At 64.2% G+C, this 57,671-nt stretch carries 48 protein-coding genes and 1 pseudogene (1 of these 49 running past the window's edge); 31 read left to right on the top strand and 18 right to left on the bottom strand.

The window, feature by feature from the left end; all coding sequences use genetic code 11:
* Positions 1-458: the 3' portion of a TetR/AcrR family transcriptional regulator gene (locus QH196_RS22280; RefSeq protein WP_432279536.1), read on the top strand. Its footprint begins 163 nt before the window's first position; 458 of the gene's 621 nt are visible here — the last part of the coding sequence; its start codon lies beyond the left edge, outside the window; it ends in the stop codon at positions 456-458.
* Positions 459-740: 282 nt separating this feature from the next.
* Here the strand turns inward: QH196_RS22280 and QH196_RS22275 are convergent, their stop codons facing one another.
* Positions 741-1,460, bottom strand: a complete 720-nt coding sequence (locus QH196_RS22275; RefSeq protein ID WP_280417756.1) for a FadR/GntR family transcriptional regulator — start codon at positions 1,458-1,460, stop codon at positions 741-743.
* A gap of 156 nt (positions 1,461-1,616) precedes the next feature.
* Between QH196_RS22275 and QH196_RS22270 the strand changes: the two genes are divergently transcribed.
* Genes QH196_RS22270 through QH196_RS22260 form a run of 3 tightly spaced genes read left to right on the top strand, consistent with a single transcriptional unit; the run spans position 1,617 to position 4,515 of the window.
* Complete coding sequence (locus QH196_RS22270; protein WP_280417762.1) at positions 1,617-2,372, top strand: (Fe-S)-binding protein; 756 nt, start codon at positions 1,617-1,619, stop codon at positions 2,370-2,372.
* Complete coding sequence (locus QH196_RS22265) at positions 2,369-3,895, top strand: LutB/LldF family L-lactate oxidation iron-sulfur protein (protein ID WP_280417755.1); 1,527 nt, start codon at positions 2,369-2,371, stop codon at positions 3,893-3,895. Before QH196_RS22270 ends, QH196_RS22265 begins: the two co-directional genes overlap by 4 nt.
* Positions 3,892-4,515: a LutC/YkgG family protein gene (locus QH196_RS22260; RefSeq protein ID WP_280417754.1), complete on the top strand. Its 624-nt coding sequence runs from the start codon at positions 3,892-3,894 to the stop codon at positions 4,513-4,515. Before QH196_RS22265 ends, QH196_RS22260 begins: the two co-directional genes overlap by 4 nt.
* A gap of 135 nt (positions 4,516-4,650) precedes the next feature.
* Here QH196_RS22260 and QH196_RS22255 read toward each other — a convergent pair whose 3' ends face one another.
* From QH196_RS22255 to QH196_RS22245, 3 genes are all read right to left on the bottom strand, one after another.
* Positions 4,651-5,976: an MFS transporter gene (locus QH196_RS22255; RefSeq protein WP_280417753.1), complete on the bottom strand. Its 1,326-nt coding sequence runs from the start codon at positions 5,974-5,976 to the stop codon at positions 4,651-4,653.
* 204 nt (positions 5,977-6,180) lie between these two features.
* The gene (locus QH196_RS22250; RefSeq protein WP_280417752.1) at positions 6,181-7,716 is read right to left on the bottom strand and encodes an AMP-binding protein; all 1,536 of its coding nucleotides are present in this window, start codon (positions 7,714-7,716) and stop codon (positions 6,181-6,183) included.
* A gap of 526 nt (positions 7,717-8,242) precedes the next feature.
* Entirely contained in the window at positions 8,243-9,790 is a 1,548-nt protein-coding gene (locus QH196_RS22245) for an AMP-binding protein (RefSeq protein WP_280417751.1), read from the bottom strand.
* 211 nt (positions 9,791-10,001) lie between these two features.
* Between QH196_RS22245 and QH196_RS22240 the strand changes: the two genes are divergently transcribed.
* The 16 genes from QH196_RS22240 (at position 10,002) to QH196_RS22165 (ending at position 29,233) form a co-directional block, all read left to right on the top strand.
* Positions 10,002-10,739, top strand: coding sequence for a helix-turn-helix transcriptional regulator (locus tag QH196_RS22240; protein ID WP_280417750.1), 738 nt, complete (start codon positions 10,002-10,004; stop codon positions 10,737-10,739).
* A 527-nt stretch (positions 10,740-11,266) separates the two neighbouring features.
* Positions 11,267-12,106, top strand: coding sequence for an enoyl-CoA hydratase (locus QH196_RS22235; protein ID WP_280417749.1), 840 nt, complete (start codon positions 11,267-11,269; stop codon positions 12,104-12,106).
* Positions 12,107-12,154: 48 nt separating this feature from the next.
* Positions 12,155-12,937: an enoyl-CoA hydratase-related protein gene (locus QH196_RS22230; protein WP_280417748.1), complete on the top strand. Its 783-nt coding sequence runs from the start codon at positions 12,155-12,157 to the stop codon at positions 12,935-12,937.
* A 53-nt stretch (positions 12,938-12,990) separates the two neighbouring features.
* Positions 12,991-14,175, top strand: a complete 1,185-nt coding sequence (locus QH196_RS22225) for a TetR/AcrR family transcriptional regulator (RefSeq protein WP_280417747.1) — start codon at positions 12,991-12,993, stop codon at positions 14,173-14,175.
* A 522-nt stretch (positions 14,176-14,697) separates the two neighbouring features.
* Positions 14,698-15,885, top strand: a complete 1,188-nt coding sequence (locus QH196_RS22220) for a lipid-transfer protein (protein WP_280417746.1) — start codon at positions 14,698-14,700, stop codon at positions 15,883-15,885.
* Positions 15,886-15,943: 58 nt separating this feature from the next.
* The gene (locus tag QH196_RS22215; RefSeq protein WP_280417745.1) at positions 15,944-16,771 is read left to right on the top strand and encodes an SDR family NAD(P)-dependent oxidoreductase; all 828 of its coding nucleotides are present in this window, start codon (positions 15,944-15,946) and stop codon (positions 16,769-16,771) included.
* Positions 16,772-16,861: 90 nt separating this feature from the next.
* The gene (locus QH196_RS22210; protein WP_280417744.1) at positions 16,862-18,358 is read left to right on the top strand and encodes an AMP-binding protein; all 1,497 of its coding nucleotides are present in this window, start codon (positions 16,862-16,864) and stop codon (positions 18,356-18,358) included.
* Between the two features lie 238 nt (positions 18,359-18,596).
* Entirely contained in the window at positions 18,597-19,463 is an 867-nt protein-coding gene (locus QH196_RS22205) for an SDR family NAD(P)-dependent oxidoreductase (protein ID WP_280417743.1), read from the top strand.
* A gap of 151 nt (positions 19,464-19,614) precedes the next feature.
* Positions 19,615-20,244, top strand: a complete 630-nt coding sequence (locus QH196_RS22200; protein WP_348538100.1) for an MspA family porin — start codon at positions 19,615-19,617, stop codon at positions 20,242-20,244.
* Between the two features lie 81 nt (positions 20,245-20,325).
* Entirely contained in the window at positions 20,326-20,988 is a 663-nt protein-coding gene (locus QH196_RS22195) for an MspA family porin (RefSeq protein WP_280417742.1), read from the top strand.
* A gap of 205 nt (positions 20,989-21,193) precedes the next feature.
* A complete protein-coding gene (locus QH196_RS22190) occupies positions 21,194-22,399 on the top strand; it encodes an acetyl-CoA C-acetyltransferase (protein WP_280417741.1) in 1,206 nt (401 codons plus the stop codon).
* Between the two features lie 541 nt (positions 22,400-22,940).
* The gene (locus QH196_RS22185; RefSeq protein WP_280417740.1) at positions 22,941-24,050 is read left to right on the top strand and encodes an NDMA-dependent alcohol dehydrogenase; all 1,110 of its coding nucleotides are present in this window, start codon (positions 22,941-22,943) and stop codon (positions 24,048-24,050) included.
* Between the two features lie 265 nt (positions 24,051-24,315).
* Positions 24,316-25,740, top strand: coding sequence for an aldehyde dehydrogenase family protein (locus QH196_RS22180; RefSeq protein ID WP_280417739.1), 1,425 nt, complete (start codon positions 24,316-24,318; stop codon positions 25,738-25,740).
* 42 nt (positions 25,741-25,782) lie between these two features.
* Entirely contained in the window at positions 25,783-26,568 is a 786-nt protein-coding gene (locus tag QH196_RS22175; RefSeq protein WP_280417738.1) for an aldolase, read from the top strand.
* A 132-nt stretch (positions 26,569-26,700) separates the two neighbouring features.
* On the top strand, positions 26,701-27,381 hold the full coding sequence (locus QH196_RS32570) for a helix-turn-helix domain-containing protein (RefSeq protein ID WP_432279535.1): 681 nt from the start codon (positions 26,701-26,703) through the stop codon (positions 27,379-27,381).
* 1,234 nt (positions 27,382-28,615) lie between these two features.
* On the top strand, positions 28,616-29,233 hold the full coding sequence (locus QH196_RS22165) for a TetR/AcrR family transcriptional regulator (protein ID WP_280417737.1): 618 nt from the start codon (positions 28,616-28,618) through the stop codon (positions 29,231-29,233).
* A gap of 120 nt (positions 29,234-29,353) precedes the next feature.
* Here the strand turns inward: QH196_RS22165 and QH196_RS32565 are convergent, their stop codons facing one another.
* The 7 genes from QH196_RS32565 to QH196_RS22130 all read right to left on the bottom strand — a co-directional run bounded on the left by QH196_RS32565 (position 29,354) and on the right by QH196_RS22130 (position 35,136).
* A complete protein-coding gene (locus QH196_RS32565; protein ID WP_432279539.1) occupies positions 29,354-30,070 on the bottom strand; it encodes a transposase family protein in 717 nt (238 codons plus the stop codon).
* Positions 30,071-30,259: 189 nt separating this feature from the next.
* Positions 30,260-31,231 (bottom strand): formylglycine-generating enzyme family protein, encoded by a 972-nt coding sequence (locus QH196_RS22155; RefSeq protein WP_432279538.1) that lies wholly within the window; start codon positions 31,229-31,231, stop codon positions 30,260-30,262.
* Between the two features lie 91 nt (positions 31,232-31,322).
* Entirely contained in the window at positions 31,323-31,643 is a 321-nt protein-coding gene (locus QH196_RS22150) for a DUF202 domain-containing protein (RefSeq protein ID WP_280417736.1), read from the bottom strand.
* Positions 31,640-32,020 (bottom strand): YidH family protein, encoded by a 381-nt coding sequence (locus QH196_RS22145; RefSeq protein WP_280417735.1) that lies wholly within the window; start codon positions 32,018-32,020, stop codon positions 31,640-31,642. Before QH196_RS22145 ends, QH196_RS22150 begins: the two co-directional genes overlap by 4 nt.
* On the bottom strand, positions 32,013-33,164 hold the full coding sequence (locus tag QH196_RS22140; RefSeq protein ID WP_280417734.1) for a sulfotransferase family protein: 1,152 nt from the start codon (positions 33,162-33,164) through the stop codon (positions 32,013-32,015). Before QH196_RS22140 ends, QH196_RS22145 begins: the two co-directional genes overlap by 8 nt.
* Before the next feature lie 20 nt (positions 33,165-33,184).
* The gene (locus QH196_RS22135; protein ID WP_280417733.1) at positions 33,185-33,967 is read right to left on the bottom strand and encodes an SDR family oxidoreductase; all 783 of its coding nucleotides are present in this window, start codon (positions 33,965-33,967) and stop codon (positions 33,185-33,187) included.
* Between the two features lie 2 nt (positions 33,968-33,969).
* The gene (locus QH196_RS22130) at positions 33,970-35,136 is read right to left on the bottom strand and encodes a hypothetical protein (RefSeq protein WP_280417732.1); all 1,167 of its coding nucleotides are present in this window, start codon (positions 35,134-35,136) and stop codon (positions 33,970-33,972) included.
* Positions 35,137-35,216: 80 nt separating this feature from the next.
* Between QH196_RS22130 and QH196_RS22125 the strand changes: the two genes are divergently transcribed.
* Positions 35,217-36,140 (top strand): helix-turn-helix domain-containing protein, encoded by a 924-nt coding sequence (locus QH196_RS22125; RefSeq protein WP_280417731.1) that lies wholly within the window; start codon positions 35,217-35,219, stop codon positions 36,138-36,140.
* 12 nt (positions 36,141-36,152) lie between these two features.
* Here QH196_RS22125 and QH196_RS22120 read toward each other — a convergent pair whose 3' ends face one another.
* Positions 36,153-37,670, bottom strand: a complete 1,518-nt coding sequence (locus QH196_RS22120; RefSeq protein WP_280417730.1) for an MFS transporter — start codon at positions 37,668-37,670, stop codon at positions 36,153-36,155.
* A 450-nt stretch (positions 37,671-38,120) separates the two neighbouring features.
* On the opposite strand from QH196_RS22120, the gene QH196_RS22115 reads away from it, so the two are divergent.
* The 7 genes and pseudogenes from QH196_RS22115 (at position 38,121) to QH196_RS22085 (ending at position 48,162) form a co-directional block, all read left to right on the top strand.
* Positions 38,121-40,478, top strand: coding sequence for an arylsulfatase (locus QH196_RS22115; RefSeq protein ID WP_280417729.1), 2,358 nt, complete (start codon positions 38,121-38,123; stop codon positions 40,476-40,478).
* Positions 40,479-40,522: 44 nt separating this feature from the next.
* Positions 40,523-41,938, top strand: coding sequence for a DUF1254 domain-containing protein (locus tag QH196_RS22110; protein WP_280417728.1), 1,416 nt, complete (start codon positions 40,523-40,525; stop codon positions 41,936-41,938).
* A gap of 47 nt (positions 41,939-41,985) precedes the next feature.
* Positions 41,986-42,912: a sulfate adenylyltransferase subunit CysD gene (cysD, locus tag QH196_RS22105; protein WP_280417727.1), complete on the top strand. Its 927-nt coding sequence runs from the start codon at positions 41,986-41,988 to the stop codon at positions 42,910-42,912.
* Positions 42,912-44,765 carry an adenylyl-sulfate kinase gene (cysC, locus tag QH196_RS22100; protein ID WP_280417726.1) on the top strand — a complete coding sequence of 618 codons (1,854 nt, stop codon included), beginning with the start codon at positions 42,912-42,914 and terminating at the stop codon, positions 44,763-44,765. The genes cysD and cysC overlap by 1 nt, the downstream gene beginning before the upstream one ends.
* An 8-nt stretch (positions 44,766-44,773) precedes the next feature.
* Positions 44,774-45,547, top strand: a pseudogene (locus QH196_RS22095) (3'(2'),5'-bisphosphate nucleotidase CysQ); the annotation flags it as partial.
* Positions 45,548-45,567: 20 nt separating this feature from the next.
* The gene (locus tag QH196_RS22090; RefSeq protein WP_280417725.1) at positions 45,568-46,404 is read left to right on the top strand and encodes a mycofactocin-coupled SDR family oxidoreductase; all 837 of its coding nucleotides are present in this window, start codon (positions 45,568-45,570) and stop codon (positions 46,402-46,404) included.
* 477 nt (positions 46,405-46,881) lie between these two features.
* Positions 46,882-48,162 carry a cytochrome P450 gene (locus QH196_RS22085; protein ID WP_280417724.1) on the top strand — a complete coding sequence of 427 codons (1,281 nt, stop codon included), beginning with the start codon at positions 46,882-46,884 and terminating at the stop codon, positions 48,160-48,162.
* 57 nt (positions 48,163-48,219) lie between these two features.
* Here the strand turns inward: QH196_RS22085 and QH196_RS22080 are convergent, their stop codons facing one another.
* On the bottom strand, positions 48,220-49,416 hold the full coding sequence (locus tag QH196_RS22080; protein WP_280417723.1) for a metallophosphoesterase: 1,197 nt from the start codon (positions 49,414-49,416) through the stop codon (positions 48,220-48,222).
* A gap of 39 nt (positions 49,417-49,455) precedes the next feature.
* A complete protein-coding gene (locus QH196_RS22075) occupies positions 49,456-49,923 on the bottom strand; it encodes an NUDIX domain-containing protein (protein WP_280417722.1) in 468 nt (155 codons plus the stop codon).
* 875 nt (positions 49,924-50,798) lie between these two features.
* Here QH196_RS22075 and QH196_RS22070 point away from each other — a divergent pair.
* Positions 50,799-51,617: a hypothetical protein gene (locus QH196_RS22070; protein WP_280417721.1), complete on the top strand. Its 819-nt coding sequence runs from the start codon at positions 50,799-50,801 to the stop codon at positions 51,615-51,617.
* Between the two features lie 220 nt (positions 51,618-51,837).
* On the opposite strand, the gene QH196_RS22065 is transcribed toward QH196_RS22070, so the two are convergent.
* Genes QH196_RS22065 through QH196_RS22050 form a run of 4 tightly spaced genes read right to left on the bottom strand, consistent with a single transcriptional unit; the run spans position 51,838 to position 55,986 of the window.
* Entirely contained in the window at positions 51,838-53,115 is a 1,278-nt protein-coding gene (locus QH196_RS22065; RefSeq protein WP_280417720.1) for an MFS transporter, read from the bottom strand.
* Positions 53,112-54,122, bottom strand: coding sequence for an ABC transporter substrate-binding protein (locus QH196_RS22060; protein WP_280417719.1), 1,011 nt, complete (start codon positions 54,120-54,122; stop codon positions 53,112-53,114). The genes QH196_RS22065 and QH196_RS22060 overlap by 4 nt, the downstream gene beginning before the upstream one ends.
* Positions 54,119-54,937, bottom strand: coding sequence for an ABC transporter ATP-binding protein (locus QH196_RS22055; protein ID WP_280417718.1), 819 nt, complete (start codon positions 54,935-54,937; stop codon positions 54,119-54,121). Before QH196_RS22055 ends, QH196_RS22060 begins: the two co-directional genes overlap by 4 nt.
* The gene (locus tag QH196_RS22050; protein WP_280417759.1) at positions 54,937-55,986 is read right to left on the bottom strand and encodes a FecCD family ABC transporter permease; all 1,050 of its coding nucleotides are present in this window, start codon (positions 55,984-55,986) and stop codon (positions 54,937-54,939) included. The genes QH196_RS22055 and QH196_RS22050 overlap by 1 nt, the downstream gene beginning before the upstream one ends.
* Before the next feature lie 514 nt (positions 55,987-56,500).
* Between QH196_RS22050 and QH196_RS22045 the strand changes: the two genes are divergently transcribed.
* A complete protein-coding gene (locus tag QH196_RS22045) occupies positions 56,501-56,845 on the top strand; it encodes an RNHCP domain-containing protein (RefSeq protein WP_280417717.1) in 345 nt (114 codons plus the stop codon).
* Between the two features lie 5 nt (positions 56,846-56,850).
* Positions 56,851-57,273, top strand: coding sequence for an RNHCP domain-containing protein (locus QH196_RS22040; RefSeq protein WP_280417716.1), 423 nt, complete (start codon positions 56,851-56,853; stop codon positions 57,271-57,273).
* The last annotated feature ends 398 nt before the right edge of the window (positions 57,274-57,671 follow it).

Below are 57,671 nucleotides of genomic sequence, written 5' to 3'. Positions count from 1 at the left end.
CGATCTTCAACCGGTTCGGCGGGCGGATCGGGCTCATCGAGGCAGTTATCGAAGAGGTCGTCGTGAAGGAGCTCTTTGCGGTCATCGACAACACGCGGTCCATCGACGACGCCGGCGAGCGAATCGCTCACTACCTCACCGCGATCCGCGACCTCCAGTACCGCCTGCCCGCCTTCAACGACGTCCTGTTACAGACATTCCCGCACTCGCAGCAGCTTATGGATATCTGCAGGGTAGGAAGCGAGGCCAACGAAGAGTTCGTCTCGGCGGCGCGGACCTCCGGCGCGCTACGGCCGGAGTTCACGGCGGACGACTTCCACGCCTCGTCGTCGACGGCGCCCTCGCTCTCAAGCACGGCGAGAGGCCTCCCCGGGACGACTACGACCGTCGCACCGTGTACTTCCTGGACGGAATTCGCGGGCGATAGTTCGCTCGGGCGGAAAATGACAATGTCCTGACCGTTGTGCTATCACCACGGTTGAGCTGCGCCGAGGCCATCACCGCTATCGCGTGGGGGCCTGATCGGCCGGCCACGTAACTTGGTGATCTTCTGCAGTCGATGTCCCTCTGCTGGGTCACCCTTCGTATGAACACTTCCGGCCTCCGTGACGAGCGCACGCGGGCTGCCGCCGTGGCCGACCCGGCTACGTATCCGACTCGTTCGACCGCGTGCCCCACTGTTGCGTCCGACGCCTGTGGGTCTGCGTCTTGTGGCAACCTCGTCCGATCCTGTGGCCTGCCTACTCCGGTATTCCGATTCCTTCGTAATAGCCGCGGATATGGTCGACGATTCGGCGTTTCGCCGCCTCCGCATCGCCGGTGAATACTGCGTCGATCAGGGCGCGATGTTCATAGCGCAGCCGCGTGCAGGTAGGCGCCCACGTGGGCAGGTCGACACCTCCGATCACATACGATTCGATCGACTCGCGTAGACCGGCCATCATCGCGGCGATAACCTGGTTGCCGGCTGCGTCTGCCAGTGTCACGTGAAAGGCAGCGTCCAGAATCAGGAACTCGGCGGCGGACAGAGAGTCGTCGTCCATCGAATCGAGCAGTTCGACGGCCGCGCTGAGGTCGGGGGTCGGCTGTTGCGTCGCCAACGCTCGCACCACTTCGGTCTCGAGGACGAGACGGGCCTGCACCACATCGGGCACCGGAAAACCCTGCGCGGCCACCTGCATCCGCATCAGCATCGACATGCCACCCGTGGGGCGGGCGACGATCATCGCGCCTGCGTTGGGTCCGGAACCGGTCTGTGCATGCAGTAGACCGAGGGCTTCCATCACCCGCAATGCCTCACGTACCGATGATCGTCCGACACCCAGTTCGGCCGCGAGGGCCCGTTCTCCGGGCAGGCGCCGGCCTGGTCCGGCCTCGCCCGATACGAGCATGTGCTCGATCCGGGCCAGCACCTGCTCCCACGCGCGAGTGCCGGACCGAGAGGGCGACTGATCGGACATGGGAACCGAGCCTAGGTGACGAGAAACCTGCGGTGGTCAGACCACTCTCCCGACGTGCGGGACCCCACAACCGGTCAAAGACCGCGTCGGTCTTGCGAGAGGCGTGTGAGCATGGGTTACTGTGGTCAGACCACACCGACTACCGTGGAGATCTACATGCGTATCGCGCTGTTCGCCACTTGTATCGGAGACACGATGTTTCCGGAAGCCGTCAAGGCCACCGCGCTGCTGCTGACTCGGCTCGGGCACGATGTCGTGTTCCCGCGTGGCCAGACGTGTTGCGGCCAGATGCACGTCAACACCGGCTACCAATCGCACGCGCTCCCGCTGGTAGCGAACTACGCCGACGAGTTCGGTGACGCCTCGTTCGACGCGATCGTCGCACCGTCCGGGTCGTGCGTCGGTTCGGTGCGACACCAGCACGACATCGTCGCGTCCAGGTACGGAAGCCCGGGGCTGCGCGAACGCGTCACCACGGTCAAGACCAAGACATACGAACTTGCCGAACTGCTCGTCGACGTGCTGGGTGTGACCGATGTGGGGGCCTGGTTCCCGCACCGGGTCACCTACCACCCCACCTGCCACTCGCTGCGCATGCTCCGGGTCGGCGACAAGCCGCTCAGACTGCTGCGAGCTGTCCGCGATATCGATCTGGTCGAACTGCCGGACGCCGATTCCTGCTGCGGGTTCGGCGGCACCTTCGCGCTCAAGAATGCCGAGACATCGATCGCGATGCTGGCCGACAAGCTCCGCCGCGTTGCGGACACCCGGGCCGACTCGCTGTGCGCGAGTGACTCGTCCTGTCTCCTGCATATCGGCGGTGGGATGTCGCGATTGCGCATGGGAGTGCGTACGGTGCATCTCGCGGAGATCCTCGCTTCCACTGAACCGGCACGGGAGACCGTCGGATGAGCCCGATCGTGCTGGGTCTGCCTGCGATTCCGCCCCGCGCACCGCACGGTTCGGGGTTCCTGCGCGGAACCGAACCGTTCCCGGAAGCCGCACGACACGAACTCGCCAATCCTCAGCTACGCCGCAACATCGGCAAGGCCACCCATACCATCCGGGCGAAGCGACTCCGGATGACCGACGAACTACCGGACTGGGAGGCTCTGCGTGACAGCGGTTCCGCGATCAAGATCGATGTGATGAACCGGCTGCCGGAGCTGCTGGAGCAGCTGGAATCGGCCGTCACCGCCCGCGGCGGGGTGGTGCACTGGGCGGCGGACGCCGGCGAGGCGAATACGATCGTCACCGACTTGATCCGTGCCACCGGGTCCACCGAAGTCATCAAGGTCAAGTCGATGGCCACCCAGGAGATCCAGCTCAACGAACACCTCGAAACGGCGGGCATCGCTGCCTACGAGACCGACCTTGCGGAACTCATCGTCCAGCTGGGCCACGACAAACCGTCGCATATCCTGGTACCCGCGATCCACCGTAACCGGTCGGAGATCCGGGATATCTTCATGCACGAGATGGCCGGTGTCGACCCGGGTCTCGATTCGGAACCGGCGCATCTCGCGGCGGCGGCACGGAAGTTTCTGCGGCACAAGTTCATGACGGTGCCGGTGGCGGTATCGGGCGCGAACTTCGCTATCGCTGAGACGGGTACGCTCGGCGTGGTCGAGTCCGAGGGCAACGGCCGGATGTGTCTGACCATGCCGCAGACGCTTATCACGGTGATGGGCATCGAGAAAGTCCTACCCCGGTTTGCAGATCTGGAGGTGTTCCTGCAGTTGCTTCCTCGCTCGTCGACGGGGGAGCGGATGAACCCGTACACATCGTTGTGGACGGGGGTGACGCCGGGCGACGGTCCGCAGTCCTTTCATCTGGTACTGCTCGACAACGGGCGTACCGCCACACTCGCCGACGAGGTAGGCCGGGCCGCCCTGCACTGCATCCGATGCTCCGCATGCCTGAACGTATGTCCCGTCTACGAACGCACCGGCGGACACGCGTACGGTTCCACCTATCCCGGACCCATCGGTGCCGTGCTGACCCCACAGCTCGCGGGTATGGATGCGAAGGGCGATCCCAACGCCGCCCTGCCCTTCGCGTCGAGTCTGTGCGGTGCGTGCTTCGACGCCTGCCCGGTGAAAATCGATATTCCGTCACTGCTCGTCGAGTTGCGACACAAGAAGGTGAGCACGGACGGATTTTCCGTGGAGAAGGCGGCGATGAAAGCGGCGTCGCTCGTGATGAGTTCGGCAAACCGTTTCACAACTGTTCAAAAGGCAGCGGGACTGGGGCGACTGGCAGCCGGCCGGAAAGGGAAGATCACCGTCCTTCCCTCCCCCCTGAACGGCTGGACGGCTGTCCGCGATATCCCCGCACCCCCGAAACAGACGTTCCGCCAGTGGTGGGATTCCGAGGAAGGCCGGGCCGCCCTCGCCGCCGCCCGCCCGGACCCGCAGCAGGAGATGACCCGATGAGTGGGCGCGAGACGATCCTGGGCCGTATCCGGGACGCGCAGGCGCTGGCTCCGGCGGTCCCGAACGAGAGTGCCCGCAGGTACCGCACCGGGCGGAAGATGACCGACGCCGAGCGGATCGACCTGCTGGTCGACCGGCTGCTCGACTACAAGGCCGCTGTGCACCGGTGCGCCGCGGACTCCTTACCCGTGCTCCTCGGGAGGGTCTTGGCAGAGCTCGGCGCGCAGCGGGTGGGTGTCCCCGCGGGACTGCCCCGCTCGTGGCTGGCCCGGTTCGGCGGGGAAATCGTGATCGACTCGCCGGAGGTGCCCGCGCCGGGCCTGTCGGAGCTGGACGCGGTGGTGACGGCGTCCAGGGTGACCTCCGCGGAAACTGGCACCATCTTCCTCGACGGTAACGACGACCAGGGCCGGCGAGCGCTGACCCTGGTACCGGATGTCCATGTGTGTGTGGTTCCCGTCGATACCGTCGAGGTGGGCGTACCGGAGGCGCTGGCCCGGCTTGTCCCTACTCGGCCGACCACTATGATAAGCGGCCCGTCCGCGACATCCGATATCGAACTCGAACGAGTCGAAGGCGTCCACGGCCCGCGTAACCTGCATGTCGTGATAGTGAGCTGACGACCCGGGCGGGGCTGATCCATCGGCTACACTCCGCCTGCGGCGGGCACTGGGCCCGGTGCGGCGCCGCGGGAGGCGGAGTGCAGGACGTTCCGATGTGCCGCGCGCGATCTCGCCTCGGCCGAGGTCGCGAGGTCACTTCGGTGAAGTGCCCGAGCTGACTTCCAACGACCGATTCGTCGTACGAGGTCCGAGAGCAGCTGTCAGGACACCCATCACGACAAGTCCGCTACCGAGCAGGAAGTACAGTGTCGCGCTGCCTTGGCTGCTGTAGACAGCGGCGACGGTGATTCCGGATGCGAATCCGGCGATACGTCCGAAGCCATTGATCATGCCGGCGCCTGCACCGCGCACTGCTGTGGGAAATACTTCCGGCAGGTAGGTATAGAAACTGGTTGTCATCGCAGTGATACCGACGGCAACAATGACACCGGCAACTGTGCTCAGCAGGGCGTCGTGGGCCGAGCCGAAGATCATCATTCCTATCCCTGCGACACTGCCGGCCACGAGGATGGTGGTCTTGCGTTCGATCCGATCAACGACGGGGAAGAGCAACAACGGCGATATCAAGGAACCCAATCCGACGGCAGTGGTGATGGCGAGTGCCTGGGACTGGCTCAGCCCTCGATCGACAAGAATTGTGGGTGCCCACGAGATGAACCCGTACATACAGAAGAGCGTGATTGCGAACGAGATGCCGAGGACGGCCAGCCGCCGAGCGTATTCGGGTCGCAGGAGATCTCGGAATGAATTCGTAGGCGCGGCAGGGGGGACCGGCAGAGCCGGTTCCAGCGGGCCCAGCCGGCCGGCTCGCGCTTCGAGCCTGTCGACGATCACGTCGGCTTCCTCGGTCTTGCCGTGCGAGACCAGCCACCGGACAGATTCGGGCAGCGCCGCGGCGACCGCCACCGCGATGACGACCCCGACCGCGCCGAGGGCGAAGACCCAGCGCCACGCGCCCTCCCCGGTGGGCACTATCGCCAGCGCGACCAGAGACGCGATGGGCGATGCGGCATAACCGCAGAATGTCACCACGCTGAAGAAGCGTCCTCGTGAAGCGCTGGGGAACATCTCACTGAGGTACACCATGATGGCGCCGCTGGTCGCCTGGACGCCGATACCGGTGAGCACTCGGCTTGCGAGCAGTACTTCGAAGTTGGGTGCGAGGGCCGACATCAGCGAAGCAGCCGAATAGAAGACCGAGCTCCAGATCAGGACCGGTTTGCGACCATAACGGTCGGAGAGGCGCCCACCCCCTACTGCCCCGACGAACATCCCCAGGAAAACGGCCGAAGTGATCAGGCCGATACGCCCGAGACTCAGCCCCCATTCGTCGCGGATGGCCGGTGCGAGAAGGGCGAATACTCCGTTGTCGAAGTTCTCGATCAAGAACCCGAGCCCGAGCAGGGAAACCCAGAAGATCTGCACCGGCGTCACCGGCAGCCGGTCCAGCCTCTGCACAGCTGTGATGGTGTGGGGCTGTACCGCAGATTTCGGTGTGTCTGCGTTCATGACGCAACGCCTCCGTTGGTCGATCCGCCTGGTGGCGGCATGGTTTTGCTTCAAATCTCGTGAAGTGGCGGTTTCTCCACCGTGAGCCGGTGGCCGGCGGCGGCGTTCGAGCGAGACCCGGTCTCGACTCGTCGATTGTCCGGATAGGCCGGTTCAGGAGCGAGTGGCGGTATGTCCGGGTGTGTACTTCTCTTTGAGGTGCCTTTTGAAAAGTTTGCCGGATTCTTCGCGCGGCAACTTCTCTTCGAAGACGACGATCTTCGGTATCTTGTACTTGGCCAAGGTGCGCTGGAGGTGATCGCGAATATCCTGCTCCGTGAGGCGCGCGCCCGGTTCGAGTTCGATATGTGCGGCGAGCGACTCGCCCATCTCGGGGTCGGGCACGCCGAACACGGCGGCGTCGTTGACCCCGGCGAGCTGCACAAGGGCGGCCTCGATCTCGGCGGGATAGATGTTCACACCTCCCGAGATCACCATATCGTTGAGCCGGTCCGTCACGTACAGATAGCCGTCTTCGTCGACTCGACCGATATCGCCGAGCGTGAAAAAGCCTTTGTCGTCTGCTATCTCACGGCGCTTGGCGTCGTTGTTCAAATAGGTGAAATCGGGCCAATAGCCGGCGGAACGTCCATAGATGACCCCGGTCTCGCCGGCGGGCAGTTCCTTCTTGTCCGTTCCGAGGATTCGGATGGCTGCGTCACCGACCGGTCTTCCGACGGTGCCGGGCCGGGTGAGCCATTCGTCCGAGGAGCACAGAACCCAGGCACCGCCCTCCGAACCACCGTAGTACTCATTGATGATCGGTCCCCACCATTCGATCATTGCGCGCTTGACATCGGGTGGGCACGGCGCGGCAGCGTGGACGACTGTTTCGAGTGATGAGACGTCGTACCTTCCGCGCACTTCCCGGGGAAGCCCGAGGAGCCGTACGAACATCGTCGGTACCAGTTGTGCCGTGTCCACTCTGTATTTTTCGACCAGCCGGAGGAATTCTTCGGCGTCGAATCTCGGCATGATGATGAGATTCATTCCGAGGGATGCTGCGAAGATGAGATTGACGTTGGGAGCGGAATGGTAGAGCGGCGCCGGAAGTACAGTGGTGTGGCCGGGCCGCAGGCCGAGAAGGCTTCCGAGTGATTTCAGCATGTCGGTTGTCGCCTCCGGCGCGATCGGGTCGCGCAGGATTCCCTTGGCCAGGCCCGTGGTCCCCGAGGTGTAGATCACTGCCATGGGTGGTGCCTGGGTCGTCTCGGCCGCGGGCGCGTTCTGCTCGATCAGGTCGGCCATAACGGGATGACGTCCCGTCAGGGACACCTCGCCCAATTCGTAGGTTTCCCGTACCTCCTCGGGTACCTCCGCTTCGATGATCTGCATACCGGCCGGCATTTGGGCCTCGACCGCCGGAACGAGATCGGTGTGGACCACGGCGATCTTCGATCCGGAGTCGGCGAGAATATGCGCGAGGTCCGCGCCGGTCCAATGCCAGTTCACGGGCACGGGAACGGCGCCGATCGACGAAGCGCCGAGATTCGCTTCCAGAAAACCTATTTCGTTCCGCATGATGATCGCGTAGCGGTCGCCGTGGCGTAGCCCGAGCGTCTGCAGCGCCCCGGCGAACCGTGCCGCGCGCGATTTCGCTTCGGCAAGTGGTATTTGACGATTTCCGGACCGAATGAACGGTTCACTCATCGATGTAGCCCTTTCGTGGATTTGTTGAGGGGATTCGGGTTGTTCGACGGCCGGTGCCCCGACAGAGGGGAGTGCTGAGACAGGTGGCTCGGTAAGGCCTGTCCGGGGAAGGTTCCGAATATCGGTGCCATGCGGTGGCGTGGGTGGGAGTTGCCGGGTCCGGTCCGATTTCCGATCGGGTTCGGGACCTCGGCAGCCGGCGGGTCGGGTCGTCGAGACGACCGCGAATCGCGTGAGAAGGCCGGACGTGCAGCAGTGCTGCGGGGGATCCGGTGGTACCAGGTCGATTTCTTTTCGCGCCCAGCGCCGCTGGGGCGTGGCGCCGGCCGAAGGCCGAATGAATCCGCGCGAATCGCCAGTCCGTTAGGTTGAGTGAATTCCGAGATACATGTTGATTGTTGCCCGCGCTTCGGTGTGTATGAAACTACTGTTCTATGGTGTTAGGGACTGGCCAGTGTGCTCCCTATCACTGACGCAATACTTATCCATCATTTACTTTCTGTCAAGATCCCGGTGAGGTCGCTGTTCATGTGCGCTCCCGGAGCAGATACCGTTGGATCTTCCCGCTCGGCGTCTTCGGTAGCGTGTCGACGAAGTGGATCGAGCGAGGATACGCATGCTTCGAGTAGCTCTCGCGTACCGAACGTTTCAGCTCCTCGGCCAGATCCGCACCGGCGTGTGCTCCTGCGGCGAGTACGACGAAGGCCTCGACGACCTCTCCGCGGATCATGTCCGGGTCCGGTCGTCCCACAACCGCCACCTCCAGTACTGCGGGGTGGGTGATCAGGACGCTTTCGACCTCGACGGGTCCGATGCGATATCCGGCAGCGAGAATCAGATCGTCGTCCCGGGCGGTGAAGTAGAAGGCACCCTGTTCGTCCCGGCGGCCGGTGTCGCCGGTCAGGTACCAGCGTCCGTCGGAGGTGAACCGTTTCTCCGTCCGTATGCGGTCTTCGTGGTAGCCGGTAAACCACATCAGCGGGCTGTCGGTGGCATCGACTGCGATCTGGCCCGCAACGATACCGGCGGAGAATCCCGGTAGGGGCCGCCCCATCGAGCCCGGTCGCAGCGGATATGCGACTTCTGGGTGCCAGGCATTACAGATTGTCATGCCCAGTTCTGTTTGCCCGTAGTGGTCGCGGATCTCGATGCCCAGTGTGTCGGTGGCCGACGCGGTGACATCGGGAGTCAGTGGCTCACCGGCCGACGAGGCACGTCGCAGGGGGATGGCCCTGGCCGCGCCGCCGGTGCCCAGCGCGCGGTAGACCGTCGGCGCGGCGGCGAAGTTCGTAACTCCGAATGTTCGGATCACTGCCGCCGTCGATTCCGGTGTGAACCTCGAATCGAACAGCAGGTTCCGTCGACCGGCCGCCAACGGGCCGAGGATCCCGAAGTACAGTCCGTACGCCCACCCCGGATCCGCGGCGTTCCAGAACACGTCGTCTTCGGTCACATCGAGGCCGTAGTGCATATAGCAGTGGAAGGCGGCGAGTGCCCGGACAGGTACGGGCACACCCTTCGGTTTGCCGGTGGTGCCACTCGTGTAGAGCTGGAGAATCACACCGTCGCCTCCGACGCCGGCGGACTCGGTCAGTGGCTCGCTGCTGTCCATGAGTCGGTCGAGAGCGGGCCCGGTTTCGACGATGTCGATCCCGGGGATCGGGTCGAGCTTTGCTCGCTGCGAGGGCTCGGTGATCACCAGTCGCGCGCGTGCGCTGACGATTCGCATCTGGATGGCACCGGTTGCGAATGCAGTGAACAGCGGGACATGCACGGCGCCCAGTCGCCAGAGTGCGAGCAGTGTCACCACCAGCTCCGTGCGTTTGCCCATCAATACCGGAACCCGATCCCCGCGCCCGACTCCCAGCTCTGACAGTGCGGTGGCGAGCCGTTGCGACCGATCCTTCAGCTCCCCGAAAGTGATATCGGTGCTCGAGAGGTCGGGCGCAATGACGGTAAAGGCCACCCGGCCGGGGTCGTGAGTGTCGCAGAGAAGGTCGGCAACGACGGCGTGTGGATCGCCGTACCTGTCGAGCCAGAGCCGGACCTGATCATCCGGTGCGATCGCGGACATGAAACTCCTTGTCGGAAGGCGGAAGTGACGTTCAACCGGTGGGGTGACGTCTCGGAACGGTCATAATCTAGATGTGAACGACAGGACCTACCCCCCTCCGGCGAGGGGGTACCACGGTGCTCCCGGTTATGCGCAGATCGCCTCCGGGGTGCAGACTGCGCTGCGGCGCATCCGCCTCGTGACCGGTGTCGGTCTTGCATTCGGAGGGCGTGTGGTTCCGGGCGGCGTGCTGCTGCATCACTTCGACGGATCGATCGTCGGACCCTTGCGCGGACAACGACTCGACCTCGGGCGGGGGTTGGGCGGGCACGTTGCGGCGCAACGACGTGCTCGCGCGGTGTCGGATTACTGCACCACCCCGTCGATCACACACGATTACGACGCCGTCATCCGTGCGGAGTCCCTGCATGCGATCGCGGCCGCTCCGGTGGTTCTGGGGCGGCAGCCCGTCGCGGTGCTCTACGCCGCGCTGCGCACCGGCCAGCAGGAGATGGGCCGGCTACTGGATGCGGTCTCCGAGGAGGCACGTCGCCTGGAGCAGGAGTTGACCGTCGCCGCCGTGCTCAGGCAGTTGGGCCGGGTGCAGGCCGACGACGGTGCGCGGCAGGCTCGAGCGGCCCAGGCCGCTCGGATACACGAAGCGTACGCACGGCTACGGAATATCGCCGACGACGTGCATGAACCTCTGTTACGGGCAAAGCTGATCGAAACGGCCGAGCTGCTGACCGGCGACAGTGTGGGTGCCGGTCATCCGGTGCACCTGACCGAGCGGGAAACGGATGTGCTCGTTCTGCTTGCCCTCGGCCTACCGAACCGGTCGATCGCCGAGCACCTAGGGATCGGTGTGCACACTGTGAAGGGTCATCTGAAGAATCTGTTCCCGAAGCTCGACGCCACCGGGCGGCTCGAGGCGGTTACGAACGGGCGACGCCTGGGGTTGATCCCGTAGCGCCCGCTCGTTTGCGTGCCCGGATGGGGCGAACCCGGCGAGTCACGACGCCCAGCACCGTTGTGTCGACGCGCTGGCGCTTCGATGCCTTAATGAGTATTGACTTATGTGCTGAAGCTTCGTAGCTTTGTTCTTGTTGACCGGGTAAACACACTAACGGGGACTCCTGGGCGAGTTCGTGCGCCTGGATGTCTTGCTGAAGTGGAAGGAAGGCAAGTAAGAGGCGGTTTACATGTGGTCGATGCTGGGGATCGTGGGCAGTGGGGATCACCCCTTCGTCCGCGGCGTGCATCGACAGCCAGTGCCCGACCGGTGTCATGTTCTGTGGGATTCGTCGGCGTGATCGTCCCCGCCTTCGGTGCCCCTCCTCGGTCGATAGATCAGTGTGGCTGCCGGACACCGGGCACAGAGGTTCGCCACCCCTGCCGGAAACAAGTAGACGAGACGCCGCGTGCCGCGGATCCGGACGGGGCTCGGCAAGCGAGCCCCGGAGATATTCACGAATTACCGACGAGAGGACTCTGTCCATGACCGAGATGACCTATATCCGCAGGGAGGACCCGGCCCCAGGTGTTGCGCGGATCGTTCTTGCGCGGGCGGAGAAGCGTAATGCGCAGAACCCGGCCATGCTCTACGAGCTCGATGCGGCCTTGGTGCAGGCAGCCAAGGCGCCGGAGATCAAGGTGGTGATCCTCGCTGCCGATGGCCCCGATTTCTCCTCCGGGCATGATCTCGAGGGCGGCTTCGGACTTCCGGAGACGCCCGTCGCCACCATGGGCGGCCACTTCGAGATGGGCGGAGCGGAAGGGCACTACGCCTTCGAATGCGAAGCCTTTCTGGGACTTTCACGCCGGTGGCGCGACCTGCCGAAGCCGGTGATCGTTGCGGCCCAGGGGAGAGCTATCGCGGGTGGATTGATGTTGTTGTGGCCCTTCGACATCATCATCGCTTCGGAAGACGCCACCTTCTCCGATCCTGTGACTGCCTTCGGTGTCAACGGTGTCGAGTACTTCACACACGTCTGGGAAGTCGGACGTCGTAAAGCCGCGGAGATGCTGTTCACCGGTGAGGCCATCTCGGCCGAGGAGGCGAAGTCGCTCGGGATGGTCAACCATGTTGTCCCCCGCGACGAACTCGAAACCTTTGCTCTCCGGATGGCCGAGAAAATTGTAGCCCGACCGACTTTCGGATTGCGTCTCGCCAAGGAAAGTATCAACCGGTCGCTCGATGCGCAGGGGCAGACGGTCGCTCTCGAATCGGCGCTGGGCCTGCACAACCTCGGTCATGCCGCCAACCTCGCGCGCGAGGGGACGATCGTCGTCATGTCGGGAATGGAGGTCATCCGTGACCTCTCCCGGCATCCGTGATCGAACGGAACGGTGGCGCACAAATCAGGAGAGGAGCGGGCCTTGCCGATGAGTCCGGTACATTATCGCTTCGACAACGGGCTTGCCCGAATCACCATGACCCGTGGGGATCAGGGTAATCCGATCAATCAAGTGTGGAATTCGGCCATGTTGGAGGCGCTCCGGCGGGCACGGCACGACAAGGCCCGAGTTGTCCTCTTATCGGCCACCGGGCGGTTCTTCTGTGTCGGTGGGGATCTCACGGTGATGTCGAGATCGGAGCGCCTGGCGGACACACTCGACGATATCGCCGATTCGCTACATCGCGTGGTCAGCGAGATCCAGCGATCCGATGCCATAGTCGTCTGTAGCGTCCAAGGGGCAGCCGCGGGAGCCGGTTTCCCCCTTGCTGCTGCTGCAGACCTCGTACTCGCCGCGCGATCGGCGACCTTCACGCTCGGCTACTCGAAGGTCGGACTCAGTATCGACGGAGGTTCGAGTCTTCTCGTGCGCACGCTCGGATTGCACCGAACGCTGCAACTGGCGCTTCTCAACGAAAGGTTGACCGCGAACGAAGCGTGCGCCCTGGGCCTTGTCACGGAAGTGACCGGGGATGCAGAGTTGCCCGCTGCCGCGGAGCGGATCGCACAGAAGCTACTTGCCGGACCGGCGCACGCACAGGCGGCCACGAAAAGCCTCATCCGCGAGACAGCGGCCGGGGATGCGGAGTCGGCGTTGCGACGCGAAGCGGTCGCGCTGCGGAGGCAGGCGACACTCCCCGAGGCCACCGAGGGAACCACCGCGTTCGTCGCGAAGCGTCCACCGCGATTCCACGTCGTATCGCATGGGTGAACTGGTAACCGGCGGCCTGTTCGGGAAAAAGAATGACCACTAGGCTTGGCCCCGTGACGTCAACTGTAGGCGAAGGGGCACCCGACCTCCCACGTCGCCGTCCGCGTGACCGCAAACAGCAGATTCTCACTGTCGCGCGGGAACTGTTCGTGGAAAAGGGCTATCCGAATGTCTCGATGGCCTTGATCGCTGAACAGGTGGGTATCACCGCGGGTGCGCTCTACCGGCACTTCCGGAACAAGGCAGTTCTGCTGGAGCGAGTGGTCGACGACAGCTTCGCGTGGCTGGGGTCGCCCATCACGCAGATCGACTTCGGCGACGCGATAGCGGAAGCCACGGCGCTCGTGGCCGACCGTCCTTACCTCGCCGATCTGTGGACGCGCGAGAGCCGATACCTGCCGGCGGACAAACGAGCCGAACTACAGGAAAGAATGCGGGCCTGGAACGAAAGTCTGGCTCCGGCGCTGCTCCGGCGGCGGCCCGATCTGGATCCGGGGAATGTGGAACTGTTGCTCTGGTCGATCCAATCCATGATCTCGGGTATCGGTCGGCAGACGTGGCGCGCGCCGGCGTCCGATCGGATCGCCGCTGTGCACGCCGGACTGCGGGCGTCGGTAGCGGCAGCGCTCGTGCCGACCGGGGCGGAACTCGGGCCGGAGCGTCAACGGCTGTTTCCCAGCTCGATGCGGGAGCGCTTGCTGTCCGCGGCATTCCAGCAGTTCAACGAGCGTGGGTACGACGACACCTCGCTGGCCAGTCTGGGTGCTGCCGTGGACGTCACCGGGCCCAATCTGTACAGCCACTATGAGAGCAAGGCAGATCTGCTGGCAGCGGTCCTCGAGCGTGGGGCGCATGCCTTGTGGCTGGGGCTCAACGATGCGCTGGCGACGTCGAGCGAGCCGGTCGAAGCCGTTGCGAAGCTCGTTCGCTCCTACGTCGTCAGGGCGCGCTACTGGGCGTCCAGCGTCGAAGATCCCAAGGGAAACGACGATCTGGAATCGGCGGTACAGGCATTCCGCCGCGAGTACATCGCGGAATGGGTGGCGTTGCTGGTACAGGCCAGGCCCGAGGTGAACCAGCGCCATGCACGTCTGAAAGTCCAGCTCGCACTGTCTCTCGTGGGAGACCTGTACAGCAACCCTTCGCTGGTACGCGTCGACACCTTCCACGACAACGTCGCACAGCTGGTCCTAGCGGTGTTGTTCGATCACACCTCCACAACGCCCGGACCGAGCTGAGCGCTGCAATCCGGCCGATGCCGGCGGCGCCGGCGAACCCGCCTCGCTTGTTTTCCGTCCGCAGCCGGATTCCATAAAGGTCTCCCAGCAGGGTGACGCCTGTCGGCCACGACCTGCTTCTACGATCGGTGTCGATTACGGCGCTGCTTGCCCCTGCTTCTGCCCCTGCACGCGGTGGTGAGCGTGTGTCTCGCGGTCACTGTTGGACACCGGTCCCGGTGGTGCTTCCTCGCCGGGCTGGGGGGATGTGCGCGCTCATGGCGCTTCCCGGCGCGCGCTGCACGCAGAGCCGGGGGCGTTCTCTGCCGAGCGCCGCTGTGCCCGATGCGAAACAGGTGCTGACGTGCCGATTCGCCGTCGGCGGAGCAATTGCCGTTGCAGGGAGTGCCCACCATATGGCAATCGCATCAGACTGCAGTGGTACGAGATGCGGCAAATGCTTGCGGAATGTCCCGAAAAAAGCTATAAGTAAATAGGCATTAAGTTGCTAATGGGGGGTCGAATCCGTAGTCAGGAGTGGGTATGTCCGAAAGTGTGGTGGTGGCGGGCGTCGGGATGATCCCGTTTGTCAAGCCCGGTGCCAGCGAAAGCTACGACAGAATGGGTGCCGAAGCGGCACGGCGCGCCCTCGGTGATGCGGGTCTTTCTTACGCGGACGTCCAGTCGGCTTATGCCGGATATGTAATCGGTGATTCAACGTCAGGGCAAAAGGCGCTCTATCATCTGGGCCAGACGGGTATTCCGATCATCAATGTGAACAACAATTGTTCCTCGGGCTCGTCGGCGCTGTATCTGGCGCGGCAAGCGGTGGAAGCAGGCATGGTGGACGTCGCCCTTGCCGTGGGTTTCGAACAGATGCCCCGGCGACTCGAGCCGGTGTTCCACGATCGGCCGGGTACCCTCGACGCCTACTTCGAAGGTGTAGCCGCCGCGCGTAAGGTGCCCGACGACCGCACCGCAGGATCGGCCGTGTTCTTCGGCGCCGCCGGCGCGCAATACGCGGAGGAATACGGTATCGACCCTTCGGTTTTCGCGCACATCACGGTCAAATCCCGCAAGCACGCGGCCGGTAACCCCTACGCGGTTTTCCGGGCGCCGCTGACTTTCGACGAGGTCATGGCCTCGCCGCAGATCTACGGTCCGCTGACCCGCTTCCAGTGCTGCCCGCCTACCTGTGGAGCTGCCGCGGCTGTGGTGGTCTCGAAGGAGTATGCGAAGCAGCGCGGCCTGCGCTCGGACGTTGTGATCGCCGCGCAAGCCCTGACCACGGATTTCCCGACCGCTTTCGGTGGTGATATGACCAAGTTGATCGGATACGACATGACCGTCGCGGCATCGAGTGCGGTTTACGAACGCAGTGGTATCGGACCCGAGGATATTCGGGTGGTCGAACTGCACGACTGCTTCACAACCAACGAATTCATCACCTACGAGTCGCTGGGCCTCACCCCCAAGGGAACAGCCGAGAAGTTTGTTCTCTCCGGGGACAACACCTATGGCGGTCGCGTGGTGACCAACCCGTCGGGTGGCCTCATCTCGAAAGGTCATCCACTCGGTGCGACGGGCCTCGCGCAGTGTGCCGAACTGGTGTGGCAATTGCGGGGGCAGGCCGAAGGGCGGCAAGTGGACGGGGTGCAGGCCGCATTGCAGCACAATCTCGGGCTCGGCGGCGCCTGCGTGGTGACCATGTACAAGAAAGTGGATGGCTGACAGTCGCGAGCTTCGTGCCGGCAGATGCACGACCGAAAATCCGAAGTAAAGGAATATTGTGGGAAAGCTCGAAGGAAAGGTCGCTCTCGTCACCGGTAGCGGCCGCGGAATCGGTCGGTCGACCGCATTGAAGCTCGCCGCCGAAGGCGCGAACCTGGTCTTGAACGATCTCGACGAAGGCCCGGTGGATACGGTCGTCGACGAGATCGTCGAGAGTGGTGGACGCGCAATTGCTGTCCCGGGCAGTGTGACGGCCGCGGCCTTCGCTGACCGTTTCGTGGACGCCGCTGTCGCCGAATTCGGTGGTATCGATATCGTTGTCAACAACGCGGGGTACACCTGGGACTCCGTTATTCAGAAGATGACCGATGAGCAATGGCAGGCCATCGTGGACCTTCATCTCAAGGCCCCGTTCGACATCCTTCGTGCGGTATTGCCCGTGATTTCTGCCGCCGCCAAGAAGGAGAAGGCCGAGGGGCGAGCCGTGCATCGAAAAGTGGTCAACGTGTCGTCGGTCGCGGGGCTCTTCGGAAATCCCGGCCAGTCGAACTATGCCGCCGCCAAAGCCGGGGTCGTGGGTCTTACGAAGACGTTGGCCAAGGAATGGGGCCGGTACAACGTCAATGTCAACTGTGTGGCCTTCGGTTTCATACAGACACGGCTCACGGAGGCGACCGCCGGGGAGGGCGCGGCCATCAACGTCGAAGGCCGGGAGATCAAGGTGGGGGTCAATCCACGGTTGTTCGAGGCTGTTACGTCCGCGATCCCGCTCGGGCGGGCCGGTACGCCGGCCGAAGCTGCCGGGTCGATTGCCATGCTGACTTATCCGGAGGCCGACTATGTCTCGGGCCAGGTCGTTGTCGTCGGCGGCGGCATCGAGGGGTAATGCGACGAAGGGGGGTGGTCGGATCCGGTGGAGTCCGAGCTCGCGACGAGTCTCGGTTCCCATTTCGAATGACGAAGGAGAATGGTGAGAATGGATGCCGCGACGCTCGAGCAGCTCTTGGCCGATCACCCCAGTGAGCCGTTCGTCCGTACCTTGCGTCGCCTGGCGGAAGATAACCCGGACGCGGCGGCACTCACGTGCGGAGACGAGACCGTCACGCGTGACGAACTCGAGCGCCGCTCCAATCGGCTCGCGCGTGTATTCCTCGGCAAGGGAGTCGGTTTCGGTGATTTCGTGGCTATCTCATTGCCGAACGGAATAGACTTCTACGTCGCGTACATCGCGACACTGAAGGTCGGGGGAGTGGCGATGCCACTATCGTATCGACTTCCGTTCGCGGAGCGTGCGGCCATCGTGGAGCTGGCCGAGCCCAAGCTGCTGATCGGGGTCGAGGAAGCCGAGTATCCGGATTTCCGCAGTTTACCCATGGGATTTCGGCCGGACGAGACGATCAGCGACGTTCCGCTTCCGGAAGTGGTGTCTCCGTCCTGGAAGGCGCCCACCTCGGGTGGCAGCACCGGCCGGCCCAAAATCATCGTCGCAGGATCACCCGCGGAGGGTTCACATGCTGCGAATGCCTACCTGTTCCAGAGTCGCCCCGATGATACACAGGTCGTCGTCGGACCGCTGTATCACAATGGTCCACTGGTCTTTTCGATATTCGGGTTGTTGCTCGGGCAGCATATCGTGATCATGCCGAAGTTCGATGCCGAGGGCCTGCTCGAGCTGATCGAAAAACATGGAGTCAGCTGGCTCGTACTGGTGCCCACCATGCTGCACCGTATGCACAGAGTACTCGAGTCGGGCCGCACCTTCGACCTGTCCTCCCTCCGGGTCATCTGGCATATGGCGTCGAAGTGCCCGGAGTGGCTCAAGGAAGCATGGATCGACCGGCTGGGACCCGAGAAGATCATGGAGTTCTACGGCGGTACCGAAATGCAGGCTGTCACAATGATTTCGGGCGCCGAGTGGCTTGCGCACCGCGGGTCCGTCGGGCGGACCGTGATCGGCGAAATCAAGATCCTCGATCGAAGCGGCCGGGAGGTGCCTGCGGGAACCGAGGGCGAGATCTTCATGAAACGGCCCGACGGGGTCCCTGCGACGTACCGGTACATCGGTGCGGAGGCTCAGGCGTATGGCGAGTGGGAGACATTGGGCGACCTCGGCTGGAAGGACGAGGACGGGTACGTATACATCAGCGATCGACGCGTCGATATGATCGTCAGTGGTGGGGCCAATATCTACCCTGCGGAGGTCGAGAGCGCTCTGGACGCTCATCCTCGGGTGTTGTCGTCGGTGGTGGTGGGCATTCCCGATGAGGATCTCGGCCAACGGGTGCACGCACTTGTCCAGGCAGAGGAAGGGACCACATCAGAGGATCTCCTGAACTTCCTCGCCGGCAGAATTGTGCGCTACAAGATTCCGCGCTCGATCGAATTCATAGACTTCCCACTGCGTGACGACGGCGGGAAGGTGCGGCGGTCGCAGATGCGGGACGAAGCGATCGCGAGATCGAGCGCCGTATGATGCCTCGCTCCCCAGCCGAGCAGCGCACCGCCGAAATCGGGCAGAGATCGACCCGCGACGTCCAACTATCCATCAGCGAAATATGTGGTCGTGCCGATGATTCTGTTCGACCGATACGCGGAGAAGATCGTAATTTTTCCGAGTCGATCCGGAAGTCTTACGGTGCCGACCGATCGTCGGTCCCATTCCGGCCGTCCGGTTGTCGACCTCGATAGAGATGAACTGAGGAAACTATCAAATGGAGAACCTAGAGGGCCGTACGGCCTTCATCACCGGAGGCGCTCGTGGCATCGGTCTCGGTATCGCTCGCGCATTGGCGCGAGAGGGTGTCGGTCTGGCACTAGTCGATATCGACCAGACTTCGCTCGGCACCGCCCGGGCGGAACTCGCGCGACTGGTCCCGACGGAAACCTACGTACTCGACGTCACCGATCGTGATGCCTACGCACGTGTGGCGAACGAGGCGCGTAACGCGTTCGGTCCGATAACCGTGCTTATCAACAATGCCGGGGTGGTCGACTCCACTGCGCCCACCCGCCTTTCCTACGAAATGTACGACCATGTCCTGGGTATAAATCTGGACGGCGTCTACAACGGTTTTCAGAATTTCGTCCCGTCGATGATCGACACCGGTACGGAATGTCATATCGTCAATACGTCGTCGGAGGCCGGTCTCGCGCAGTTCGGCTCCGGATTTCTGTATCACGCGAGTAAATATGCGGTTGTGGGCCTGAGCGAGTCGATGCGTATCGAGCTGGCGCCGTACGGTATCGGAGTGAGTGTTTTGTCTCCCGGTCCCGTCGCGACCGATATCGTGGAAAATGCGCGGCGCGCGCGACCGGATACTGTGCCGGCTCACTCGGCGCGGGTCAACGCATTACTCGACAACGCTCACCGGACACTTCAGGACGGCGTGTCCATCGATGACGTCGGACGATTGGTGGTCGACGGTATCCGGAACAACAAGGCCTATATCCAGACTGGGAACTCGAGCAAGGGCGTGGTGCAGGCACGCGCGGCGGAAATCGCCGCGGCGATGGACTATGCCACAGAGTTCCTCGAGCGAGGACAGACGCTTTCCTCTAACGGCTTCGATATTCGCTAAGCCACAAATTACCCGGCAGGACATCTCCCCTGCCGGTCGGGCAGTGTCCGTGCCCACTTCGGTTCGATCGAGATGAGGTTCAATGATGAATCCGCCTTTTCCCGCCGCTGCTCGTGCATCGGCAATTTTCCGCCTGGCGAGAAATCTGGCCGTGGCCGGAGGTGCCGCTATTGCGGCCATCGGCCTGTGGTCGGCAGGTGCGGCATCCGCGGATGCCTTTGTCGCACTGCCCGACGGACAGGAGACCGCTCCCGGGGTGAAGATCACCCGGACCGGGGAACGGGCGACGGTCTCGCCGTCGTTGGCGGCCAACGGCGCCGGTCGGGTGGCGTGGGTCTCCGGGACGATCACCGCGGAGGTCACCGATACACCGAAGGTGGAAAGGCCCGGGCCTTATTCGGCGCCGGCAAATGGAAACGGAACGAACAACTCCTCCACGCACGGTGCCTCGCAGGTCAATGCCGGTTATATCGTGGGCTGCCAGGTCAGCATCGGGGACAGGGCGATTACGGCGGGTATGTCGGCCAACGTCGGCACCACGAGTGCCGGATTGAGCGGTTCGGTGGGCTTGCAACTGGGCCCCGGGGAGGTCGGTCTGGTCCAGGTCGGTTTCAAAGACATTCTGGAACCAGGGGTTTATGCGGTCGGTTACCGCGATTACGAGATCGATGTTCAGGGCTGCGGCGGCTACGCCCAGGCCCGCTCCTACGCCGTGGTCGAGATCATCGGCAACAACTATTCGAAGACAGTGCTGTACGGCGCGCCCTTCAGCATCGGCTGAGCCCGGTCCGGCTTCGAACCCGATAACCGCCCAATCTATTTCATTCACCAGCCCGAACCGCACTCGAACGAGGATCCCCCGATGACTACCACAGCGCGTACTGCGTCGCTCCTTGCGGTCGCCGCCGCCACCGCCGGCCTGCTTTCGGCCGGTACGGCCGACGCCGACACATTCGTTCCGCTGCCCGGCGGCACGATCAGCGAAACCCTGGCCGACGGGACCGCCGTCACGGTGACACTGACCGGAGAGTCCGCACTGATCAATCCGTCCATGGGCGCTACACCCCTCCACCGCAACGTATGGGTTTCCGGCACTGCCCGAGTAGAGATCGCCGGGGCGAACGCAGGCAGTTCGCGCAGCAGGATTCGGCCCGGCTACGTCGTCGGCTGCCAAGTGAACATCGGTGGTGGGAATGTCACGGGTGGCGCCGGCGTCACTCAGCCCGCAGGTGGCGACCCGCAGGGCAGCACCTCGGTCGGAGGCGCGTTGAGCCTCGGGCCGGGCCAGGCCGGGACGGTGTATCTGCTGGATACCGAGAGCCCCGATGCCTTCGGTGACAGTGTCCACAAGCCGTTCACCATGTTCAGTGGACCGGAGGGCAGCGTGGCTTGGAAGAACTCCACCATCGGGTTGAATGGCTGCGCCGGATACGCACAAGGGCGCTCCTTCGTCCGTATCGAGGTGGAAACCCGCCAGGTGAAACAGGACGTGACGCTTTGGGGCGCGCCGTTCAGTCTCGGGTAGTCGGTTCGAGTTACCCGCGTGCCCGCTTCGAGTGCATGGGTGCTGATATTTCCACGTAGGCGGCGGAGGTCTGTACCACCTACCCAAGCTGCCGCTGTCATTGCCTCGATTCTGCGCAGCGACACCAACTGATTCCGCACACCGACCCTCGCGGACTCCGCGCGCCGGCTCACGAGGCGCTGATCACCTACTCGAAAGGGTTCCCATGAACGACACCTCTGTCATCGTCGCCGGCGCGCGCACCCCCATCGGCAAGCTGATGGGCGCACTGTCCGGATACTCCGCCGCCGATCTCGGAGCGATGGCGATCGCGGGTGCACTGGACAAGTCCGGTGTCGCGGCGGGCGATGTGCAGTACGTGATAATGGGTCAAGTCCTGACAGCAGGAGCAGGACAGAACCCGGCGCGGATCGCGGCCGTCGCCGCCGGCGTTCCCATGAGCGTTCCTGCCCTCACGATCAACAAATTGTGTCTGTCGGGCATCGATGCCATCGCGCTCGCCGACCAACTCATCCGCGCCGGAGAGTTCGACATCGTCGTCGCTGGCGGGCAGGAATCAATGACCCGCGCTCCCCACCTGCTGGCAAACTCGCGATACGGGTTCAAATATGGTGCAGCAAGCCTGACCGACCACCTCGCGTACGACGGACTTCGCGATGCGTTCACCGACCAGGCGATGGGGGAGCTCACCGAGGCGCGCAACCGTGGGCCCGTCCTGGTCACCCGCGAGGAGCAGGATGAATTCGCCGCACGATCACATCGAAAAGCCGCCGCCGCATGGGACCGTGGTGTGTTCGACGACGAGGTCATCCCCATTCGTCTGTCTCGTCGCGGGCAGGAAGCACAGCTGGTCGACCGGGACGAGGGAGTACGCGCCGACACCACCGCCGAGTCGCTGTCACGACTGAAGCCGGTTTTCTCCGGCGACGGCACGATCACCGCCGGTTCGGCGTCCCAGATCTCCGACGGTGCGGCAGCCGTCGTGGTGATGCGTAAAGCCAAAGCCGAGGAACTCGGCCTCGACTGGATCGCCGAAATCGGCGCACACGGGGTCGTGGCCGGGCCCGATTCGTCCCTGCATGTCCAGCCGGCCAATGCGCTCATCGCCGCCTGCGCCAAGCAGAACATCGTACCGGCGGAGCTGGACCTGATAGAGATCAACGAGGCGTTCGCTGCTGTAGGCGTCGCTTCGACCAGAGCGCTGGGTGTCGATCCCGATCGCGTCAACGTCAACGGAGGCGCCATCTCGCTGGGACACCCGATCGGAGCATCCGGCGCCCGAATCACACTGCACCTGGCGCTCGAACTCCGACGCCGCGGCGGCGGTACAGGCGCCGCCGCGCTGTGCGGCGGCGGAGGCCAAGGCGACGCCCTGATCTTGCGGGTAGCTGCCGGTACCACAACCAGTTGATCCACCCACGTGTCGCGTGAGCCTGCGCCCGTGACGCGTCACGGTTTCGACTGGTTCAGTTCGGTTTGTATGGCTGGTGGAATGGCCGCGCAAATCGTGCTCGGCGCCCGGGCCTCGTGGCCGTGACTCTACCCGGGTTACTGGGTCGGCGAGTAGCGCAGTTCATTGTGGCCGATCGGTCGGAGAACAGCGCGTGCCGGCCGGTCGCGTTATAGATCTCCATGTATCCGCCCGGGACCCGGTCGAGTCGACCGGTTGCTGGCGCGGGTGTTCCAGCCGAGCAGAACAGCCGACTACCTCTCCACAGGCACACCGCCGTACGCGGTATGCCCAGGCGGGCGTCGGGTTGTTGGTGCTGCCGGTCCGCGGAACAGCTTTGCCCCCGGGTGGAAATTGCCCAGGAGGTAACAATATTACCTCATAGGCTTGACGTGGTATGCGTCGCGAGGCAAACTCAACCCCGTTGAACACCGCGACCTGCCGACCCGATGCGCTGCTTGAGCCGGGGGTTGTGGCCCCGATAAGCCGGAGGTTTGAATCAATGAGAACTCGCGCGGCGGTGCTGCTCGGTCCGGGGCGGCCCTTCGAGATTGTCGAGTTGGAACTGGATGAACCGGGACCGGGGGAGGTGCTCATCAAATATGTTGCGGCGGGCCTGTGTCACTCCGACCTGCACTTGACCGATGGTGAATTGATGCCCCGCTACCCGATCGTAGGAGGGCACGAGGGTGCGGGGATAATCGAAGCCGTCGGTGAAGGCGTGACCCGGGTGAAGGTCGGTGACCACGTCGTATGTAGCTATATCCCGAGCTGCGGTACGTGTCGTTATTGCGCCCGGGGTAAGGCGAACCTGTGCGATATGGGTGCGACCATCCTGACGGGCAGTATGCCCGATGGATCCTTTCGGTTCCGTTCGGGCGGTGCGGAATTCGGTGCGATGTGCATGATCGGCACATTCGCTGAGTACTCGACGATCTCGCAGTATTCGGTTGTGAAGGTCGACGACTGGCTTCCGTTGGACACGGCCGTGCTGGTGGGGTGTGGCGTTCCCGCGGGGTGGGGGAGCGCCATCTACGCGGGCAATGTCGGTGTCGGAGATACTGTTGTCATCTACGGCGCCGGCGGTTTGGGTACGAATGCGATTCAGGCGTCGGTAGATGCCGGGGCCAAGTACGTAGTGGTTATCGATCCCGTTGAGTTCAAACGAGATACCGCCCTGCAGTTCGGCGCCACCCACGTCTTTGCGGACTCATCTACTGCTGCGGTGGCCGTTGATGATCTTACCTGGGGTGGCGGTGCCGACCAGGCATTGATTTTCACCAGCATCGTCGACGAGGAAGTTGTGCGGAACGCTACGTCCATTATCGGAAAGGGCGGCACGGTCGTGATCACCGGCATCGCGTCCCCGGAGCGAATGAATGTCGTACTCAACAGTACCGATATCACTCTGAACGAGAAAACAATAAGGGGCTCGCAATTCGGGTCGTGCAATCCACAATTCGATATCGTCAATCTGCTGAGACTGTGGAATCTCGGAAAATACAAACTGGATGAACTCGTCACTTCGCGGTATACATTGGAGACTATCAACGAGGGGTATGAAGACCTTCGCGCCGGCAAGAATATTCGGGGGGTCGTAATGCACAGGTAAGGTCGGCCCGGGCTCGCTTCTGCGTCCGGTGAGGTCCCGGAGGGGCGTGCCGCCGTCTGCGCTTTGCGGATTCGAGAATTTCGGCACGGGGTGAATCGACTTCGGGCTCGGAAGCGTATGACTTCCTCGTGGAAGCACATATTTCAATTTCTCCATCTTATGCGTGCCGGATTCGGGCTCTGGCGGGCGGCGTATTCCGGCGCCCGGCAGTCGACGGACTCCGCCGAGGCAGCAAGCAAGGATTCCGAAAACAAGGAGTTGACCATTGTCTCGTACGTTCGAGATGCTCATCGGTGGCCGGTTGACCGAGGGCGACCGCAGTCTCGATGTCATCAATCCCGCCACAGAAGAGGTCATTGCGCGCTGTGCCTGTGCCTCTGAAGACCAGGTCGACGAGGCCGTAGAAGCGGCGGCCGCCGCTTTTCCGGCGTGGGCGGCACTGGGTGTCGCTGAACGGTCGAAGTATGTGTCGGCGATCGCCGATGTCATCGAACAGAACCAGGGCGAGTTGGCGTCAGTGCTGACTGCCGAACAAGGGAAGCCGCTTTCTTTGGCGGACTTCGAGGTCAGTGGTGCCGCCGCCTTCTTCCGGCATGCCGCAACCTTCGGTCTCGAGCCGAAGACGATAGAAGACACCGAGGCCAAGAAGGTACTCCTGCACCGACGCCCGCTGGGTGTTGTCGCCGCCATCACCGCATGGAACTTTCCCTTGTTGCTGATGGCATTCAAACTGCCCTCTGCGCTCATGGCTGGTAACACGGTGGTAGCCAAGCCCGCTGCGACGACTCCATTGGCAACACTATTGCTGGGTGAACTGATCTCGGAGGTCGTGCCTTCAGGCGTCATCAATATCATCGCCGATGCGAATGATCTGGGCGACCGGCTCACCGGGCACCCGAAGGTGGCAAAGATCTCCTTCACCGGGTCTACCGCGACCGGATTGAAGGTGGCGCAGAGTGCGTCACGCTCATTGAAGCGGATGACCCTGGAACTCGGCGGCAACGATGCCGGAATCGTGCTCGATGATGCGGACCCCGCCGCAATCGCCCCGGGGATTTTCGCGGGCGCCTTCATGAACAGTGGCCAGGCGTGCATCGCCTTGAAGCGACTGTATGTTCACGACTCGATTCACGATGAGTTGGTCGACCGGCTGACAGTCCTGGTCGGTGCGAGCGTGCTGGGAAACGGTGCCGACCCGGCTACGACCCTGGGGCCGCTGCAGAATCGTATGCAATACGAGCGGGTACTCGAATTACTGGACGAGGGGCGGGAAAAGGGCCGTGTGGTCGCCGGAGGAAATCCGGTCGGCGGTCGGGGGTTCTTCGTCGAGCCGACCCTCATCGTCGACATCGACCCCCAGAGCCGGTTGGTTCAGGAGGAGCAGTTCGGACCGGTCCTTCCGGTGATCCGATACTCCGATCTCGACGAGGTCATCGATATCGCCAACGAATCGGACTTCGGACTCGGAGCTTCCGTATGGACGTCGAATCCGGAGCGAGCGCAGGAGATTGCAGCCAGGTTGCACGCCGGTACCGTCTGGATCAACCAGCACATCGATCTCGGACCGCACATCCCCCAGGCAGGTGCGAAGACCTCGGGCATCGGCATCGAGATGGGTGAAGAAGGTCTACTCGAATATACGCAGCCTCAGGTTGTCAATGCGGTGATGGGATCGATTCCATCTGTATGACCGATCGGAACGATCCTTCAATTGGAATAGGAGGTCTCCTCGATGGCTGATCGAGTGCGAGACTTGAGTAAGTACATGCGACGCGAACTGTCCGACGAATTAACCGGACTGGGCTGGTCTCCTCGTGAAATGGTCGCCTTGTCGTGTCGAATACTCGCTGCTGAGAAGCACTGTTTCGCGCTGGCGGGTCAAGTGACGAGCAGAGTGGGCGACGGTACCTTCTGGACAGTTCCTTGGAGTCCTGCATTCGATGCTGTGAGTACCGATGACGTTATTCGTATCGACGATGACCTCAATACCCTGGAAGGTACTGCACAGCCGAACCCCGCCATCAGATTCCACTACTGGGTCTATCGGGCGCGGAAAGACGTCAACTGCATTGTCCACACACATCCCCCCAATATTTCGGCGCTTTCGATGTTGGGAAGGCCGTTGCAGGTCTCTCATATGGATACGATGCCGTTGTTCGACGATGTTGCGTATCTACCGGATTGGCCCGGAGTCCCGGTGGGGGACGAGGAGGGGCGGATCATTTCGGAGGCGTTGGGCTCGAAGAGCTGTATTCTCCTGGCGCATCACGGGATGTTGACCACGGGCAGGACCATCGAGGACGCTGTGGTTCTCGCCCTGATGATGGAGCATGGGGCTGCGCTGCAATTGCGAGCCGAGGCGGCGGGTGAAATTCGTCCGGTGCCCGACCCTCTCGCGCACGAGGCGCAGCGCTTCCTGGTTCAGCCCAGTATCGTGCAGGCAACTTTCCGTGCGTTCGCTGATCGCGCCTTACGATCAGATCCGGGAGTCATTCGGGCGGCGGTCGAATCTGTGTGAGGGTGTGTACTTCGCCTCCCGCAGGTGGCCGGCGTACCGATACCCTCGTTGTGCCATCGTCCTCGATCTCCTGACCCGGATCAGCCGGCGGGTGAGCCGAAGGGCTGCCGTGGTGCGAGCCGGATCGGTCGAATGTGTCTGCGGGTACCGGAGCGGCTGAACACAGACCGGCTGCCGGACTGCACCGGGCTCTTTGAGTGCTCGAGTGCCGGCAAGCCGTCGAGGAAGGTGAAGTACGCTCCTTTCATGGGGACCGACGCCGACATAGAGACGGCTCTGGCCGAGCGTTTGCTCGCTCTTCGCCAGGAACATGGCCATACCCTGTCCGAACTCGCCCGCAGAACGGGACTCTCCGCTGCGCACCTCTCGCGTTTGGAAAAGGGCATCCGGCAGCCCTCGATCGGTGCGCTTTTGCAGCTGGCGCGCTGTTACGAGTTGACACTGGGGCAGCTGGTCGGGGAAGAAGTCAGCGAACCCTATCATCTGGTGCGGTCGGCGTCGGCTGGGCGCTTGTACAAGACAGACAGTGCGTCGTATCGAGTCCTGAGTGGCCCCGGGCTCCCGGTCAGCGTCGTCGAGGTCGTCATTGCCTCCGGCCAGGTCTCGGGAACGGTTTCGCACCGCGGCCTAGAGTGGCTGCACGTTCTGTCCGGAGCTATCGATCTGTCCATAGAGCGCGATGTGCTGATCCTCGACGAAGGCGACTCGATACAATTCGACGCGGGCCGGCAGCATCAGATATCGGTTCGAGGGCAACACTCGGCTCGACTGTTGCTCGCCTCTACTACGGTCGTCGTCCTGCCCCCTGGTTGAGCAGGTCTCTGCGGTGGGCATTCGTCGGAGCGTCTGCTGTCGTGGGCCTCTAAGTTCGGCCTCGGATAATGGATTCAGCGATGAATAAAAACTGGTCGGGCCGGAGACCTCACGGGTGGCGAGCGGGGGGGGGGGGGGGGGGGCGGGGGCGGGGGGCGGGGGGGGCGCGCGCCCCCCCCCCCCCCCGGGGGGGGGGGGGGGGGGGGGGGGGGGGGGGGGGGGGGGGGGGGCGGGCGGGGGGGCGGGGGGTGGTTCGGGGGGCCCCGACGTCTCCTGGGCTTCGGGGGCGGGGCGCGCCTGGGGGGCGCCCACGACGAAGAACATCACCACGACGAACAGGGCGAAGGCACCGTTGCGCAGCCAGAAAGAGAGGAATCCGTCCCAGGCCAGCGGACCGTCACGAAACACTGCCGCTCCCGCGGAGGGAGCCATGGCCAGCGCGGTGAGCACGCTGTAGGGCGCCACCCATTTCGGGAAAATCGGCTGCTCACTGGTATCGAAGCGCACGGCCAGCGCCAGCAGCAGGAACTGGGCGAGGAGCATACCGATCGGGGCGATGAAGATTATCCAGGCCATATCATTGAGCACGCGCACCAGCTCGTCGTCTCGTTCGGGCCGAAACGCCGCGACGGCGAAGAAGATATTCGACAGCGCGAACAAGGTCACCCCGGCCACCACCGAGGTGAGGTAGGAGTAGGCGAAGATCTGGGTCTGGCCCTTCATCCGCAGCATCTGGCCCATGATCAGGACGAAGAACGGCACGATCAGCACACCGCAGAGATTGAATCCGACCTGGCTGAAGCGGATCAGCGCGGTGTTGTCCTCGTAGAACCGGCCCACCTCGGCCGCGCTCATATTCGGCGACATCGGCGGGAAAAATCCTGGGAAGACCACGAACAGGACCAGTAACACCAGGGCCACCACGGGCGTCGACCACAGGATCACCTGTTGCGCTCTGAGTTCCGTGGCAGCCGGACGCACCGGCTGTGAATCGAATAGAACCTGCATAACTCTCTCTCCCATCGGGATGCGGATCAGCGCACCCGCTGACCGACGAAACTCAGGCCGTGAGCGCCGCGGATCTCGTGTGCTCGGTGTGAGTAGCGACGACCTGGCCGTGCGGCCCGCTACGAACCAACGAAGGCAGATTCGCAACTTTTCTGACGGTAGTCAATAATTGCCATGCGGTAGAGTTCCTGGTATGGCGGTAGCTTCATCAGGATGGAAGGCTGACGTGGGTCAGAAAAAGCGGGCGGAGCCGGTCCGGGCGCGCTCGCACGCGAGCCGGGAAGCGATCATGCAGGCCGCGATGGCACTGTGGCGCACCAAAGGTTTCGGCGCCACCACGGTGACCGATATCTGCAAGGCGGCGGGCGTTTCCAAAGCCCTGTTCTATGTGTATTTCGCACGCCGGGAAGATGTACTGCTCGAGGTCGAGGTGTTCACCATGCGGGACGCCCACGAAGCAGCACGAGCAGTCACCGCCGGCGGCCATGCGCTCGCCGAGGTGATCACCGTGGTGGTGGACACCCTGGCCACCCGGTCCAAGCGCTTCCCACCGGACCTCGTATTCGAAACGATCTTGGAGACCTACCGACTCGAGCAGCGCGTATTGAACGATGGCGGCACCGAAGCCGATATCGCCCACCTGTTCCTCGAACCTTTCGAGCAGGCTCAGCAGTCCGGCGAGATCGCCGCGGAGGTGGATGTTCCACGTGCCGCCCGGGTAGCGCAAATCATGGTCACCGATGCACTGCGGTGCTGGGCGGCGACCGGCTTCGGTGAGGAACTGCGCCTCGAGGCTCTCGCTGCCGAGATCACCGGGCTCGTTGCGACCATCCGGAAACAATGAGACCGCCGAGAGCGTGGCCGTTGTCCAGTTCCGCAGAATCCAGTCATACCCCGGTATCACTCGACCGGGCTGAATCATGCAATGCCCGGCCCGGTGTGGTGCGCCCACCGACCAAGCTATCTACCATCCGATAAAGAGCGTTTCATTGTCCACCTGTCGACCACATATCCTTTTGCATTGGGGTGGCGACCACAGCCGATCCAGTAACAGGACAATTACAACAGCCGCAGCAACGCGTGCTGGAACAACGTGGGGAGACTGTAGATATCCACAGTCCCGCGGTCGTCGCGGGGCCGTGGGGCGCAGCTCGTGTCGTAGCAGCATTCCGCGGGAGTGTCCAATTAGCGGCTCTGGCCCACTTTCGGTGGTGGCCGGCTGGTTCAGGCGAGAAGGATCCGTTGTTGGCGAAGTAGATCGGCGGCGGCGGAGCAAGGCGAAGTCGTCCACACTGAGCACCCTCGGCACTTTCTGGGTCTGCAGCGGGATGCCGAGCACTACCCGCACCGAAGTCTGCCGCGATAATCGCACCGACCAGCGCCCGAGCGTTCGGACCGCGGCCCGGCCGGCCAGCTCTCGCACCGCCGCACGCACGTGTCCGGTCAATCGGGTAGCGCGCCGCTGATAGCGTTCCACCACACCGGGGACTTGTTCCCGGAACGTGCGCTGGCATCCCTGTGTCGGGCAGTAGAGGCGCCGGACGCGGACCCGCACCATCACGCTGCGCCCGTCGACGGGCAGATCGGCCAGTCGCCGCTCGTGAACTCCATGAATGCGGGCCGATCCCGCACCACAGCCCGGGCATTCCGCCGCACCACCAGGAGTCCGGGCCCGGACCACCAGCCGCGAACCCGCCACACCCACATCCTCGACAGCCAGTGGCGCCAAACCTGAAAACAGCACGCCGACACCAACACTCACCTCAGCCACCGAGCTATCGTGCCGCCGTCACCTCACAGGCACCACCGAAAGCGGGCCAGAGCCCTTACTGAGATAGACCCTCACCACGGTGGCTGCCCACGCCCGGCGTCAGACCGTCCGAGCCCGACGCACGCATCGCAGCCCGATGTGACAGGTCGCCGTGTCCTCGTCCTGTCCCTGCCGAGCCGACGGCCGATAGCGCAGGCAGTAGTTGGGTGCACACAGAAATGAACCGCCCTTTATGACCCGCTGTGGCCGCTGCGCGTCGCCCACATCGCTGCGCACGACTCGCGGATTACGAGGGATACAGCATGCCGCCGAAGACGCCGCCTTGCCGCCTCGGCTGTGGTCAGGGGTGAAGAAGTCCTCGGTCCATTCCCAGACGTTTCCGGACATGTCGACCAGACCGTAGCCGTTGGGATCGAACCTGCCCACCCTCGTCGTTCCGGGAATCGGATCGGTTTTCAGGTTCTGCCAAGGAAACTCGCCCTGCCAAACATTGGCCGGCACGCCCCGACCGGGATGACGCGCATCGCCCCATGCGTAGTCGGCGCGATCCGCGCCTCCCCGAGCTGCGAACTCCCATTCCGCTTCGGTCGGGAGAGCCTTGCCGGCCCACGCGGCATAGGCCGCGGCATCTCGGTAGGAGATCTGGGTGACCGGGTGATGCTGACGGCCGTCGAGATTGCTGTGCGGACCTTCCGGATGGCGCCAGTCGGCGCCCGGCATCCATGCCCACCATCGGCGGTAGTCGTCGAGCGGTACGGGTCCCGGCGGCGGAGTGAACACCAGCGCACCCGGCACCAACAGCGCCGGGGCGGCCTCGGCGAACTCGTCGGGGTTCGGCGGAACCTCTGCCGTCGTCACATACCCGGTCGCCTTGACGAACCGGCGGAACTCCGCCACCGTCACCGGGTGTCGGTCCATCCAGAACCCGTCCACGTGCACCTGATGGCTGGGGCGTTCCTCGGGGTAGAAACGGTCCGATCCCATCCAGAACGTTCCGTCGGGTACCCACACCATATCCTTCGGTGCCGTGCCCACCGGCGCGGTCTCGTCGAGGTTGCGGACCCGGGGCATCCGCTCATACCTCATCGACCCCTCGGTTCTGTGTCGGCGAACTCGACCGAACGCCCGCAACCCTGCGTAATCATCACTGCTCACTTTCCTGTCAGTGCGCCGCGAGCTCGGCGATGCTCACCGCGAGAACAGACCCGCCGACAGTCGATGTCAGGGCGATCTCCATCGGCGTGCCGATATCGATGCGGCCACTGCGCAGTACACCGGCCCGTCGATGGGCCAGCACGGCTGTCGCCGATGCCGCCGCGCTCACCGTTAGGCTGCTGAGCGCCGAAGCCCAGCCCCATCCGTCCTTGATCCCCCCGTGCAGCACCAGGGCGGCGAGCCCCGACAGTGTCACAGCGGTTCGTCGCCATGACAGAGCCGTGCGCTCTACCTGGAGGCCTCCGTCACCTATCTGGTCGGTTCTCATCGGGGCCCCAGTGCGTATATGGCAGCGAGAACCGCGATCGTGGTGAGTCCGACCGCCACGACAACAATCATCCTCGTCGACGGCAGCGGCAGACCGCGGCGAATCGCTCGTTGGGCCGACCGGCGGTGGACGAATGCTCCGATGGTGAGGACCGCGGCGAGGCAAATGCAGGCGACCGCCAGCGCCCGCCACACCTCGGGACGCGAAACGTCATCGAGCTGCCGCACGGCCACACCCCCGGCGAGCAGGCCCATGGCCGTCCGAATCCACGCGAGAAACGTGCGCTCGTTGGCCAGGGTGAACCGGTAGTCGGGCTCGGCTTCCGTTTCCCCGTACCGCGCGGGCTGGGTCGTTCGGGCGCTGCTCGCGTCATACATGTTCGATATCCGCGAACTTCGCGACCACCTCGGATTCGGACAGACCGAAGTCGGCGAGGGCGTACCGATGAGAGGGACGCCGGGCACCGGACATGCTCTGCTCGTGCACGGCCGCAACCGCCTCGCGTGTCCGTTCGCTGAACGGTAGTCCGAAGTGGGAGTACACCTTCTCGACGGTCCCGACCGGATCTCGGACCAAGTCCTCGTATTCCACATCGAAGAACTGCGCAGGATCGGCTTTACGGCGTGCGGCCGAGAACGTGGCCATGCCGCGCGACCACAGCTCGAGCTGCGTCCTGCCGATGGTTGCGGCATCGAATGACGTCGACCAGCCGCGACCGGCCAATTCGGTGAGACTGCACACCGACCCGATCACCGACCTGGGATCACGATGTGTCTGGATGATCAAGGCATCCGGATAAACTCGCAGTATTTCGTCGATGGCGAAAACGTGGCTCGGATTCTTGAGCACCCATCGCCGGTCGCTGTCGTTGAGCCCGATCAACTGCAAATTGCGCTTGTGCCTGCGGTAGGCGTCGGTCCAGTCCTGCTCCGCGAGCCAGCCCGAGTAGGTCGGAACGTGATGAATCGACTCGAAGGACAACGACAGCATCGACTGTTGCAGTAGCCGCCAGCACTCCTCGACTTCCATGGCATCCATGTAGTGGGTGGCCATCATCTCGGGGTTGGCCTGATTCTGGGCCGCATAGTTGGCCTGGACCTGCTGAAAGTCGGTGTTATCCGGCCAGGTGTGCGGGGTCGGCCGCGGCTGTGGTCGTTCTGCCAACCACATTTCCACGCCCTGGTTGCCCGGATCGGCGCCGAGTAGCCGATGTAGCGCGGTGGTGCCGGTGCGCGGCAACCCGGTGACGAAAATGGGCCGCTCGATCGGTACGTCGGCATGCTCGGGATACTCGGCGAAGCCGGATTCGCTCAGCAGCCGGCCGACGAGTGCGCGCTGGACGGTTTCCCGCGCGACCTCCTGCCCGACCTGCGTCAATCCCGCTTCTAGATCGAATGATCCGAGGAGAACTCGCATGCCCTCCAGATAGTCGGTGGCACCGAAGTCGTTCAGTCCTGTCACTGCGGCCGCACGCGCATGCAGCTCCTCGACCGTTCCCACGGAGGCCTGATTCCTGCTCATCTACTTCGCTCGTTTCTTTCTCAGCGGTGGAATTCACCGCAGTTCACGTCAAGGCATTGACCGGTGATGGCGGCCGCCATCGGAGACGCGAGGAAGACGACCGCGTCGGCTATCTCACCGGGTTCCGGCAGACGGCGCAGATCCATCCTCGCTGCGGTCTGCGCATATACTTCGTCGGCGCTGCAGCCGCGTTCGGCCGCCACGATCCGGAAGTGCCGTTTCACGGCGTCGGCCCAGATATAGCCCGGTGCCACCGAATTCACGCGAACACCCTTGGGACCGATCTCGCTGGCCAGTGATTGCGACATGGCAAGCATTGCGGACTTCGCCATCTTGTACGTTCCGTAGACCGGGATCGAATGCCGGAGCACCATCGAGTTGATCATGACGATCGCCCCGCCCGATTCCGCCAGCGCCTGGGTGAACAGCTGACTGGTCCGCAGGGCGCCGATCACGGAGAGTTCGATGCCGGTTCGAATGTGGTCGTAGCCGGTATCGACCAGATTGGCCATGGACGGCTGTGTATACGCATTGTTGATCAGCGCGTCGACCCGTCCGCACTCCTCGACCGTCCGATCGACAAGGTGTGCTACCGCGTCGGCATCGGTCAGGTCGGTGGGGACGGTGACCGCGCGACGTCCTAGCGCCAGTACCTCCCGGGCGACCGCATCGAGCTTGCTCGGCGTCCGAGCGGCGAGAATGATATCGGCGCCGGCCTGTGCCGCCCGCAATGCGATCGAGCGACCGAGTCCCGGGCCGACACCCGCGATGACGACGACTTTGTCATGGAGAATTCCGGTCATCGTCACGCCACCATTCGATCCGCCACGGCGCGCTGTCGCGCCGCGATCCGGGCGGCGAAATCCGAGCGAGTGATGGCGTTCTGTTCGTAGAACGGAAGTTTCGCGGCGACTTCGCCGATGTCGACGATTTCGACAGTGGGTCCGTCCGCCGCCGTGAGCGCCCGGGACAACCGCTGCCAGCGCATTTGCAGATATCCACGTGAGTGGCCGAGAGTTTCGATCCAGTTGGCGATACCAGGATTTCGCTCGCTGACCACGAGCCGAATCATTCCGTCCGGATCCACTTCCGATTGGGCTGCCGTCAGCGACGTCTGATGGTTCACATAATCGAGCGACAAATACCACATGCTGCCGAGCTGGAACCCTTGGTACGGCGCATCCGATTTCGGGACGGTGATGATCATGGCTTGGTCGCCGGCGAGGTCGTAGTGGCCGACCGACGAGTACTGGGTTGCCAGCCCGCCGGGAGTGAACCGAGGCTCGGTCAACGTGTTGACCGGCAGCTGCAGGTAGAAGCGCTGCGGAAACGTGAGCCACGTCCGGATCCTGGTGACCAGTGCTGCTGCCGCTTCGGCATACCTCCGCTCGGCCCGCTCCTCGGTGAGGGCGGGCACTGCGGCCCCGGCAGCACCGACGCGTTCGATGCGAATCGTGCCGCGGGTCTCGGCCCAATCGCTGTAGACCTCGCGCACCAGCAATTGGCATGCTCCGGGCGCAAGGGTGTAATAGTTGGTGCGGCCGTTGGACGGCTCTCGCCCGAACCGCAGCTCGAAAGGTTCACCCGGCATGGTGTGCAGTTCACGATCGTCGAAGGCGATAATGCTCTCCGGCACATGACTGTCGGTATAGGCACCGCCGAGCACCTGAAAGCTGAGATCTACTGTGCTGCCCCGCTTTCCGGATACGACGTACTCGCCGTCGCCGGCGAGGTGGGCGACCCAGTACAGCGTGTCCGGGTTGTCGAGCCCCTGTTTGGTGAACGGCCCCGCGCCGGTGATGAAGATGGGGTCCCACTGTTGCGGCGCCCAGGCCGCATGCAGTGTGGCCTGGATTGCCGCGGCCAGGTATTGATAGCCCTCGGCACGGTCCTGCTCTGTCCGCACGTGCGGGGCGTTCACCACCAGCTTTTCGGCCTCGGATATCGCGGAAGCGAGGAGGTCGGTCAGCATGAAGAACTCCTTATGGTCTAAATATCGACCGATGCGGTAGGATCCCGCCGCAAAGGTATGAATGACATGAGGATGGGTCAATGACGGATTCCCGATCAGCGGGCACATTCGCACCAGGGCAGTACTCGCCCCCGACGGCGCGCGTACTGCAGGTGCTTGATTTTCTCGTACATCATCAGGGGCAGCGCTTCGGCCTGTCCGAACTGGCACGGCGATGCGATATCACCAAGCCGACCTGCCTCGGCATCATCACCGAGCTCACCGAGTGGGGGTACCTCACCCGTGATGCCGCCGAGAAGACATACGGCCTCGGCCCTGCGCTGGTCAAAGCCGGCCGTGCCGCCCAGCACGACTTCGCCTTCGGTTCGATCGTGCACGATCGGCTGGACGTGTTGAGCAAGCGATTCGGCACCGTATGCACCGCGGCGGGCGTAGTCGGCGGCAAGATCATGTTGCTCGATGTCGCGGGCCCGCCCGGCGTGCGGCCGCCGGCCGTCGGCGAGGTATACCCGTACGCACCTCCGGTGGGCCTGATGTTCACACTGTGGCAGCCCGACGGTGAGCTCGAGCGCTGGTTGCAGCAAGAACCCGCATTGATATCGGAACCGGATCTCGAGCGTGTGCGAGAGGTCGCCGCCGATTGCCGGAATACCGGGTACCTCATCGAACGACTCACCCCGACCATCCAGCGGCTGAATCGCTTGATCGCCGGTGTCGCCGCCAGCGATCTGCCCCCTGATGTCCGGGCCGCGGCCGGTGAACTGGCCTCCAACATGGGTGAGCGGATGATCTCCAGCGCAGCACTCGCCGATGAGTCACAGCTACACAGCGTCAATTTCATCGCGGCACCGACGTTCGACTCCGACGGCCGGCAAGCGCTCGTGCTCACGGTGAATGTCGGCGGCGAGATCACCGGCGCCGATATCGCCGAACGCGGAGCCGCGTTGCTCGAGATCACAGACGAAATCACCAACGAAGTCGGGGGACGCAACCCCTTCGAGTGACACCTCATCTCATCACCCCGCGGTGGCCGGCGTGGTATCACGCCCATCCGCGACAGTTGCTGCGGCTTTGACACCGCCCGATGCCGGCGTCCGCCCATGCCGCATGATCAGAGCGACGACCAGGCCGGCCGCGCCGATCGCCGAGGCGGTGCAGAACGCGTAGACGAATGCATTGTCGGAGTACACGATGTGATGATCACCAGCGTCGGCATAGAGGACATTGGCGCTGAGGACCGCACCTAGGACGGTGACCCCCGTCGCCACGCCGAGGCTGTTGGAACAGCCGAGCACCCCGGCACTCGCGCTCGTCTTCGACGCCGGCACCGCCTCGACCACGAGGTTGGACCCCGACGCATAGAAGAAGCCCATGCCGATGCCCAGGCAGGCCACCAAAATACTGATCTGCCACCGGTATTCGTGCACGAAGGCGAGCAGGCCGAGGACGACCGTGAAGGCCGTCATCGCCATGATCAAACTGGTACGCGGGCCCACCCTCTTGGCCACCAGACCTCCCAACGGTCCGGCGACCATGGTTCCGACACCCAAGGGCGAGGTCCACAGCGCGTAACCGAGTGCCGACAGGCCGAAGCCGTAGGAAATTCCGGCTACTCGTGGCGATTCCATCATCAATGGCAGCAGGAACGAGTAGCCACCGAGGACGAATCCGCCGAGGAACGACGCGAGCAGTGTCATCCGCATGGCCCTGCCCCAGATGAGCCGGATATCGATCAGCGGTTGCGGCGATCGCAGCTCCTGCCCGACGAACAGCGCCAGCAGTACCACCGCCAGCCCCACGACGAGCCACAATCGCATCGAAGTCCAGCCCCATGCCCCGCCTTGACTGATCCCGAGTAGCAGGAGTCCGGCGCCGCTGCCGAGCAAAAGCGCACCGAGAAGATCCAGACGGTGCGGCAGTCGCAGCGGTGACTCGGGAGCGATCACGTAGACCACCGGGGCGAGCACAGCGACGTAGCACAGCAGAAACCAGAAGATCGCCTGGTATCCGAAGGTGGTGGCCAGATAGCCACCGAGCAAGGGGCCGACGATGCCATTGAGGCCGATCCCGGTCGACACCGCCGCGAGCGCGATCGGCACGAGACGCGCCGGGAAGATATCGCGAATCAGACCGTAAGCGACCGCAGTGATGCCGACACTGCTGGCCTGCAGCGCACGGCCGATCAGCAGGATCGGGAAGCTCGGCGCGACGGCGCATATCAACGACCCGACCGCGAACATACCGGCAATACACATCAATACGCGCTTCTTGCCGTATATGTCGCCGAGTTTGCCGAGGACCGGTTGGCACACCATGCCGACCAAACTGACGATGGTCAACACCCAACCGATGTTGGGTGTCCGGAACTCACCGGCCATATATCGCAGCGAGGGGTACACCATGCTCAGCTCCAGCGGGGCTATCTCGAAGAGCAGGATGGTTGCCACCAGAACCGCGATGTAATACCGCGTAGGCCGCTCCGGCGTTACGGATTTGTCGGTGGTGTCGCCCGAACGGGCGCTATCAGAAGACACGGCTGGACTCACTTCCAGGTGCCGGCCGGGAAGGCCGGTTTCAGATCATGACGAGTGGTCGATATTTAGACCACCTCGGTCGAGTGATGGGAGTCACCGTAAAGGACACCGAGCGTGCCGGTCAATGCGCGGCTCCCACGCAGTGGACATCACTGCGACATCCACATCCACCGATCGCCCCACCCGGGCCGCTCGAGGTCCACTGATGCATGCCGGCTCCGACACTCGACCCCGCCCGGCACCGAACCCCTCTCTTCAGCGCAGGAAGACGGTTATTGACCCGGAATGCCGACGACTGTAACCTCTGTCTCATATTTCGACCGTCTCGGTCTATATTTCGACCGCACATCTGGCGGTGAAGACGACACGTCACCGACGCACGCAAGAGCAGCAGATCCCCCGGGGGGGCCGCGACTGCCGTGCGCAAGCCGGCCCCCGAGAGGAACCGCATTGAACAGAAACGTCCTGCCGATCGAGCTGCGTGGCGCGCAGGTATCGCCCGCGATCGATATCCGCGACCACGCTCCGGCCTACGAACCCGTCCCCACCGTGACAGCTCCGGAGGGCGCGCCGAATGTCCTGCTGATCCTGCTCGACGACGTCGGATTCGGGGCCTCGTCGGCTTTCGGCGGGCCCTGCATGATGCCAACCGCCGATCGCCTTTCCCAAGAAGGACTGCGCTACACCAGGTTTCACACCACAGCACTGTGCGCACCGACCCGCATGTCACTACTGACCGGCCGCAATCACCACAGCGCCGGCATGGGCACGGTGCCGGAACTGGCGACGTCGGCGCCGGGATACACCGGTATCCGGCCGGACTCGATGGCAACCATCGCCCGCGTCCTGGGCGGCAACGGTTACGCCACCGGCGCGTTCGGAAAAATGCACGCCGTTCCCGGCTGGGAAACGACCGAACTCGGTCCGTTCGATCGATGGCCCACCGGCGAAGGCTTCGACAAGTTCTATGGATTCCTCGGTGCGGAGACCAATCAGTTCGTCCCCCGCCTCTACGAAGGAACAACGCCGGTCGATCCACCGAAAACGCCGGAGCAGGGATACCACCTGTCCGAAGACATCGTCGACCAATCAATCGATTGGATCCGATCGGTGCAGACCCTCGATCCCACCAAGCCATGGTTCGCACACGTGAGCTTCGGTGCCTGCCACGACCCGCTACACGTACCCGAGTCGTGGCGTGGCCGCTACCGCGGCAAATTCGACCACGGCTGGGACGACCAACGGCTTCGGACCTTCGCCAGGCAGCGGGAACTCGGCATCGTCCCACCGGACGCTCAACTGCCGGAGTGGAAGCGCGAGGGCATACCGTTCTGGGACGACCAGAGCGATCTGGCCAAGGAGACCTCTGCCCGGCTCATGGAGCTGTACGCGGAGTTCGCCGAGCACACCGATGCCCAGACCGGCCGGTTGATCGATGCTCTCGAACAATTGGGTGAGCTCGAGAACACCCTCATTTTCTACATCCTCGGCGACAACGGCGCGGCGGCCGAAGGTGGCCCGCACGGGATGGTCAATCTCATCCGCCTCGCGAACGGAGTTACCGATGACCCCGAAACCATCCGCGCCGCGTTCGACGAACTGGGGAGCCCGAGCACCTATCCGCACTACCCAGTGGGCTGGGCGGTGGCGATGGACACGCCGTATCAGTACGCGAAGAAGGTCGCGTCGCACTACGGCGGTACCCGTAACGGCATGATCGTGTCCTGGCCGAAGGGGATCGAACGGGGTGGCGAGTTGCGCCACCAGTGGCACCACTGCATTGACGTGGTACCGACCATCCTCGAAGCCGCCGGCCTGCCCGCACCAGACTACGTCGACGGCGTCAGGCAGAGTCCCATCGAGGGAACCTCGTTCGCGTACACCTTCAACGACCCCGACGCGGCGGACCGCCACACCACCCAGTATTTCGAGATGTTCGGTAACCGCGGCATCTACCACCACGGATGGACAGCGGTGACCTGTCACCGGTCCGGATATCCGGCCGCAGAGGGCGCGGCCCCCCGCTCGGACAGCATCGCCGACGATGTGTGGGAACTCTACGATACGAGCAGCGACTGGACCCAGGCTGTCGACGTTGCCGCCGAGTTCCCGGAGAAACTCGCGGAACTGAAGCAGCGGTTCCTGATCGAAGCCGCACGCCACCGGGTACTTCCCATGGACGACCGCGTCCGAGAACGCTTCATCCCCAGCCTCGCCGGTCGGCGTGAGCTGATGGGCGGACGCACCGAGATCACCTTCCATCGCGGTATGCGCGGACTTGCCGAGGACGCGGCGCCGAACTTCAAGAACACCTCCTTTGCCGTCACGGCATCGATCACGGCGCTGTCGACAGTATCGGCGAACGGTGTGATCATCGCCCAGGGCGGCCGATTCGGCGGATGGACGTTCTTCCTCGAGGACGGCCACCTCGTCTACTGCCACAATCTCTACGGTTCGCATCGAACGTACGTGCGCGCAACAGAACCCGTTCCCGCCGGAGCACACCTGGTCAAGCTGCAATGCCGATACGACGGCGGCGGACTGGGCAAAGGCGCGACCATCGTGATCGATATCTGCGGTCGTCGCGTCGCCGAAGGACGGCTCGACCGGACGACTCCGTTCGTCTTCGGGCTCGCGGAAACCCTCGATATCGGCATCGACCGCGGTACCCCCGTGGTACCGGACTATCCGGCAGGTCCTTCGAACGCCTTCAACGGCGATATCGACTATGTCCGCGTGGAACTGGGCGACGACTGCGTCGATGTTCCCGCAGAAGATCACGAGCGAATCCAGCTGATATTCCACTGACCGCTTTCACCTGCCGAAGAGATACCACCACAGGAGCGCCCCGCATGTCTTCCGTACCCGACCCTTCGATTCCCCCCGATGACGTAGCCGGGCTCACCGCCGAGTCGTTCGACTGGGGTATCGGTCTCGCTGGGTTCTACGAATTGCGTCACGTCTTCGCTGTCCACCAGGACAATCCAGCCTATCGGGGGATCAATCGGATGCAACCGACGCTCGAACTGTTCGATGCGTCGGTGCGATATGCGACCACGGTCAACGCCTCGACCCTGTATTCCGGCGGTGTTTTCGATGTCTCGGCCCAGCCCATCGTGATCGAGACCGACGAGGTGCCCGGCGAGCGGTACTGGAGCGTCCAGGCCGTCGATCCATATATCAATTGGTTCTTCATGATCGGTTCGCAATTCACCGGCAACAGCGCCCAGCGCTACGTCATCGTCGGTCCCCGATGGACAGGCAAGTTACCTGTGGGGTTGGCGGGCACACAGATCGTCCGGTCGCCGTCGCAATCCTTCTCGATCGCCGTGCGCGTCGCGGTGACGACACGAACAGACGAGGATATGTCCGGCGCCCGGCGCGCGGTCACGGGCGTGCGGGCGGCACCATTGAGCCAGTGGCACGCGAATGGCGGAAGGGTGCCGGACCTTCGAGACCAGCCCGTCGAACGCGGCAGGTACCCGGCGTTTCCGCGCATGGACGTCATTTCCGATATCGGGACATCGATGACAGGCGTCGATTTCCTGCAGTTACTGAACATGATTCTCGACGACCCCACGATGCCCCTGCGGACCGACTCGCGCACCGAACGCGAGATCCTGGACCGGATTTCCGCACTCGGTGTTCGCCCTGGCGCCCGCTTCGATCCCGCGGCGTTGACCGATGAGCACCGGCAGGCGATCGAGCGTGGCTTTATGCAGGCGCGGCGGGATGCGCGGAACACGTTCGAGAAGAAGCAGATCGACATGAACGGGTGGCGATTGCAATCGAGCCTGTTCCACGATGACGCGGACCTCCGGGCAAAAGCCGGTGCGAATGACATCGCGTGGGGAACGCCGGTGCCGTATCAGTCGCACACTATCGCGTATCTGTTCGACGACAGCGACGGCCGGCCACTGGATGGCGCGCACGCCTATACCGTCACCTTCGCCATGAACGACCTCCCGCCGGTGACCGAGTTCTGGGAACTTCCGATCTACGACGCTCACGGATATTTTATCGACAACCCCGAAAACCGCTACAGCGTCACGAGTTACCTGCTCTCGGCCGGCGCGTACAGCGTCTCCGACGATCGGGTGACCTTCTATTTGCAGCCCGACCGCCCAAGCGATCCCGATCAGGCGCGGAATTGGCTGCCGACTTCGTCACGTGACCTCTTCCAGCTGGCAGCTCGCTTCTATGGCCCGCGCACCCCATTGATCGACGGCTCGTACTCGATGCCCGCCGTAATTCGATCAACTCCCTGAAGACATTTCGACCACATCGGTCACATTTTCACCACAAGGAGTTCGGTATGGTTTCTGGACCGTCTGTGCCCACCTACGAATCGGCGCATCTAGCGGCGCTCGAGGCCGAGGCGGCGCATATCTTCCGTGAGGTGGCGGCGACATTCGAACGCCCCGTGCTGCTGTTCTCGGGCGGCAAGGACTCCGTGGTCATGCTGCACCTGGCGGCGCGAGCGTTTTGGCCTGCCCCGCTGCCTTTCCCGGTAATGCACGTCGATACCGGACACAATTTCGACGAAGTCATCCGGTTCCGCGACCGGATGGTGGCCGATCTCGGCTTGCGATTGGTAGTGGCCAGTGTGCAGGAGGAGATCGATGCCGGGCGTGCGATCGAGGAGACCGGCCCCCGAGCCAGTCGCAATCGACTCCAGACCGGCGCATTGCTGCGCGCTATTCAGCACCACGGTTTCGACGCCGCCTTCGGCGGAGCCCGCCGCGACGAGGAGAAGGCCAGGGCAAAGGAACGCATTTTCAGCTTCCGCGATGAATTCGGCCAGTGGGATCCGAAGAACCAGCGGCCGGAGGTGTGGAATCTGTACAACGGACGCCATCGCCGCGGTGAACACATCCGGGTATTCCCACTGTCGAACTGGACCGAGCTCGATATCTGGCAGTACATCGCCGAGCAGCGCATCGAGCTACCCGATATCTACTTCGCACACCGTCGACAAGTCGTACCCCGAGACGGCATGCTGCTGGCCCACACCAGGTTTCTCACACTCCTTCCCGGCGAAATGCCGTATGAGGAGTTGGTGCGCTTCCGCACAGTGGGCGATGCGACATGCACCGGTTGCGTCGAATCCGCCGCCGCCACCGTCGAGGAGGTCATCGCCGAAATAGCGGCCGCCCGCATCACCGAGCGCGGGGCCACTCGGGCCGACGACCGGATCTCCGATGTCGGCATGGAAGACCGTAAGAAGGAAGGCTATTTCTGATGTCCCAGCTACTCCGGATTGCCACCGCAGGCAGTGTCGACGACGGGAAATCGACGCTTATCGGCCGGTTGCTCTTCGACTCGAAGGCGGTATTCGAGGACCAGCTCGAAGCCGTCGAGCGGTCGAGTGCACGCCACGGTGACGAGCACGCCAATCTCGCGTTGCTGACCGATGGGCTGCGGGCAGAGCGTGAACAAGGGATCACCATCGACGTCGCCCATCGGTATTTCGCCACGCCGAGGCGGAAGTTCATCATTGCCGACACCCCCGGTCACGCCCAGTACACCCGGAATATGGTGACCGGATCGTCGACCGCGGATCTGGCGTTGATCCTGGTCGATGCCCGCAACGGACTCGTCGAGCAAACCCGCCGGCATGCGTTCATCGCCAGCTTGCTGGGCATCCCGCACCTGGTGGTCTGCGTCAACAAAATGGACTTGGTCGACTGGTCGAAACAGCGATTCGAGCAGGTACGGGACGACTTCCAGCAGTTCGCGGCCAAGCTCAATATCGCCGACCTGGCCTTCATCCCGGTATCCGCTCTGCTCGGCGACAACATCGTCGAACGCACGGCGAACATGGCGTGGTACGAAGGCACATCACTGCTGCACCATCTGGAACAGATCCACGTCGCCTCCGATCGCAACCTGATCGATGCGCGGCTACCGATCCAGTATGTGATCCGCCCACAGCGACAGACCGACGCCGAGCTGCACGACTTCCGCGGATACGCAGGCAATATCGCCAGCGGTGTGTTCAAGCCCGGCGACGACGTCGTTGTGCTGCCTTCCGGCTTCGTCTCGGCAATACGAGCGATCTGGGGTCCGGGCGGACAGCGACTCGACGAGGCCGTCGCGCCTGGTGCGGTCACCGTCGAGCTCGTCGACGATATCGATGTCAGCCGGGGAGACATGCTGTGCCGCCCCAACAATCGTCCCGATATGGGGCACGATGTGGACGCCATGGTCTGCTGGTTCACCGATCGCGATGTTCTCACCGAGGGCCGGCGCTACGTGCTCCGGCAGACAACCCGCGAATCGAAAGCAGTGGTCACTGCACTCGACTACCGCCTCGATGTCAACACGCTGCACCGCGACGATACGGCGACCTCGCTCGGGCTCAATGAAATCGGGCGCGTTCACTTGAGGGCTCAGCAACCACTGCTGTTCGATTCCTACCGGCGTAACCGAGCCACCGGCAGCTTCATCCTGGTCGACGAGGCGACCAACAGCACCGTCGCGGCCGGCATGATCACCGCGGCGACGCAGAAGAGCTCACATGTGGTGTGGCATTCGGCCGCCGTGCGCCGTGCGGACCGCGCCACCACGGGCCGGACCGTGTGGTTCACCGGACTGTCGGGTTCGGGCAAGTCGTCGGTGGCGGTCGAGCTCGAACGCAGGCTCGTGGCCTCGGGAACGCCCGCCTATCTGCTCGACGGCGACAACCTGCGGCACGGCCTCAACGCCGATCTGGGGTTCACGGCGGCGGACCGAGCCGAGAATGTCCGCCGCGTCGGCGAGATCGCGAAACTGATCGCCGATGCGGGGCTCGTCGCTGTTGTCTCGCTGATCAGCCCCGACCGGGCCGGGCGCGACCGCGTCCGCGAATTGCACGTCGAGGCAGGCTTGCCCTTCACCGAGGTATTCGTCGACACCCCGCTCGACATATGCGAGCAACGGGACCCGAAGAAGCTGTACGCGAAGGCGCGAGCCGGCGAGCTGGCCGAGTTCACCGGTATCGACGCGCCCTACGAGCCGCCGCCGCATCCCGACCTCGTGCTCCGCCCCTCCGATGGCAGCCCCGCCGCACAGGCGCAGGCCGTCCTCGACCACATCGCGGAGACCGACCGGTGAACCGGGCCCTGACCGACTCACAGCTGGCGGCCGAACTCGCCGGCGCCGCCGGAGATCTACTGTGCGAGCTGCGGGCCCGGCATACTCGGTCGGTCCCGCCCGGGGGTCTCGGCCGGCGCGGCGACGCGGAAGCCAACGACTACCTGCTACGACGATTACGTGCGGAGCGTCCCGGCGATGCCGTGCTGTCCGAGGAATCGGCCGACGACGCGGCGCGCCTGCACGCCGACCGGGTGTGGATCATCGACCCGCTGGACGGCACTCGGGAGTTCGGGCTGCCCGGCCGGACCGACTGGGCAGTGCACGTCGCGCTCTGGGAGGCACAGGGCAGTGGTCGGATCGCGGCGGCCGCCGTGGCGCAACCCGCGCTCGGCGTGGTCGACTCCGACACCGGGAGTCACCGTACGACGCACCGGACCGGCCGGCGTCTGCGAATTCTGGTCAGCGACTCCCGTCCGCCCACGTTCGCCGCCGAGCTGGCGCAAACCATGGAAGCCGACCTGGTGCCGATGGGCTCGGCCGGCGCAAAGGCGATGGCGGTGCTGCACGGGACCGCGGATGCGTACGTGCACGCGGGAGGTCAGTGGGAGTGGGATTCCGCCGCACCGGTGGGGGTTGCGCGCTCGGCCGGACTCCACGCATCGCGCATAGACGGGTCTCCACTCGTTTACAACTCACCGCATCCGTACCTGCCCGACCTGCTGATCTGCCGAGCCGAGCTTGCGGATCGCCTGCTCGAGGCGATCGCCGGCGCCGCAGCGCTCGTCCGGACAGCCGATACACCCGAGCCGAAGAGGTAACTATGAACGAGTTCACCGATCGGGTAGCACTCATCACCGGCGCCGCCCGGGGCCAGGGTCGCGCGCACGCCGTGGCATTCGCCCGCCGCGGCGCTGACCTGGTTCTCTGTGACCGCTGCACAGATTCCTCGGCAATCGCCTATCCACTCGCCACCGCGGCCGACCTCGAGGAGACCGCACGCATGGTCGAAGCCGCGGGACGCCGGTGCCTCGCGGTCCGCGTCGACACCGCTGATCGCTTGGGTATGGAGGCCCTCGCCACCCGCGCCGAGGAAAAATTCGGCCGGATCGATATCGTGGTGGCGAATGCCGGGGTCTCGGCCGCGGCGCCCATCCAGGATTGCCCGGACGCCCTGTGGGAGGAGGTGATCGCGTCGAATCTGACCGGCGTCTTCCACACCATTGCCGCAGTCGCGCCGGGCATGATCGCCAGGAATTACGGCCGCATCGTGACCGTCAGTTCCATGATGGGTCGCAGTTCCGCGCCCGGCCTGGCGGCCTACGCGGCATCGAAATGGGGCGTCATCGGTATGACGAAGAGCGCAGCCCTGGACCTCGCGTCCTACGACATCACGGTCAACGCAGTCGCGCCGGGAAACGTTTCGACACCGATGGTGCACAACGATGCCCTGTACTCGATGATGCGACCGGACCTGGACGCTCCCAGCCGGAGTGATGTCGAACCTGTCTTCGCATCACTGCACGCCCAGCGGGTGCCGTTCCTGGAGCCGGAGGAAGTCAGCGGCGCCATCCTGTTCTTCGCCAGTGCTGCGAACGCGCATATCACCGGCACAGTTCTGCCCATCGACGCGGGTGCCGCCGCGCGCGTTTCGGCCTGAGCACTGGCCGATATCCTGCTGGTTGCTGCCGCCGCGGAATCTCAGGACGTGCCGGGGCAGGTAGCGACTTCCCCGGCGCCGCGTGAATCATGCTGCTCGACGGGGTCCGCGGCCCAGATGACCTGGCCACCCCACCGCCTGTCATCACGCTGGGTACGGGACGTGCGTCATCGGGTTCACCGTGCCTGCGAGTTGCCACGGCCGGTTCGAGTGATTCGGGCCTCTGCTTCGAGGTTGAGGTCGGCGACGGCCCGAGGCTGGTCGAGCTGTGGACAGTGCCCGCAGGATAACCACCATGTTCGAATGCGGCCTTTCGTCGCAGAAACCGCAGTCAGCGTGTCACCGGCGCTTCGATCGTCAGAAATCGCCGATGCCGACCACGCACCGCCGGCCCGGGTTCGGTGTCCAGGTCGATTCCGTGCCCCCGGCGCACAGGAGTGCCACCATGGGGAGAGCACACTCGGTTCGGAGGCGGTCATGGCACTGACAGGCAGCGCGGCGTCCACGCGACCCCATCATGAGGTCGATATCTCCAGTTACGAATTCTGGGAAAAGGATTTCGACGGCCGGGAGGCGGCGTTCGCCCGGTTACGTGCGGCCGAGGGCCTTACCTGGCATGCGCCGCCGGATTCCCTGATCTTCGCCGATCCCGATCCCGGTTTCTGGGCTGTCACCCGGTACCGGGATGTCGTGCAGGTCAGCCGGAACCCGGAGATCTTCTCCTCGGAGGACGGCACGACCCTGGGGTATATGCCGCCCGATGTCGAATACAGCACCAAATTCTTCATCGCCCTGGACGCGCCCCGGCACACCCGTTACCGGAAATTGATCAGCTCGGCGTTCACTCCGCGCCAGATCCAGCGAGTGGAAGAGCAGGTCCGCGCCAATGCCACCCGGATCGTCGACGATTTCGTCGCCGATCTGCGGAACGGCGAAACCCTCGATTTCGTCGACGCGGTATCCCGGAAACTGCCCATGCAAACGATTTCGCAGATGATCGGCATCCCCGAGGCCGACCGCGAGGCGGTCGCGTTCGCCACCGAAGCCTTGTTCGGCACCACCGACCTCGAGTACACCAGCCTCGAGGAGCGCGCCGAGTTCTTCTACAAACAGATCGGCATCCTCCACTCCGCCGGCACCGACCTGGCCCGGCGGCGCCGTGCGGAACCGCACAACGACCTCATGACCGCGATGATCGCCGCCGAATTCGACGGGCATCGCCTCAGCAATGAGGATATCGGCGCGTTCATGGTGCTGATCTCCGCCGCCGGCAACGACACCACCAAACAGACCACGTCCCATGCCTTCAGAGCGCTCGTGCAGCATCCGAGCCAAATGGACTGGCTGCGCGAGGATCTCGACGGGCGGATGAACACTGCGATCGAGGAATTCATCCGCTGGGGCAGCGTCGTGGTGCACTTCGCCCGCCGGGCGACCCGCGACACCGAGATCGCCGGAACCCCGATCGCGGCAGGTGAGAAGGTCGTGATGTTCTACAGTTCCGCCAACCGCGACGAGTCGGCGTTCGACAACCCGCACGCGTTCGACGTCACCCGCGACCCGAACCACCACGCCGGCTTCGGTGGCGGCGGCCCCCACCACTGCCTCGGCGCCTGGCTTGCCCGCATGGAATTGAAGCATCTGTTCCGGGAGCTGATCACCAAGGTTCCGCCGGTCGAACTCGGTGAACCCGAATACGGGCACAGCGCACTGATCCACGGCATCAAACGCATGCCGGTTCGCCTGGCCACCCCCTGACCCGGGCAGCCACCTGCCCTTCCGGCCACCTTCGGCCCACTGCCGCAGATGGTGACGTCAAGCGGAATGAAGCGTTATCACCGTGATTTCACTGGGCGCGAAGATTCGGAAAGGAGGACCCCAGAAACCCGAGCCCCGGCTGGTGTACAGCTGTGTCCGTTCGCCGTGTCGGCTCAACCCGTGAACGGTGGGTTGATCTAGGCGGACCAGGTAGTTGAACGGCCAGATCTGCCCACCGTGCGTATGGCCGGCGATCTGGAGGTCCACACCGGCGGCCGCGGACTCGGAAACCTGCTTCGGTTGATGCGCGAGCATGAGCACCGGCAGCCCGGGATCGACTCCTACCAGAGCATCGTCGAAGTTCGCGCCGTGACCACTCAGTTTCGCCGACTTCGCAGTAGCGTCGTCGACACCTGCCAGGACGAGGCGGTCACCTCCGCGCTCGACGACAATATGCTCGTTGTGCAGAGTTTTCCAGCCGATCGACTCCATGTAGTCGAGCCAGCCCTGCGCCTCTCCGAGGTACTCGTGGTTGCCGGTGACATAGACCCGGGCGAGCCCGGCCTCCATGGTGGCGAGCGGGGCCGCCTGCCCACGCCGTAGCTCCACGGGGCCATCGGCGATATCACCGACATGGGCCACGATATCGGGACGTAGTTCGTTCACGGCCGCAGCAACACCGAGCGACCACTTCGTCCGGTTGATCGGACCGAAATGAGTATCGGTGACGGCGACGACCCGGGTGCCGTCCAGCCCCGGGCCGAGCCGCGGCAAGGTGACGTCCACATGCTTTACCCGAGGAATACGCATGGCCTCCCGATTGCCCCAGATCAGGAGACCTGCGGTGACGAGAACGACCGCGGTAGCCACCGACCGTGAGCGAACCGGGTCTTCCACACCCACGAAGGCGAGTACGAACCGCGCGATGGTGCCGATCACCGACCACGCGAAGAGCACCCACACGACCCCCAGGATGGAGTCACCGATCACGCCTGCCCAGTCGAGATGACGGCGGCCGTGGCTCAACACCAGCGTCACAGGTAGAACTACGAGAGTTATTGCGAAGGCCGCTGTTCCCAGTGCGACCACGGGTGCCGGCCACTGAGTCCCGGACATCACGAGCGTCCACCATGGGACAGCGAAGAGGACCAGCAGCACGGCGACGATCGTCGTAGTGACCGCAAGTGCCCGCGTGGGCCCGGATGAGGTACGCGAATCCGATCGGATCGCCGTATCCGGCGACGGAGTGCTCACCACCTCGATACTAATTCAGTTCCCGAGGGGGCTCCGATGTCAGCCAAGTCGCTCGGCAAGCCGGGACAGCAAGGGCCGCTGGCCGGTGGTCAGCTTGTCGTGCGCGGTGGCCAGATCGAACCATTCGACCCGATCCACCTCGGGGAAAGCGCGGTACTCGCCCGACCGCGGCGGCCATTCCATCTCGAATGTCCCAGGCACCACCCGACCCGGATCGAGCTCGCCTTCGACCGCCCACACCGTGACCTGCTTCTCACTCCGCCCGCTGCCGTACCGCACCTCACCCAATGCAATCCACTCCCCGTCGGGTACCGGCATACCCAACTCCTCGTCGAATTCGCGGCCCGCGGCGGCACGAGCCTCCTCGGACGCCGGCTCGTACTCCCCTTTGGGGATCGACCATGCCCCCGAATCCTTACGCGCCCACAGCGGCCCGCCCATATGCCCCAGCAGCACTTGCACCTCCGGCTCACGACGAAACAGCAGAACTCCAGCGCTGTACTTCATGGCATGCAGTTTGCCCGAATGCCTCCCGGCAATCCGGACCGTCCGGAATGAGGCGAGTACCTGGTCTTCCAGGGGTCCGAACCCCCGCACCGGCAAACGCTCAACGAGTACCTCCTGCTACATCTGGTTGGCCACCCGGAAATCCAGGTCAGCAGCAACCGGCCCGCGCAACGCCGAAATTGTCATACGTTGCCCCGCACGGCCGGTCGAGCGTCCGCCCCCCGCACATGCGGGGACGGTCGGCCTGTCAAGGTAGGGCTCAGGGAGTTTTATCGGTTGCCCTCAGGAGATCCTTGACATTCGTCGGGTTCGGCGCCGGTGCCGGTGTCGTGGAATCGGGAGGTCGGCTCGGCGCCCTTTCGAGGGCGAACGATGCCGAAAGTCAGTCGGCCTGGCCGCAGCCGTGGACCTGGAACGACACTGCGGGCCTGCTGGCGGCACTGCAACCTCGGGCAGGCTGGACCGGGCGCCGGGTGGCGGAACTGGTGGGCCGGGTCCGTTCCCGGATGTCGGACGAGTTGTACGCACGATCTTGCGGTCGCGAACCGGTCCCGGGGCGCACCGGAGACACAGCGCCCAGAGGCACCCGCGCCACCGGCTCCAGTCCATCCCCGCTCCGCGTCGAGAAAAGCGCAATTCTGTTCGGCGCGTGGCCTTTTCGCTGCGCAGCCATAGCAGTTTGATCTATCGTTGAAGGTAACGGGTTGTCAGTTGGGGCGTAAAGGGGACAAGAATGACCACTCTCAATGACCTGTTTCTCGATGCGATCGGAGATGCCCGCCATATGCGGGCTCGGGAGTCCCGCGGTGTTAAACGGGCCGGTAGATGAATCCGGGGCTTGGCAGTATCGGAAGGGTAGCGCGGGGATGACGACGATGGATGAGCGTGCGGACCGACGTGGGAGTCTGTGGACTGGCGAGGACTACCAGGAGTTCTTCGCCGCGCTGGCGACCACGGCCACTGATCAGGAGATCGCTACCCGGCTCGGCCGAACGCTGGGTGCAGTGCGGGCGCGCGCACGGTTCGTGCTGCTGGACAGATATACCACTGCTGTCGCGATGCACAAACTGCGGGAGATGGTCACCGACCCTGCCTTCGACGGCGAGACCCTGGCCCGTGCAGCACATACCGCCAAGGGTTATCCGTTTTGGGATCGGGCCACCGACGAGCAGTTGATCATGGCTTGGGCACATTCTCCACGTATGAGCATGGCCGCACTGGTCGAGCGGTTCGGGGTGTCCGAACAGGATATCGCCCGCCGCTGTATCAGCCTGGGACTGACTTCCTCCACGGCCGAGGTCGCCGACCATCTAGGTGCCGAGCCGGGCAAAACTCTCGACACCTGGGCGCGCATAGCCCGTGACAGCGCCGGCATTGCGGTCGGCGTGCTGGCTGTGACATCGAGCAACGGCACAGTGCTGCACCTTTCGCTACATCCGGATATCGAAGCCGCGGCACAGGCCTGCGCCGAGATCGACGAGCACACGCTCCCCGGCACGCCGGCGACGTGGACGCTCGCAACTCGCATCGTCGGTGAGGGATCGCTCAGAGAGACCGCCTCCGGTGTATGGATCGATCGTGATCGGCTGAGATCGGTCCGGGAAGCCGAGCACCAACAGTTGACCAGTCCCCAGCCGGCCGATCATCGGCAGCCCTGGTGGCGACTGTTCCGGCGCCGGCCGGACGTGCGGTAGGGCTTACTACAGCGGGGCCCGGCGCTGGAGCCCGGTGGTGGCGCCTCTTGGCCTCCCGTGTGATCGGACACCTCGGCTGGTGGCGGCCGGACCGGCCACGGTGTCGCGTCTCCCGGCGATGAACCGGCCGCCGCGTCGAACCGCCGCGGGCAGGCTGTTGCCCACGCACCCGGTCGCTACGACAGCCGACCGCGGGTGAACGCGCACCCCTGCGCTATCGTCACTCGCACCGCATCACGGTTCTTGTCGTCGCGCGGACGAGGGTCAACGCGAGAACAGTCGGTACGCTCAATGCCAGGGCGAGACCGGTATGTCCCCCGGCCGCGAGCCCGAGACCGCCGAGCACCGATCCCGCGAACACTCCCAGGCTCATACCTGCCGCGTTCAGGCTGAACGCGGTCGCGGACAGGTCGCCGCTGCGGCGGGCGATCGACGTGGTCACCTGTGCCGCCACCACAGCATGACCGAACCCCATCAGGGCGGTCGCGGCAAGCGCGGGCAGCAGCGCGGTGGTGTGGAAAACTCCGAGTACCGCGAGCAGCGCGCCGAGCAGGCCGGCCGTGAGAACCAGGGCGGGGTGGCGTCCGATCACCGAATCGGGATCGCGTACCCAGCGGCCGGTCAGATAGTTTCCGAGGAAGAACGCGGCGCCGCTCAGGGTCCACACCAGGGTGAACGCTGAGGCGGTGAGCTCGAATCGGTCACTGTAGAACACCGCGAGGAACGCCAGATATCCCATGAACGAGGTGGTGCGTAATCCGGCGATGGTGATGAGCGCGAGCAGGTCCGGCTGGGCCCGCAGGGCGCGGAACGACGCGAGGTATCCGAGCGAAACCGCCGGCGCCGGCCGAGCGGTTCCGCGCGCCCGGGTGCGCAGGAATCCCACCGCGACCAGCACACTCACCGCCGCGGTGATCAACAGCGCTCCCTGCCAGCCACGCCATGACCCCATTGCGCCGATGACCGGCCCGGCGCAGACCGCAGCCAGCGACTGGACCGCGGTAACCATGGTCGCCGCCCGGCCGATGTTCCCGGGACCGGAGAACCGTGCAGTCGCCAGCGTCAGTAGGGCCGGTGTGAGTAGGGCGGTCGCGATGCCGATGCCCAGACAGAAGACGGTGAGCGCGGCGAAGGTGCCGGTAGTGGCCAGGACGCTCGCCGCGGCGAGCAGGATCAGTGCGACGACGGCGACGTACTGCTTCGACCATCGAGCCAGCAACGGCGCCACCGCGACTCCCGCAACCAGCGCGGCCAGCCCACCCAGCCCGCGGAGGAACCCGATCCCCGACTCGGGCGCCCGGGCGGCGGCCGCGATCGGTACCAGGAACGTGGAATAGATCGTGAACGGGAACAGACCGATGATCGCAGCTGCCAGCACAAGCCACAGCGCGCCCACCATCCGGGTATCGGATATCGGGTTCTCGCCGGGCTTCTCCGGTTCGGGCGCCGGCGACGGTCCTGCCGCTGCGGCGGCGGTGTCCACGGGATCGTCGATCATCCGGCCGCCACATGATCGCGCAGATATGCGGCAAATTTTTCCAGCCCGTCGATATTGCGCGGGCTGGAGATGGCTTCGTTGTAATCGAGGACGAAGAACTTGTCACCGACCACCGCCGGAAGCGATGCCGTGGCCGGATTGTTCTTCAAGAAATCGATCTTCTCCTGCGCCGGAGCGTCCTGGTATTCCAGAATGATGATCACCTCCGGTGCCGATTCCACCACTGCTTCCCAGCTCACCTCGGTCCAGCGGGCATCGATATCACCGAAAACGTTCTCCCCGCCCGCGAACTCGATGATATCGGTCGGGGGCACCTGCCCCGCGGCGGTGAACGGTTTATCGGTGCCGGAATCGTAGAGGAATACCTCGACCGGCTTCCCGGCCGGAGCCTGCTGCTGCACCCGGGTGACGCGGTCGCGGTAATCGGCGATCAGGTCCGCCGCGCGATCTTCGACACCGAAGATCTGTCCCAGCCGCTCGAGGTCGGTATAGAGGCCTTCGAAGGGCGTGTGCCGTTCGGGGAAACCCGGATAGTTGAAGCAGGATTCGGCGTGCATGAAGCTCTGGATACCCAGGGTGTCGAGGATTTCGGGGGTGATACCGCGCGAGTCGGAGAATCCCGAGTTCCACCCGGCGACAACGAAGTCGGCTTTCGCATCGACCACGAGTTCCCGGTTGAGCAGATCGTCGCTCAGGAATTCGACCTTCTCGTAGTCGGCCGCCCAGGGCGATTCACGCACCGGCGGATTCGCCGGCGGCAGCACATAGCCGTGCACATGGTCGGCCAGTCCGAGCGAGAACATCTTGTCGGCGCTGCCCCCTTCGTAGACCACCGCGCGTTGCGGCACGGTGTATTCCACTGCCTCGCCGCAACGCTGCACCGTCGTGCGACGCCCGGCGTCACCGGCGCCCTCGACCTGCGCGCCGCACGCCGCCAGCAGGAATGCACCGGTGATCAGCAGAATCGCACCTCTGTACCGGGGCAAGCCGGTCTTGTTCGCCTTCATCGTGTCGGCTCTTTCGTGTTCGTATCCGTCGTGGCTACGGGCTCGTGTGTGCCCGGGACTGTGTAGAGGATCTGCGGTGCGCCGGTCAGCGGATGCGCGACCACCGCGATATCGACACCGAACACCTCGGCGATCCGCTCGGCGGTCAGCACCTCCGGTGGCGGCCCCACTGCCACCAGCCGGCCACCGGCCAGTACCCCTATCCGGTCACAGGCCGCGGCGGCGAGATTCAGATCGTGGAGTACCACCAGTACCGTCGGCGCCGCGGTCCGCAGCAGTCCGAGCAATTCGATCTGATGCCTCAGGTCCAGATGATTCGTCGGTTCGTCCAGGATGAGGATCCGGGGCTGCTGCACCAGCGCCCGCGCGACGAGCACGCGTTGCCGTTCACCACCCGAGAGGCCGAGTATGCCGCGGTGCGCGAGATGCGCAATATCCATCTGCGCCATCGCCGCGCGGCACAGTCCGTGTTCGGCCGCGGTGAGCGGCTGGTTGCCGTATTTGAACGGCGCCCGGCCCAGCGCGACGACCTCGGCGACGGTGAAATCGAACTCGGTGCCGCTTTCCTGGGTCAGAGCGGCGACCCGCTGCGCGGACTCGCGTCGCGACAGGGCCGCGAGATCCTGCGCACCGATGCGAATGGTGCCCCCACTGGGCGCGAGCGCGCGGTAGAGGCAACGCAATATCGTAGATTTCCCGGACCCGTTGGGCCCGACGAGACCGACGACTTCGCCCGGCGCGGCCTCGAGGTCCACACCCTCGACGATCTCGCGGCCGTCGATCGTCACCGCGAGATCGGCAATCCGCACCTGCATTACGCGCCTCCGAAAACGTAACCTCTGCGGCGCATCAGGACGATGAACACCGGGACCCCGATCAGTGCGGTCAAGACGCCGATCGGGAGTTCGCGCGGAGCGGCCACGGTCCGCGCCAGCAGGTCCACCCACACCGTGAGGATCGCCCCGGCGAACGGCGCGATCAGCAGCAACCGCGCGTGCCCGGCACCGGAGAGCATCCGGGTGATATGCGGAACGATCAGGCCGACGAAGCCGATGGTGCCGCTCACCGCCACCATTGCCCCGGTCATCACCGCGGTCGTGGCGAACAGGGCTCGGCGTGCCGCCGCCGCATCCACCCCGAGGCTCGCGGCGGTCTCGTCGCCGAGCGACATGATATCCAGTACGCGGCTGTACCGGAACAACAGTGCGCCGCCCACCAAGGAGACCATTGCCACCACCGGCAGCGAACCCCAGGTCGCGGCACCGAACGAGCCCATCGTCCAGAACAACACGGTGCTCGTCGCCTCGGTGCCGGGTACGAAGTAGATCAGCACGCTCATCACGGCCTGGAATCCGAACGCCAATGCCACCCCGGTCAGCACCAGCCGCAGCGGCGTCACCCCCAGGCGGCGGTAGGCCACGGCATACACCAGCGCCGTCGCACCGAGAGCGCCGAGGAAGGCGCCGGCCGAGACGGCGTAGATTCCGAGGCCGGCCAACGCCCCGGACAGCGACACCGCCACCGCACCCACGGAGGCGCCGGAGGAGACGCCAAGAATGTACGGGTCCGCCAGTGAGTTGCGGACCAGCGCCTGGATCACCGCACCGGCGACGCTCAACCCGGCGCCGACGACCGCGGCGAGCAGCACGCGCGGCGTACGGATCTGCCAGACGATCTGATACCGGGTTGCCTGGTCGGCGGCCACAGTCCCGTTGGTCACCGAGGCCCACAGGAAGCGGGCCGTCTCGGCCGGGTGGATCGACGCGGACCCGAGCCCGATCGCCACCAGTATCGACACCGCCAGCACAACCGCGAGCAGCACGACGAGCGCCGCGGTCCCGGTCCGGGCCTGCCACCGTCGCAGACGTTTCGGAACGGCTACTTCTCCGCTCCGGGGAGCCACCGCAGGATTCGCCGCCAACGCACACACTTCCACTCAGTTATCTGTACTGATAATCATTACCATTTGTGTGGAGGGGTGGCAACCAGTTCCTGGCGACTCGAATGTCTATCGCGCAAGCAGCTCCGGTGGGTACTCAGGGACCTGCCGGGGCACCGGATGCAACCGCCCCTGGCGGCTGCCGAGTGGAGTTCAGCCGAGCGGTTCCGGACGACTGCGGGTAATTCGATTGCACGCGATCTGCCGCACTGCCTATGGTGGCGCGGATCCGGCCGCGTGCCGGCAATTCCGACCTCGAAGGTGGTGGATCATGTCAAGTGTCCCCCGGACGGCCGCCGAGCTTCCTCGCGATCCCGCGAACCGCTCGGATCGGTGATCCGTATCAGACATCGGGTTCCCTGTCCGGTGTGAGTCTTCCGCGGGGTCGATCCGGCTCGGCACTTCTGCCGCCCTATCGATCTCACAGAGGAGAACTCCCGTGTCCCACAGTGGCACGCCGATTTCACAACTATCCACCTTCACCTGTATCCGGTGCGGACTCGTGGTGTCGGCCGCCGCACCGGGTGCCGTACGTCGTTCGCACTGTCCCAACTGCCTCGCCGGCACACACGGACCGTGCGGTACACGAACACATCCGATCGCGGTGGCCGTATTACGGGACGGAGAATGGGTACTGATCCAGCGGTGCACCGGTTGCGGTCGCCTGCAAGCAGCCTCGATCGCCGAGGACGACAACCAACTGCTGCTGGTCCGCATCGCGGTGAAACCGTTGGCGCAACCACCTTTCCCGTTCGAACATCTCGCTCAACTCCATACGAGGTGATCGTGATGTCGCGCAGGAATACCGGCCGCGGGCGACCGCAGCGCCCCAAACCGGTGCACCGGGACGGCCCGGCGCGGCGCGGGACGTCGTTCCGGTGTCTCGGTTGCGGTGTGGATGTCTCGATGCAGGCACCAGGTACGGCGCACCGCAATCATTGCCCGATATGCCTGTGCAGCAGGCACGTCGATCGCAGGATTCCGGGCGACCGCGCGGCCGGCTGCGGAGGCCGCATGGATGCCATCTCGATCACGGTGCGCGGCTCCGGCGAGTGGGTGATCATCCACCGATGCGCTGTGTGTGGCGTTATGGGTGCCAACCGATCGGCGGGCGACGACAACCCGCTCGCCCTGGTCCGCATCGCGGTGCGTCCCATCTCGTACCTCGATCGAGTACGCCAGGGCGTCGTTCGAAGTCTCGCGGCGAGCTGAGGTGAACGGAGACCTCCACGGGCGGGATGGGGAGCCACCTCATTCCGCCCACGGAGGTCTCTCACGCGCCGCGCCCGGTCGAGCATCCGGCCCTCGCCGAGCGGCAGGCCGCGAACAGAGGGCACCGTACATCAGAGTCGATGTAGTTCCAGAGTGCCAGATCCGTAGCACGCCAGTGATGGAGAGGAACGAAACGCGGCTGGGGCCCGCTTTTCGAGGTCGAGGCTCCCGAGTTGACGCCGGCTTGTTCGAATGCTTTAGAGGACGTCTTACGTGGGTGTAATTCGTTGTGCGGCATGATGTGACCCGTGGTCGACAGGCTTGCTCAACGGCTGGTCCCGGATGCGTTGTGGGACATCGTGAAACCGCTGCTCCCCGAGTTCACGCCGAGACCTCAG

Origin of the sequence: Nocardia carnea (genome assembly GCF_029868325.1) — a bacterium.
Taxonomy (GTDB): Bacteria; Actinomycetota; Actinomycetes; order Mycobacteriales; family Mycobacteriaceae; genus Nocardia; species Nocardia carnea_C.
The sequence above is the reverse complement of the archived record's forward strand: the minus strand, read 5'-3'. Positions and strand labels throughout refer to the sequence as shown.

Bases quoted from the DNA above. Each gene is read 5' to 3' on its own strand.
- QH196_RS22275 (WP_280417756.1), bottom strand. From the start codon at position 1,460: ATGTCCGATCAGTCGCCCTCTCGGTCCGGCACTCGCGCGTGGGAGCAG.
- QH196_RS22270 (WP_280417762.1), top strand. From the start codon at position 1,617: ATGCGTATCGCGCTGTTCGCCACTTGTATCGGAGACACGATGTTTCCG.
- QH196_RS22265 (WP_280417755.1), top strand. From the start codon at position 2,369: ATGAGCCCGATCGTGCTGGGTCTGCCTGCGATTCCGCCCCGCGCACCG.
- QH196_RS22260 (WP_280417754.1), top strand. From the start codon at position 3,892: ATGAGTGGGCGCGAGACGATCCTGGGCCGTATCCGGGACGCGCAGGCG.
- QH196_RS22250 (WP_280417752.1), bottom strand. From the start codon at position 7,716: ATGAGTGAACCGTTCATTCGGTCCGGAAATCGTCAAATACCACTTGCC.
- QH196_RS22245 (WP_280417751.1), bottom strand. From the start codon at position 9,790: ATGTCCGCGATCGCACCGGATGATCAGGTCCGGCTCTGGCTCGACAGG.
- QH196_RS22235 (WP_280417749.1), top strand. From the start codon at position 11,267: ATGACCGAGATGACCTATATCCGCAGGGAGGACCCGGCCCCAGGTGTT.
- QH196_RS22230 (WP_280417748.1), top strand. From the start codon at position 12,155: ATGAGTCCGGTACATTATCGCTTCGACAACGGGCTTGCCCGAATCACC.
- QH196_RS22220 (WP_280417746.1), top strand. From the start codon at position 14,698: ATGTCCGAAAGTGTGGTGGTGGCGGGCGTCGGGATGATCCCGTTTGTC.
- QH196_RS22210 (WP_280417744.1), top strand. From the start codon at position 16,862: ATGGATGCCGCGACGCTCGAGCAGCTCTTGGCCGATCACCCCAGTGAG.
- QH196_RS22205 (WP_280417743.1), top strand. From the start codon at position 18,597: ATGGAGAACCTAGAGGGCCGTACGGCCTTCATCACCGGAGGCGCTCGT.
- QH196_RS22195 (WP_280417742.1), top strand. From the start codon at position 20,326: ATGACTACCACAGCGCGTACTGCGTCGCTCCTTGCGGTCGCCGCCGCC.
- QH196_RS22190 (WP_280417741.1), top strand. From the start codon at position 21,194: ATGAACGACACCTCTGTCATCGTCGCCGGCGCGCGCACCCCCATCGGC.
- QH196_RS22185 (WP_280417740.1), top strand. From the start codon at position 22,941: ATGAGAACTCGCGCGGCGGTGCTGCTCGGTCCGGGGCGGCCCTTCGAG.
- QH196_RS22175 (WP_280417738.1), top strand. From the start codon at position 25,783: ATGGCTGATCGAGTGCGAGACTTGAGTAAGTACATGCGACGCGAACTG.
- QH196_RS32570 (WP_432279535.1), top strand. From the start codon at position 26,701: ATGTGTCTGCGGGTACCGGAGCGGCTGAACACAGACCGGCTGCCGGAC.
- QH196_RS22155 (WP_432279538.1), bottom strand. From the start codon at position 31,231: ATGCCCCGGGTCCGCAACCTCGACGAGACCGCGCCGGTGGGCACGGCA.
- QH196_RS22150 (WP_280417736.1), bottom strand. From the start codon at position 31,643: ATGAGAACCGACCAGATAGGTGACGGAGGCCTCCAGGTAGAGCGCACG.
- QH196_RS22145 (WP_280417735.1), bottom strand. From the start codon at position 32,020: ATGTATGACGCGAGCAGCGCCCGAACGACCCAGCCCGCGCGGTACGGG.
- QH196_RS22140 (WP_280417734.1), bottom strand. From the start codon at position 33,164: ATGAGCAGGAATCAGGCCTCCGTGGGAACGGTCGAGGAGCTGCATGCG.
- QH196_RS22135 (WP_280417733.1), bottom strand. From the start codon at position 33,967: ATGACCGGAATTCTCCATGACAAAGTCGTCGTCATCGCGGGTGTCGGC.
- QH196_RS22130 (WP_280417732.1), bottom strand. From the start codon at position 35,136: ATGCTGACCGACCTCCTCGCTTCCGCGATATCCGAGGCCGAAAAGCTG.
- QH196_RS22125 (WP_280417731.1), top strand. From the start codon at position 35,217: ATGACGGATTCCCGATCAGCGGGCACATTCGCACCAGGGCAGTACTCG.
- QH196_RS22110 (WP_280417728.1), top strand. From the start codon at position 40,523: ATGTCTTCCGTACCCGACCCTTCGATTCCCCCCGATGACGTAGCCGGG.
- cysD (WP_280417727.1), top strand. From the start codon at position 41,986: ATGGTTTCTGGACCGTCTGTGCCCACCTACGAATCGGCGCATCTAGCG.
- cysC (WP_280417726.1), top strand. From the start codon at position 42,912: ATGTCCCAGCTACTCCGGATTGCCACCGCAGGCAGTGTCGACGACGGG.
- QH196_RS22090 (WP_280417725.1), top strand. From the start codon at position 45,568: ATGAACGAGTTCACCGATCGGGTAGCACTCATCACCGGCGCCGCCCGG.
- QH196_RS22085 (WP_280417724.1), top strand. From the start codon at position 46,882: ATGGCACTGACAGGCAGCGCGGCGTCCACGCGACCCCATCATGAGGTC.
- QH196_RS22075 (WP_280417722.1), bottom strand. From the start codon at position 49,923: ATGAAGTACAGCGCTGGAGTTCTGCTGTTTCGTCGTGAGCCGGAGGTG.
- QH196_RS22070 (WP_280417721.1), top strand. From the start codon at position 50,799: ATGGATGAGCGTGCGGACCGACGTGGGAGTCTGTGGACTGGCGAGGAC.
- QH196_RS22065 (WP_280417720.1), bottom strand. From the start codon at position 53,115: ATGATCGACGATCCCGTGGACACCGCCGCCGCAGCGGCAGGACCGTCG.
- QH196_RS22060 (WP_280417719.1), bottom strand. From the start codon at position 54,122: ATGAAGGCGAACAAGACCGGCTTGCCCCGGTACAGAGGTGCGATTCTG.
- QH196_RS22055 (WP_280417718.1), bottom strand. From the start codon at position 54,937: ATGCAGGTGCGGATTGCCGATCTCGCGGTGACGATCGACGGCCGCGAG.
- QH196_RS22040 (WP_280417716.1), top strand. From the start codon at position 56,851: ATGTCGCGCAGGAATACCGGCCGCGGGCGACCGCAGCGCCCCAAACCG.